The sequence below is a fragment of the Pseudoalteromonas sp. SG43-8 genome (assembly GCF_014164245.1).
Lineage (GTDB): Bacteria > Pseudomonadota > Gammaproteobacteria > Enterobacterales > Alteromonadaceae > Pseudoalteromonas > Pseudoalteromonas distincta.
This window is the reverse complement of record NZ_JACJEX010000013.1, coordinates 1-57,671: the sequence shown is the minus strand read 5'-3', so window position 1 is coordinate 57,671 and position 57,671 is coordinate 1. Positions and strand designations below refer to the sequence as shown.

The window sequence follows — 57,671 nt, the reverse complement described above, 5'->3', positions numbered from 1 at the left end:
TTTTGCGTAGCTGGAGCTGCTGACTTATTACTTGTGTCAATATCGTCATCTAAGCGCATAGTAAAGCTTATGCGTTTACGTGCAGCGTCTACTTCAACAACTTTAACCTTTACAATATCACCAGCTTTAACAACTTCACGCGGATCTGATATAAATTTATTCGTGATTGCTGAAATATGCACTAAACCATCTTGGTGAACACCTACATCAACAAACGCACCAAAATTAGCAACGTTTGAAACCACACCTTCTAAAATCATACCTGGCTTTAGGTCACTAATTTTTTCAACACCGGCTTTAAACTCAGCTGTTTTAAATTCAGGGCGAGGATCTCGACCAGGTTTATCAAGCTCAGTAATAATGTCGGTAACGGTTGGTAAGCCAAACTTTTCGTCAGTGTAATCGTTAGCAGCAAGTTTAGTTAAAAAGTCGCTGTTACCAATTAGGTTACTGACATCTAAGCTATTGCGTTCACAAATGCGTTTAACAACAGGATAAGCTTCAGGGTGTACTGATGAGTTATCTAGTGGATCGCTACCATTGTTAATACGTAAAAAACCAGCCGCTTGTTCAAATGCTTTTGGCCCTAAACGCTCAACCTTTTTAAGCTCACTACGTTTAGTAAATGTGCCGTTAGCATCGCGATAATTAACGATATTTTGCGCTAATGTTTTGTTTAAACCAGATACGCGTGTAAGTAACGGTACCGAGGCCATATTTAAATCTACGCCTACTGAGTTTACACAGTCTTCAACTACTGAAATAAGGCTCTGGCCTAATTGGCTTTGCGATACATCATGTTGGTATTGGCCAACACCAATTGATTTTGGCTCAATTTTAACAAGTTCAGCAAGTGGATCTTGGAGGCGGCGCGCAATAGAGACAGCCCCTCGTATAGAAACATCTAAATCTGGAAATTCATTAGCTGCAAATTCAGAAGCTGAGTAAACCGATGCACCTGCTTCGCTAACCATAATTTTACTAAGTTTAAGTTCGCTGTTTGCTTTGATAAGCTCAGCAACCAACTTATCTGATTCGCGTGATGCAGTACCGTTACCAATCGCAATTAGCTCAACTTTATGCTGACGGCAAAGTTGCTCTAACGTACGCACTGATTTATCCCAATGATTTTGTGGTGCATGAGGGAAAATAGTTTGTGTAGCTAGTAATTTACCTGTGCTATCAACAACGGCAATCTTACAGCCAGTACGAAGGCCTGGATCAAGACCTAAAGTAGTACGAGGGCCTGCAGGTGCAGCCATTAATAAATCTTTTAAGTTTTTAGCAAATACATCGATTGCACCGGCTTCTGCTTTTTCGCGCATTGCTGCAAAAAACTCATTCTCTAGGTGTAACCCTAGCTTAACTTTCCACGCCCATTGAACAACGTTTAATAACCAAGGACTTGCCGCTTTATATTTAATATCTAAACGGTAATGCTCAGCAATCATGTTTGCACATAATTGTGCTGAATTTTCAGCACTAGGCTCTGGGTTTATATTTAACTGAAGTACACCTTCATTTCGGGCTCTAAGCATTGCAAGCGCACGGTGAGAAGGTACTTTTTTAAGAAGTTCTTGATGCTCAAAGTAATCACGGTATTTTGCACCGGCTTGCTCTTGGCCTTTAATCACAGTACTTTCAATTGCGCCATTTTGGCTAATGTGGCTTCTAAATTTAGCAAGTAATTTTGCGTCTTCAGCAAAGCGTTCCATTAAGATGAATTTAGCGCCTTCAAGTACCGCTTTTGTATCTGCAAAACCTTTTTCAGCACTTACAAACTGCTGTGCTTGTTGCTCTGGGTCAAGGTTAGCATCTTTAAATAGTGCATCTGCAAGAGGCTCTAAACCAGCTTCAATTGCTATTTGGCCTTTAGTGCGGCGCTTAGCTTTATATGGTAGGTATAAATCTTCAAGTTCTGTTTTACTTTGTGCATTAGTTATATCGGCACTTAGCTCTGGCGTTAGTTTATTTTGCGATTCGATTGTCGATAAAATAAAACTACGGCGCTCTTCTAGTTCACGTAAATACGATAAACGCTGCTCTAAAAGGCGTAATTGGGTGTCGTCTAGGCCGCCTGTAACTTCTTTTCTGTAGCGGGCAATAAAAGGAACAGTTGCGCCTTCATCAAGTAACTTTGTTGCAGCAACAACCTGTTGCTGCTGTGCGTTTAACTCACCGGCTAAACGTGCAGAGATATCGCTCATGCAAAAACCTTTTTATACAATAAAATAAGACCAGAAGCGTGTTACTGGCGCTGTTAATTGCTTGAATAATATCACAGGAGGTAGTAATGAAAAGCTCTTAAAGCAAGCTATTTTACTTGCTTTAAGATGGTTGGGTCGGGAGCAAATCAATTCAACTAAAAGAGCGCCCTAGTGAGGGTGCTCAATGTTTTCTAATACCTCACTGAAAGAGTGAGCAATAGGTGAGATATGTACAGGAATATGTAATGTTTTAGCTATTTGGCGAGCTGAAATTAAACCACAAATTTCGTTACTCGCTGTTGTAACTAATAAAAACATTGTGCCCTGATGCTCCATCGTTTGCAGCGCATCACCAATGCATGCGTAGCTTAAGCTTTGCATACTTACACCTGTAAGGCGGCTAACTGGTGTCATAATGTCACGTAAGCTTACTTCGCTTCGTTGCATATTTAAGCGCTCTGCAATAATAGTAATTTTAGAGCTTTGTAAATCGGCGCTAGAAACTAGGCCAATTAATTTTTGGTGTTCGTCTGTTACTAAAACAAAGTCAGATTGTTGTGCACTTACTTGTTTAAGCGCATCTGTAATCGTTGTTCCATGCTCTGCACGAATAGGTGTTTTTTGAGTAAAGTTATTCACCATTTTTAGCGCTGGAGAAGATAAATCGATTAATGGTTGATCATCTGCAAATGTGCTAGCAATAACGCCATGAGAAATATTTTGGGTACGTAATTCTTTAAAGTTAGACATAGTAGTCACCTTAGTAGTTATAAAATTTAATTAAGTTTTAAAATAATGAATTAAATTAAATAGCTAGGTGGTCCGCGTTGGTATGCAGTGCTAAAAGGTCTGTTTAGATTAGTGCTCTTATAAAAAGAATCTACGACATTAGGAAGTGGTTGAGGCGACCTATAGGTAATAGTGTTAACGTGAGAGTCCACGTCAAAATCGAGGTTTGCTTGGTCAGGAATATCACAAGTAATAAAGTGATTAGATAGTTTAGCGTTATCAAGGTTTACGTCAGTGTTGCTGGCATGCAGCGTCAAACTTACACTCATTAAAAGTGCAAACAATACGGCATTACTAAATATGCGCTGTACTATGTTTGACATAATCACGACCTTAATTAACTGCTTTCAAATTAAACAAATCAACTTGAATAATTCAGTTATAGCTTATTGCTTTAATTTACACAATCAAAAGTTAACATGATCTGAATCAAAACTTTTTATTTCTTTTTTTGGTAATCGATACTGTTTACATACCACTGCTTTTTTCCCTGAGGAGTGGTCACTTCAAATTCGTCGTCCACTTGTTTTTTAATCAACGCACGCGCCATAGGTGAGTCTATTGATATGTAATCTTTACGGTCGTAAATTTCATCAGGACCTACAATTCTGAACTTTTTAACTTCACCTTCTTCGTTTTCAATTTCAACCCATGCACCAAAAAATACTTTTCCATCTTGCACGGGAGAGTAGTCAATAATTTTTAAATCAGGTATGCGCTTGCGTAAGTAGCGAACACGCCGGTCAATTTGGCGCAGTAAACGCTTATTATACTGATAGTCTGCGTTCTCAGAGCGATCTCCTAGGCTGGCTGCCCAGCTTACTATTTTTGTTACTTCTGGGCGTTTTACGTTCCATAGTTGATCGTGTTCTTGTTGTAATTGCAAGTAACCTTCGCGGGTAACTAAATTTGTTTTCATGGCCAATTCTTTATTAACTCTAATGGTGTGCACGTTATTAAATTTGCCAAAATTTGTCGAGCGTAAAATGTAATAAAGTACGAGTAAGGAAGCTTTGAAATGTTCAGTAACAATCTAAGCAAGTAATTAGTTTTTGATTATTAAGTTTTTCATTTATATTAACTAGTAATTGGATATAAAAATAAGAAAGAGATTATGGGACACGAGACCACAAAAGTATTAGTTGTTGATGACGATATGCGCTTACGCAGTTTGCTTGAACGTTACTTAGTAGAGCAAGGCTTTATTGTTAGAACCGCAGGAAACTCGGAGCAAATGGATAGACTCCTAGAGCGCGAAAACTTTCACTTAATGGTTCTCGATTTAATGCTCCCAGGCGAAGATGGCTTATCTATTTGCCGCCGCCTACGCCAAAAAGAAAATGAAATTCCTATTGTTATGCTTACTGCAAAGGGCGACGAAGTAGACCGTATTATTGGTCTTGAACTTGGCGCTGATGATTACATTCCAAAACCATTTAATCCACGTGAGCTACTTGCTCGCATAAAAGCAATTTTACGCCGCCGCGCAAAAGAAGTGCCAGGTGCTCCTGCTGCTGAAGAAAACTTAATCGCTTTTGGTAAATTTACGCTTAATTTAGCAACGCGCGAAATGAGTGAAGGGGACAAAACAATATCGCTTACCAGTGGTGAGTTTGCAGTGCTTAAAGCGCTTGTTTCGCATCCGCGTGAGCCACTTAGCCGCGATAAGCTAATGAACTTAGCGCGTGGGCGTGATTACAGTGCGCTTGAGCGAAGTATTGATGTGCAAGTGTCGCGACTTCGCCGCATGATTGAAGTAGATGCTGCTAATCCTCGATATATTCAAACCGTTTGGGGTTTGGGGTATGTGTTTGTTCCCGATGGTGAAAAGTAATATTTATGGGCATGTTTCCGCGCAGTGCTTTTGGGCAAACTGTTTTTTTAGTGGCGGCTTTGTTGCTAATAAATCAAATAGTGTCTTATGTTACGGTTAGTTTTTATGTTGTAAAACCAACCATTGAGCAAGTTAACTTGATGCTTGCTAAGCAAATTAAAACGGTATTTATTGACTGGGAAGATGGCGTTGAGATAAACGACGAAGTATCTGCAAAGTTTTTTGAAATCACTGGCATTGAGGTCATGACGCAGCGCGAAGCAATGCGCCAAGGGCTTGGGCAAAGCCGCGAGTATTCTATGCTATCGCGTAGCATGACTGAGCAACTTGGTGGTTTTTCTCGTGTACGTATTAGCCAAACAGATCCATTGATTTATTGGGTTGAAGCACCGCAAGCACCAGGTTATTGGGTAAAAGTACCGCTTAAAGGCTTTAAAGAGAATAACTTAGAGTTTTTAACTTTTTACTTATCAAGTATTGGCTTTTTAAGCGTTTTGGGTGGGTGGTTGTTTGCAAGACACCTTAATAGGCCATTAAAAGCATTGCAACAAGCTGCAGTAAAAGTAGGTAAAGGCGATTTTTCTACCAAATTAGAAGAAGAAGGCTCAACAGAAGTAATAGAAGTAACGCGCGCGTTTAATCAAATGTCGCGCGGAATTGCCGCACTTGAAAACGACCGCCGCTTACTAATGGCCGGTGTATCTCATGATTTACGTACGCCGCTTACGCGTATTCGTTTAGCCACCGAAATGATGGTTGATGAAGATGACTATCTTCGTGAAGGTATTATTTACGATATAGAAGATATGAACGGGATTATCGATCAGTTTATTGAGTATTTACGCCACCATAAACGTGAAGAACTAAGTTGTGAAGATATAAATGCTTTAGTTGCCGAGGTTGTTAATTCTGAGCTTCAGCATCAACGTACTATTACGTTTAAAAGTAATCCAAATGTAGGCAATATACCCTTAAGCTCTGTGGCTATTAAACGTGTAATTACCAACATGATTGGTAATGCGCTGCGTTATTCTGAGGGCGATGTTGAAGTACTTAGTTACTTTAATTCAAACAAAAAATATGTAGTTATCGCTGTAAACGATAGTGGTCCTGGGATCCCTGAAAACGAATTAGAGTCTGTGTTTGAGCCCTTTAAGCAAGGCGATGCTGCACGTGGCAGTGAAGGTAGTGGCTTAGGCCTTGCCATTATTAAACGCATTGTTGATATGCACGACGGTAAAGTAAAACTAGAAAACCGCCCAGAAGGCGGTTTAAGTGCACAAGTATATTTGCCAATCAAGGTATTAACCCCTGCACAATAAACACAGGGGTTTTATTGTATTAAAGTGCTTTAAAGCGAATAGCGGTACCGCCACTGGTGGCCAGTTTAAGCGTTAGTTTATCGTTTGCAGTTACAATTCGTTTTTCGATAGCTATATCGTACGGATTGTTTTTCCACTCTGCGTTTTTACCATCTTTATAAATTTGCGCTTCAAACTTTTTGCCCTGCTCTAAAAAGTCGAGTTTCACCTCAATTGTTCTGGCTTTCTCGTCAGTAACAGCACCTAGGTACCAATCGTTTCCTGAGTATTTAGTGCTTTTACGTTCTTTACGAGCGAATACAATAAAGTCGCCTACTTCACCATCAATAGCAATACTTTGCTGCCAATCTGTTGGTACGTCCTGAATGAATTGAAACGCATCGGGCTTAGCCAAATAGTTTTTAGGTAAGTCGGCAGCCATTTGAATTGGGCTATACAAAACAACATAAAGTGCGAGTTGTTTGGCAAGTGTAGTTTGTGGGCGGTTTGTATCGCCTCCTAAACCATTAAAGCTCATATCAAAAATACCTGGCGTAAAGTCCATTGGTCCTGCAAGCATGCGGGTAAAAGCAAGCATTGGTACATGCTCTGGTGGATTAGGTGGTGAACCCCATGCATTATATTCTTGTCCGCGTGCGCCTTCGCGCGCAATCCAGTTTGGATAAGTACGGCGCAGGCCTGTATCTTTAATTGGCTCGTGAGTATTAATGCTAATTTTATGTTTAGCTGCAAGTTTTACGTTATAAAGGTATTCGTTAACCATAAACTGGCCGTCATGCCATTCGTGGCGAGCAATACCGTTTTTGTCTATACGTTTTATATTTCCGCCATCGGCTACATAACCTGTTTTTACTTGGCTGACGTTTGATTTTTCGTAAAGTGTAAAGGCATCTTCCATTTGGTCTCGGTAGTTGCTTACATTGCCTGATGTTTCGTGATGGCCAATGAGCTGTACGCCTTTTTCTTTGCCGTATTGAGTCAGTGCTGCTATATCAAAATCATCGTACGGTTTGGTAAAGTTAAATACATCGCCATTAAAGTACCAATCGCCATCCCAGCCAATATTCCAGCCTTCAACGAGTACGCCATCAAAACCATACTGCGCTGCAAAATCCATATAGTATTTTGTGGTTTGCGTAGTGGCGCCATGTTTTTTACCGCTACCCCAAGTTTGCGTGTTTATATGCATACCCCACCAAATACCGACGTATTTGCCAGGTTTAACCCACGACACGTCACCGAGTTTATTAGGCTCGTTTAGGTTTAGTATTATATCTGAATTAACTAAGCCAACAGCGCTGTCGGCTATTTGAATGGTGCGCCATGGTGTTTTAAAAGCGCCTTGCTTTTTAACGGCAATACCATCTGACCAAGGGGTTAAGTCGGCTGTAAATGTGCCTGGACGGCGCTGATTAAGCACCATACCCGCGTAATCAACAAGAGCGGCTTCATGAATACTAATATGAGTACCGTCACTTGTTTTAAACGTAAATGGTGTGTGGGCTAGTGGAGCTTCGTTAAGCGCGGTGGTGTTATAAACATATTCGTAGCGGTTCCAGCCACGAGCAGGTATCCACCATGCTGTTGCATCATGGCTATTGTTTATTGCAAATTCAGTTAACTCTTTAGTTATTTCTGTATGTTCGAAGCCGGTTTGTTGTGGCACTTCGTATCTAAAACCTACACCACTATCAAATGCTTTAAATCGAATAGTGTAGGTACCTTTATTTGGCTCGTTTTTTGTAAAGGTAACGGCTACTTCGTTATATTCGTCAACAACGTTTTGGCGTTCGCCCCAAGGTTGTTGCCACTGCGAGTTAACGCTTTGTTGTTCAATGCTTTTAATTTTAAAGCCATCGCTAAAAGCTGCTTGTGTTTTAAATTCAAACCCCAGTAAAGATTTGTTTATAACCGCTTTGTTTTTAAATTTTATGGCGTAGCTTGGCGTGTTGTTTTCGTCTGAGATGCTTACTGTTATTTGTGTGTCTGGCGATTTTAGCTCTACAGTTTGTCCGTAGCTATTACTAGCAAAGGCTAAAAGCACAAGTGCAGGGATTCTCATGGTGTGTCCTTAGATGAGTCGGTGGTGACATTTAAGGATAATGACTGTTGATGATTAATACGACTGCCTACATACGTATTCAATGTTTTAAAAAATAGAAAGAATTTAGTGGTTTAATCGGTCTATAATGTAAACAAATTGATAATAGCGACAAGAAAATGATAAAAAGCTTACTTTGTGTATTTTTACTAAGTGTTAGTACTGGAGTTTTTGCAGCAAATATAACAATTAAAAATGCTAATAATGGCCCATTACCTAATGCTGTTGTGTGGCTAACTGCAGGAGATTCCTCTAGCGTTATTCCTCCAGAAGCACCTTATGCGATGACCCAGCAAAATCGAGAATTTAAGCCGCGTATTTTAGTTGTCCCACAAAATGCAAAGGTAGAGTTTCCGAATGCGGACTCAATCATGCATCATGTTTATTCATTTTCTAAAGCTAAAACATTTGAATTAAAGCTATATAAGGAGCACCCAAAAGCGCCCATTACTTTTGATCAAACGGGTGTTGTTGAGCTTGGCTGTAATATTCATGATTGGATGTTAGGTTATATTGTGGTGGTAGATAGTACTATTTTTGCAATCACTGATGAAAACGGGAATGTTGATTTAAATGCCAATGCAGGCGAATACACGTTAAGTGTTTGGCATTCTGGATTTAGTGATATTAGTAAGGTTGAATCTCAAACTATTACTGTGGCTACTAACCCGATCACTTACAAAGTAAAGCAGGAAATTGCGGAGCAAATTGACTTTGCTACGGATGAATTTGATGACTATTAATCGCTTAATGAGGCTGGCATTTTTAGCCGGTGCTTTATGTTTTAGTAATGCATTGTATGCACAAGTAAAAGGCTTGATACAAATTAGAGCCGTGCAGGGGGACGATATACGTAGCTTCCAAGAGGGCGGCCTTGGGCTATATCGGCACGATACTAAAAGCGACGAACTTATTTTATCCCAAGGTATTTTAGATTTTAATGTTGATTTAGCATCTAGTTGGTCGGCTCATGGGGTGTTAAATGCGAATCAAGATCCTGACGTTGGCCTTGGTTTTACGCAAGCTTATATAAAGTATCAGCCGCTATCTAACAGCAACTATAAATGGCATGTGCGTGTAGGGGGCTTTTATCCACTTATGTCGCTTGAAAACCCTGATATAGGATGGACTTCTCCTTATAACTATACAAACTCAGCTATTAATAGCTGGATAGGCGAGGAAGTACGCACTGTTGGCGCAGAGGTAACTATTAAGCGCCCAGCAAAACGTTTTAACAGCGCTCATAGCTTTAGTTTTGTAGGTGCTACATTTAAAGGCAATGACCCTGCCGGTACTTTACTTGCTTGGCGTGGTTTTGCATTACACGATAGGCAAACTACATTTAACGAAAGTGTTAAATTTGCGCCTGTAGCGGCATTAAATACGTATGAATTACGCTGGCAAGCTAATCAGGTTTTACCGTTTGAAGAAGTAGACGGACGTTTTGGCTATTACGCTGGCGTACACTGGGATTACTTAAAAAAATCACAATTTCGAATTTATTATTACAACAATAACGGTGACCCAACCACACTTAATATTAGTACAGGGCAGTATGCTTGGGATACTCGCTTTACAAGCGCCGCTTGGCTTTATAAGTTTAATAATAAAACCCGCTTTATAGCACAGGTACTTAATGGTAAAACCGAAATGGGCGCTAATGCTTTAATAGATAATGCCTTTTACAGCCATTATTTAATGTTAAGCCATAAAGAAGGCAAGCATCGAGTTTCTGTACGCTACGATTACTTTAAAGTGACAGATAACGACACAACCGCGTTTGACCCTAATGCAAGTAATGGGGAAGGCTTAACCGCAACATGGCGCTACCAGCTCACTAATAAACTACAAATAGGGGTTGAAGGTTCTGCACTTAAAAGTGTTGCAAAAAATAGAGAGCCAATTGGATTTAATGAACGAATCTCGCAGCAGCAAATAATGCTAAACGCTCAATGGCGATTTTAGGTTTTATAAACTAGATTTATTATCAAAAAGGTAGGTATTAAATGTGAATTTTTTTGGAGTAAGTAATGAATTTGAATAGTATCCGCGTCAAAGTCTCTTTTCCTATTGTTATTTTAGGTATTGCTATCTTGTCGTTAATTATTGGGTATTCATACTTAATTAACTTACAAAAAAATGCATTAGATGTGCAATCCGATAAATTTATTAAGGCTGTGTCTCTTGCTTTGAGTGCCGACAGGGATTTGTATCAAGCAAAGGTTGCTGAGTTAAATTTAGTCGCACATAACGACAATAAAGAAGCTTATTTGCAAAAGCATAAAGAAAATGCCGAGCAAGTAACACAAAGGTTAGAGCAGTACTTAACTTTGTTATCGGACTATCCAAAAGCTATAAATGGGCTTCGCGGTTTTGATGGTGCTTATAATACTTGGTTAAACGCTTCACTGGCCTATATGAATGATAAAACAAATCTAAAAAAACAGTCTCAATCAGAAAAAGCATTTGACGAATTAAGAGCTACGCTTGATCAAGCTGGTGAATTAGCAGAGCAAACATCGGTTGAAGAAGTTCAAAAACTATCAGACACAATTGCTTCAACTAAGTTAACTATGCTTATTTTTGTCATATTAATTTTATTAGTGGCGTGTTGGTTTAGTTACCTTATTCCTAAGCAATTAACACAGCAAATTAACTATGTAACTTCTCGTATTAACGATATAGCCTCTGGTGATGGCGATTTAACTGGCAGGATCGCTATAACGTCTAAAGATGAATTTTCTGAACTTGCAACGCAGTTCAATCGATTTCTCGACAACTTACAGCAATTAATTCGCGATATTTTAGAGCAATCAAAAGAGCTAAGTGAATTAGGAGGTGAGTTAAGTCAGGTTGCAAATAAAAACAATGCTGTAAATCAAACGCTCAGCCAAGCCTCTGAGTCAATAGTAAGTGCAGTGCATGAGATGAGTGTAGCAAGTAGAGAAGTTGCAGGTGTTGCTCAGCAATCATCAACAGAAGCTGATAAATCGTTAAATTTAGCTCAGCAAGGACTAACAGCGGTTGCGCACTCTAGTTCTCGTATTATTTCTTTGTCGCAAAATATGGAGCAAGCTATGGCGCGCTCTACAGAACTACAACAAAGTTCTGATAACATTGCCAAAGTACTTGAGGTTATTCGTGCAATTGCAGAGCAAACAAATCTGCTGGCGCTTAATGCTGCTATTGAAGCCGCGCGAGCTGGTGAATATGGCAGAGGTTTTGCTGTGGTAGCAGATGAAGTAAGAACATTGGCTACACGCACGCAAGTAAGCACAAACGATATTCAAAAAATGATAGAGCAATTTGCAACGAGCGTAGAACAATCAATTAAAGCGATAGATGAAGGTAAGCAATTTGCAGATGATGCGGTTGGCTCGTTTAGTCAAACTAATGATGTGCTTAATGCAATGCAAAGCTCGTCTACTAAAGTAAATGATATGGCGATGCAAACAGCGCAAGCGACTGAAGAGCAGACAACGGTTGCAGATGAAATAAGTCAAAACCTATCATCATTAAACGATCAAACTTTAGAAGGGGGGGCGCTTGCTCGAACTACTGAAGATGTATCTAAAAACATGGAACAATTGACAGATGAGCTAAATCACTTAGTGCATCGATTTAAAGTTTAAATAAACTGATTATTTGGTTAGATAGCTCTTTAAGGTTTTGAAATATAACTGTACTTATGTTGTTTGCCAGCTCGAGTTCAGTTTGAATCGTCATTATAAAAATAAAAAGGGACTTTAAAAGTCCCTTTTTTAATGCAATTTTAACCTTGAGAAGTCAACAAAGCCTAAAGTGAATTAGTATTATTTTTTATCAAAAGCGCGTTTCATGTAGTTAGGTGTAGCGAGTGCACCATGATGAATACCGCTGTTGTAGTATTCACTTTGCTCAGCTATTTGTGCTGCGCCGTCTTCTCTAAAACCGTCAAATGCTTGTGATTTACGTGCAAGTGTTACCGACCATAAACCGCTTGGGTAAATTGGTTGTGGGAATGGCAGTGTTTGTAAATCGTTAAAGCCTACGCTTAGCATTGCTTCGCGCATTTCAACTAATAATGGCATATGCATAAGAGGTGATTCGCTTTGTTGTATTAAAATACCACCTGGGCGCAGTGCATCTAAACAGCTTGTGTAAAACGCATGATTAAATAAACCTTCACCTGGACCCACCGGATCGGTGCCATCAACAATAACCACGTCGATAGATTCGCCAGCGGCTTCGCGCATGTATTTAATACCGTCGTCAAACATAACCGTTGCACGGGCGTCGTTGTTAGATTCACAAAGCTCTGGGAAGTATTTTAACGACATTTGCGTTACTACTTCGTCTATATCTATTTGCGTTACAGTTTCTACGCCTGGGTGTTTTAATACTTCGCGTAAAGTACCGCAGTCGCCGCCGCCAATAATAACGACGTTTTTAGGGTTTGGGTGCGCTAAAAGTGCAGGGTGGCTGATCATCTCATGGTAAAAGAAGTTTTCGCGGGTTGTTACCATAGTACACCCGTCGATGATCATTAAATTACCAAAGTCTGTGGTTTCAAACATTTCTACCTTTTGAAAAGGAGACTGTTTTTCATCTAACTTTTTATTAATACGTAATGAAAATGCGCTGCCATCGCGGTCGCTAATTTCAGTAAACCACTTACTTTGATCTAAATTTGCCATAGTTACTATTACACTTTTTTAGGTTGAGTATGAAAAAGGGGCAATTCTGCCAGTGCTTGGCGTTTTGCTCAATGACATTTTAACTGATTTGACGAATAAAGTTAGTTAGGAGTGAGTGAAAGTTCAATTTTTGTTAGCCTAGTGGATAGTGACGTATTAAAATGCGCCTTTATACCTAATTGACTAAAGAAGAGTTGCCATGACCTGGGGTTTAGAAACAGCACGCGCCACTTATAACGTTGCTCATTGGAGTGATGGTTATTTTGATATTAACGCACAAGGCGAACTGGTGGCTTACCCAGATGGCGACCAAACAAAACCGGCCATTTCTTTAACGCAATTAACAGAGCAGTTTAAACAACAAGGTTTAACGTTGCCGGTTTTAGTACGCTTTACCGATATTTTAAAAAATCGTGTAGACACCCTTACTAACGCGTTTACGCAAGCGCGAGCAAATCGTGAATATAACGGTAAATACACCTGTGTTTACCCAATTAAAGTAAATCAGCAACGTTCTGTAGTAAGTAAGCTATTAGCGCATCCAAGCGGGCTTGTTGGCCTAGAAGCAGGCTCAAAGCCAGAACTTATGGCTATTTTGGGCGTAGCAAAAGAGCCAATCACTATTGTGTGTAACGGCTATAAAGACAGTGAGTTTTTACGCTTAGCATGTATTGGTCAAGCAATGGGCCACAGCGTAAAAATTGTGGTAGAGAAGCTTTCAGAACTAACCACACTACTTGAAGAAATAGACAACCTAGGCATTGAACCTGCTATTGGTATTCGTATTCGCCTAAATTCAGTAGGCAAAGGCAAGTGGCAAAACACGGGCGGCGAAAAAGGCAAGTTTGGTTTAACGGCAGGCCAAGTACTAAGTGCTGTTGAAGTGCTGAAAAAGCATAATAAGCTGCACTTAATGCAAATGGTGCATTTTCATATTGGTTCTCAAATTGCCAACATTCGTGATATTCACCGTGCTTTACGTGAATGTGCACGCCACTTTGCTGAGCTTACGCAATTAAACGTACCGTTAAATACCGTTGATGTGGGTGGCGGCTTAGGCGTTGATTACGAGGGCTCTGGCTCACGCAGTGCGTGTTCAATGAACTACACCGTAGAAGAGTACGCGCGTAATGTAGTGAATGCATTTGCAGAGGTGTGCGATCAGCATAACCTTACGCATCCGGCCATTATCACCGAATCGGGGCGTGCTTTAACCGCTCACCATGCGGTATTAATTACCGATGTAATTGACGTAGAAAAAGCGCCCAATCATTTAAATCCAGAGCCACCGCTTGAAAATAGCGCGTTAGTGCTTGATGAAATGTGGCAGTGTTTACAGCGTTTAAACCCGCGTATGGCACTTGAGATTTATCACGACGCTATGCACTTATTTAGCGAAGCGCACGATCAGTACGTGCATGGCTTAGTAAGCATGCTAGAGTGGGCGAAAATAGAGCAGCTTTACTTTACTATTTTACATCGTGTACGTGCATCGCTTAGTAATAACGCGCGCGCGCACCGTGAAGTCCTCGACGATTTAAACGAAAAGCTTGCCGATAAACTCTTTGTTAACTTTTCATTATTTCAGTCATTGCCTGATGTATGGGGTATTCAGCAGTTGTTTCCGGTTATGCCAATCGAAAACTTAACTCAACCATTGACTCAGCGCGCGATTATTCAAGATATTACCTGTGACTCTGACGGTCAAATCCGCGAATACGTTGAAGGCGCTGGTATCGAAACCAGTCTACCAATACCAGAATATAAACACGGCGAGCAATACCACATTGCTATGTTTATGGTGGGTGCATATCAAGAAATTTTAGGCGATTTACACAACTTATTCGGTGACACTGATTCAGTGCATGTAGAGCTTAACGATGAAGGTTATGTGTTAACCAATGCCATAAAAGGTGATAGCGTTAAGGATGTATTAAAGTTTGTTGACTATGATAGCGCCATTTTAGCTGACAACTTTGCGTACCAAGTTAATAAACTTGATGTATCAGCGCAGTGTAAAGAAGGTTATTTAGCTGAGCTTAATGCAGGCCTTGAAGGCTATACCTATTTTGAAGATTAATTTGTAAGCAACTGAAAGCGCAGTATTAGTGGCTGCGCAATGTTTAAAGGAATGGAAGTAATGTCAGTTATTCGCGGTGTATTTAGTATTATTTTTTACACAATAAACACACTTTTTTGGTTTGTGCCTATTTTTATTTGTGGGCTTATAAAGCTTATACCTATTAAGCCTCTACAAAAGATTATGAGCTGGGCTGCAAAGCAATTTGCAACTATTTGGGTGACCTTTAATAGTTTAAATCAAAAGTTATTTACGCCAACTAAACTTAATGTAACTGGCCTTGAAGACCTTAAGCTAAAGGATTGGTACCTAGTAATTGCAAATCACCAAAGCTGGGTCGATATTTTAGTATTGCAGCGCGTGTTTAACCGTAAAATTCCATTTTTAAACTTCTTTTTGAAAAAAGAGCTTATTTACGTGCCTATTCTAGGTTTGTGTTGGTGGGCGCTTGATTTTCCGTTTATGACCCGCACGAGTAAAAGCCAATTAAAAAAGAATCCAAAGCTGCGTGGCAAAGACTTAGAAACCACGCGTAAAGCCTGCGAAAAATTTAAAGAGATGCCAGTAAGTGTGGTTAACTTTGTAGAAGGCACTCGTTTTACTACACAAAAGCACGCGCGCCAAAATAGCCCGTTTCCACATTTATTAAAACCAAAAGCGGGCGGTATCGCTTTTGTAATGCAAGCGATGGGCGAGCAAATTACTAAAGTGGTTAACGTTACAATTCATTACCCTGATGGCATTCCTACATTCATGGATTTTGCAGGTGGTAAGGTAAAAAATATCAACGTACACGTGGATGTAAGGCCTGTAAGCGAAGAGCTTATTGGTGACTACACCGGCGATTCTGAATTTAGAGTACGCTTTCAAAGCGAGCTAAATCGTTTATGGGAAAATAAAGAGCAAACATTACAATCGCTCGAAAAACACCCCAAATAAAAGGCAAAAATATGAGCTTACAGTTATGCTAAAAAAGTGGTTACCAAATTGGCTTAACGGCTTAATTGTGGGCTGCGTATTGTTTTCTAATGTAATGCTTTTTGGCTCACTAGTATTTGTACTAGGGCTTATTAAGTTATTACTGCCTTTGTCTGTTGTTAACTCTTTATTGCACAGCGCTTATCGAGGGTGGTGCAATGGCAATCGGTTTGGCTTGTGGTTAGGTTGTCCTAGTATTATGGTTGATATAAGTGGCGATTTAAATTCAAAAAGTTGGTATTTACTTATATGTAATCACACGAGTTGGTTAGATATAACTGTGCTTAGCTCATTACATGCATTACCAGCCCCTAAGTTTTTTTTAAAAGATGAATTAAAATACGTGCCTTTTATTGGCACTGGTGCGTGGGCTATGGGTATGCCGTTTATGAAACGGGTAAGCAAAGCACAGCTTGCTAAAAACCCAAAATTGAAAGGGTTGGATGTAGAGCGCACAAAGCACAGCTGTCGCAATTTTCGTCACTATCCTACTACCATCGTTAATTTTGTTGAAGGCACACGCTTTACGCCAGCTAAGCATAATCTGCAGCAAAGTCCTTTTAAGCACTTATTAAAACCCAAAGCGGGTGGCATTGCTTTTGCGCTTGAAGTGCTAGCCAACCAATTTGATGCCATGCTAAATACAAGTTTAGTGTATAGCGGTAAAACAGATCACGTTTGTCGGAACTTACTCAAAGGCGAGCTAGATTCTATTTATGTTTCAATAGACGTAACGCCCATTAATGACAATATGCAGGGCAGCTATCAAACCGATGACGTATTTAAAGCTAATTTTCAACATTATGTGAATGAGCTATGGGTTGCGAAAGATCAGCAGCTTGCCGATATTTATGCTCAACAAGATTTACCTGAACCACAAATCAGTAAGGAAATTGAAACACTATGACCAACACCCACCTACAGGAGTTAATAGCTCCTTGGTTTGAAAAAGTACCCGATGCGGATTTTCTTAGTTCTATTACCGCAGTTTCAATAGGGATTTTTTCTTTATTAATTGTTTACTTATTTACTCGTAGGTTAATGTTACCAGGCATTCAAAAAGTGGTAACTAAGCTTTCGCCTCAACGTATTGGTTCGTTGTCGCCTATGCTTAATAAGCTTAATAGACGTATTGCAGGTATGCTTTGCTGCGTATTATTTTTGGCGACCTTTGACAGTGTTTATCCGGTTAATGAGCTGACCGCTGAAATTTTGAAAACGGTTGGCCAAGCCATACTAATTATTCATGTAGGTTTTATTTTTAGCAGTATTGTAAGCATTGCGGGTTCTATTTATAACCAATTGGAGTTTGCACGCGAAGTCCCTATTCAGGGCTTAATTCAGGTTGTTAAGCTAATCACCTTTATTGTGTGTGCTATTTTAATTGTAAGTATTTTCCTTGAGAAGTCACCCACTTATATTCTCTCTGGCTTTGGTGCTATTGCTGCTGTTACGTTATTAGTATTTAAAGACACTATTTTAGGCTTTGTAGCTAGTATTCAAATCGCAGCAAATCGCCTAGTAACCTATGGTGATTGGATTCAAGTAGAAAACTATGGCGCCGATGGCGAAGTAATTGATTTGGGTTTAAACACTGTAAAGGTACGTAACTGGGATAACACCATTACAACTATTCCAACTTATATGCTAGTTGCGGGCTCGTTTAAAAACTGGCGCGGTATGCAAGAGTCGGGCGGTAGGCGTATTAAGCGCTCACTTAATATAGATATGCACAGTATTTGTTTAGTAAGTGATGAATTTAGAAAGCAAATAGATGCGGCTATTCCGCTTCATGACTATATCAGAGTGACGACATTACCCGCTCAAGTTTCTAATTTAGGGCTGTTTCGTCGTTATGCTGAGGGCTATTTAAAGCAGCACAGTAAAATTAATACGTCGCTTACGTTAATGGTACGAGAGCTACAACCAATGAACCACGGGTTACCGATTGAGTTTTATTGCTTTAGTGAAGACAAACGCTGGATTTCGTACGAGCATCTACAAGCCGAAATAATGGACCATTTACTTGCAGTTTTGCCAGTGTTTGGGCTTAGGGCATATCAAAGTGTTAGTGGGCAATTAAGCCCTCCTAACGAGCAACAAACAGATAAGCCAACATTTAGAGTGATGGCAAATAGTGCTGCAAAAGACCCACAGCAATAAATAAAGCTAAGAGCCACCAAATAGGTGGCTTTTTAAATCGCAGCCATGCAAATGTAATTATTACTAACGCAACCTGCCAAAGGTTATGCACAGCCGATGTCCAAATTGGTGAATACAATGCGGCCGCTAAAAAACCGACTACCGCTGCATTAAGCGCCGCTATTGAACTTGCAAAACGTGGCTTACTTGCCAAATTAATCCAACTCTTCTGAAACGCCAGTATAAGTAAAAAACCAGGCATAAATATAAGCAGTGTAGCTATAAGGGCACCCACTAAAGGCTGCTCAGTAGTAAGTTGTGCGCCTAAGTAAGTAGCAATAGTAAACATTGGCCCTGGCACTGCCTGTGCACTCGCGTAAGCACTTAAAAACTGATCATCACTCAATGCTGGTACGCCAGCTTGAAGTACCGGCAGTACTACGTGTCCGCCGCCAAACACCATTGCACCCGCTTGGTAAAAAGGGGTAAACAAAGCAAACTCATACCCTAGTGGAATAAAGCTAACCCCAAGTAAGAGCGCAAATAACCCCAGTGCAATCCAATTAATATTACTGTTTTTACTGCTAACATCGTCTGCTACTGTGCCAAGTTTTAATAAAGGCCATATAGCACCTACTGTTGCAGCGGTGATTAGAATCGCTATTTGAGTTCCCATCATTGGAAATAACACCAAGGCAAGTGTACTCATTATCGCAAGTAACTTAAGCGCAGCACTCGTACAAAAGCTTTTAGCCATACTAAGTGTGGCATCCGCGACTATAACAACGGCAAATAACTTTAAGCCTGCAATAATTGCAAAGTAAACAGCGTCAAACTGATGGGCACTAACCGCAAGCAGCACCATTATTAAAAACGAAGGCAAGGTAAAGCCTACAAAAGCAGCTATACCACCCAGTACTCCTGCACGCTCAACACCAATAGCAAAACTAACTTGGCTAGAGCCTGGCCCTGGTAATGCTTGGCTTAAACTAATAAGTTGTGCGTAACGGGTGTTAGTTAGCCAATTTAACGAATCTACAAAGTGGCGCTTAAAATAGCCTAAATGCGCAGCGGGGCCACCAAAACTCATGCACCCTAGTAAAAAAAATTGTCTAAAAATAGCAATTAACATTGCGCCAATATCCTTTGTAAAATTCATTAAATTGTCACAGCGTAGTATGACATTTTTATTAAAACGGCACATTAGTTTGAGGTCTGTTTAACAATCAAGCAAGATGCGCTGCTTTTAACACTCTCTTCATAGTTTGTTCATACATGTATTTGCATACTCTTGCTAAATTCTTAATGAATAGGGTATCACCATGACTTTAACTAAATCACTTTTAAGCGTAACCGTAGTAGCTGTATTACTTTCTGGTTGTGAAATGAATAACACCGGCAAAGGTGCGGCTATTGGCGCAGCAGCGGGTGGCGTATTAGGTAAAGCAACAAGTAACCATAAAGATAAGCGTATTTTTATAGGCGCTGCTATCGGCGCACTAGCTGGCGCTGCAGTGGGTAACTACATGGATAAGCAAGAAGAAGCATTTCGTGATGAACTTGCAGGCTCTGGTGTTGAAGTTGTACGTGAAGGCGATAACTTGCGTTTAGTTATGCCATCTAATATTACGTTTGCGACCGACCAATCTTATATTTCGTCTGGCTTTAACGATACCTTAGATGCTATTGCTAAAGTGATGAACAAATACGAAAAAACGTACCTAAGTATTGAAGGCCACACAGATAGCACAGGTAAAGACAGCTACAACATGAATCTATCGCGTGAACGTGCTCAAAGCGTTAAAAACTACTTAGTGAACCAGCAGATTATGGCTGAGCGTGTAAGTACTATGGGTTATGGCGAAACACGTCCAATTGCGACTAACGATAGTGCAAATGGCCGTGCTCAAAACCGCCGTGTAGAAATTCAAATAGTGCCAAACACAGAAGAATAATTAGTCCTTATTAAACTGTAATTCACACAGTTTTTGATACAACGGGTTACTTGCTACTAATTCTTGGTGGGTACCCGTTGCTATAATCTCTCCATTTTCCATTACCACAATCACATCGGCATGTTTAACCGTTGCCAGCCTATGGGCAATAATAAGCGTGGTGCGGTTTTGCATTAAATGCTCAAGCGCTGCTTGTACATGGTGCTCACTTTGAGCATCGAGTGCGCTGGTGGCTTCATCAAGAAGGAGTATTTCAGGGTCTTTTAAAATAGCGCGTGCCAGTACAATACGCTGCTTTTGCCCACCCGATAACCGCACACCTTGCTCACCTAAAAAACTGTTATAACCTTGTGGTAATTGTTTAATAAATTCATTTGCATGGGCATGTTTGGCAGCGGCATATACTTGCTCGTCACTTGCTTTTGGGTTGCCGTAGCGAATGTTATGCATTACATCGGAGCTAAACAAGATAGGGTTTTGCGCGACCATACCCATTTTACCTCTGAGGGTATTAAGCGATAATTCTTTAATGTTTATATCTTTAAATTTAATGGCTCCGCTAGCCGGATCGTAAAAGCGCTGTAGTAATTCAAATAAGGTTGTTTTACCTGCGCCAGAAGGGCCAACAATAGCCACAGTTTGGCCTTGAAGTATATTTAAACTTATTTTATTAAGTGCGCTTACGTCTGGGCGAGAAGGGTAGTTAAAGCTTATATTCTCAAGCGTAATAGCAGGGCTGTTACTATTTTTTAGTAAGTTACTATCTTGTGGATTTAGTGGGTTTTCTATCTCACTTTTAACAGCAAGTAACTCAAGTAATCTTGCAGCTGCGCCTGCTGCGCGTTGTAGTTCGCCATATACTTCAGCAACGGTTGCCACCGACATTGCTACCATAATAGCGTAAAACACAAAGGCTCCTAGCTCACCGCCAGTCATGGTACCTGCTAATACGTCGCTGCCGCCGACCCACAGCATTGCGCTAATAGCGCTAAAAGTTAAAAATATTACCGTTGCAATTAAAAACGAACGTTGCTTAATGCGGCTTTTAGCCACATTAAAGGCTTTTTCGGTTTCAAGTGCAAAAGCGTGCTGCTCTTGCTCTTCGTGGCTATAGCTTTGCACAACTTTAATATTTTGAATGATCTCGCCGGCATAGGTGCTTATATCGGCTATGGCATCCTGGCTGGAGCTTGCAAGTTTGCGCACCTTTTTACCAAATATCATCATAGGAACAAGTACCAACGGCACACAAGCAACAACCACTAAAGTAAGTTTTAAATTAGTAAACAACAGCATAGCAAGTCCACCAACCAGCATAAGTACACTGCGAAGCGCCATAGAAAATGATGAACCAATAATTGATTGCAGTAATGTTGTGTCGGTTGTTAAACGCGACATAAGCTCGCCACTGCGGTTTTCTTCAAAGTAGCTTGGGTGCAAAGTAACAATGCGATTAAACACGGCTTTGCGAATATCGTTACTGACTCGTTCGCCAATCCACGACATTAAATAAAAGCGGCTAAAGGTGCCCGCGGCCAATAAACTAATTAAACCAATAAGCACTAATACAGCTTGTTGTAGCTGATCTTTAGAGCCAGCTATAAAGCCATGATCTATGACAAACTTAACCCCTTGACCTAATGATAAGTTAACACCAGCGGTGACTAAAAGGGCAGTAAGCGCCGCCACTACCATCCATTTATACGGTTTAATAAACGCAAAAATAGGTAATAAACTACTAAAAGCGGCTTTTTCGGGCTTAGGGCTTGTTTTTGACATAGTGGATTCTTTTTAAAGGTTAAGGTATAGATATGGCACTAAGATAATAAAAATCAATACTTTTAAACATTAGCATCAATAAGGAAACGTTATGACTACTGCAACCGTAAGTGGAGAATTTAATGTAAATTTGGCCCCAATAGAAGGCTACGCAAGCGGCCAAAACGGCGTTAATTTAGGGCGTATGTCGATAGATAAAACATTTAAAGGTAGCTTAAATGCCACCAGCCAAGGCGAAATGCTAAGCGCCATGACTCCTACGCAGGGCAGTGCTGGTTATGTTGCCATAGAGCAAGTAATAGGCGAGCTTGAAGGTAAAAAAGGCAGCTTTGTACTACAGCATTTTGGTACAATGGATAAAGGTCAAGACAGCCTAATTTTAAATGTAATTCCCGACTCAGGCACTCATGAGCTAGAAGGGTTAACGGGCAGTATGAAAATACGTATTCAGCAAGGGATTCACCACTACGATTTTGAATACACTTTATAAGATACACAAGGATTAAAATGCAAAAAGTAATCGAATTTAGAAAGACCCGTTTTTTGGGTGGGGTAGATATAGTCGCACTGAATGACCGCATACAGGAATTAAACCAAGATGGCTGGAAAGTAATAAACGCAGTGCCCTTGGCAGGCTTTTATGGGAAAGTGCATGGTTATACTTTATTTATTGAAACTGACGAGTTTTAAATGACATTTACAGTATGGTTAAGCCTAGCGGCTATTTGTATGATGGGCGCAATGTCGCCAGGGCCAAGTTTAGCGGTGGTTTTAAAGCACTCACTTAACGGCAGTATGAAAAACGGAATGCTTGCCGCGCTCAGCCATGGTACTGGTGTTGGGTTATACGCAGGTGCATCGTTATTAGGGCTAGGCGCTTTAATGATGCAGTTTCCGACTGTTTATCAAATGCTGGTGTATTTAGGCGCAGCCTATTTGGCATATTTAGGTATAAAAATATTGCTAGCAAAACCCAGCAATAACGAACTTGAAGTACAAAAAAGTGAAGTAAGTGCTGGCCAAGCTTTACAAGATGGCTTTGCTATTGCCTTTTTGAACCCCAAGCTCGCTATTTTCTTTTTAGCCTTGTTTTCGCAATTTATTGACCCTCAGCTACTTACTTTAAGCGTGGGTATAATTATGTGTTTAACCGTGTTTGTAATTGATACCGGCTGGTATTTACTGATCGCGTTACTGACAGAGGTTTCAAAAAATCGCTTTGGTTTTACCAAGCAAAGTCCGTGGCTTGATAAAATATTGGGAGTCATATTTATTGCCCTTGCGATAAAAGTGGTGCTAAGCCTTTAAATCGCGTTCCCGATGCAGGGGCGCGTGCCTCTATGCCCCCTGCAGCCTAACCCTCATGCCCTGCATACGTATTCATCACAATAAGTTCACCTTTTAGTTACAATTTATTGGTTGTGTTTTAAACAACACAGCAATACCTGACAACAATAACTCAAAGGTTCACACACATGGACAAGTTTAAACTAAGTGCACTTATGCTGGCTTTATTTGCCGCTAATAGTGCATTGGCTGCAAACGAAAATTCAACAAATCAATTACCCAGCACACAAGTTGAAGATTTAGAAATTATTGAAGTGCGAGGCTTTAGTCGCAGTTTAATCCAATCTTTAAATCAAAAGCGTTTTAGCGATACGGTGTCAGAACAAATTTCTGCCGATGATTTAGGGGCGCTGCCTGATATTTCAATGGCCGATGCACTTACACGATTACCTGGTATTTCAGCGGTACGAACGGGCGGGCAAGCAGCGCAAATTAATATACGCGGGCTGTCGGGCGGGTTTGTATTTTCAACACTTAACGGCCGTGAGCAAGTATCTACGAGTGGCAGCCGCAGTATTGAGTTTGACCAATATCCGTCAGAATTAATTAGCTCCGCGGCGGTATACAAATCGCCAAAGGCATCGCTTATTGAAGGCGGCGTGGCCGGTACGGTAGAGCTTGAAACCGCCAGCCCACTCAATAACGACCAAACACATAAATTTGTAGCTAATGTGCGCGGTATGTATAACGACCGCGCCTCAGAGGTATCTGATGCCACTGAGTTTGGCGACCGAATTAGTTTTTCGTATCAAGGCAAATACCTAGACGACACATTGGGCGTGGCGCTGGGTTATGCGCGCTTGTTTCAGCCAAGTGTAGCAACGCAGTTTATTGGCCTTGCTTACAACGACACAAAAGATGTAGATGGCGCAGCTAACGACACCAATGGCCCTTTAGCTAACCCAGAAAACGAATACATTAGCGAAGGCTTTGAGCTACAGCATTTAGGTGGCGAAGAAACCCGTAATGGCTATTTAGCAGCCATAGAGTGGGCACCGGCAGATAACTTTAAATTAAAAGGTGATGCGTTTTTATCGCGCTTTGATAAAGAGTCGTTTGCCCGTGGCCTGAGGGTTAAATTAGGCGGGCCAACAGCTGCATATGCAAACGCTCAGCTCGACGGTAATGCCGTAATAGGCGCAGCGGTTAACCGTACTTCGCAAAGCTATACCCGCGTTGAAATAGTTAACGACGACAACCAAGACTTTGACGAAGTAGATAGTTTTGGCATTAATGCCGATTGGCAGGTAACCGATAGATTAAGCGTAAATGCCGATGTGTCGCTTTCTCGCGCAAAAAGTAATTTTAGAAATGGCTTACTGTGGAGCTTAGTAGCAGAAGATGCCAATGCAGAAACGCCAGTATTTGATAACAACGTAGCAATTAACTATCAATTAAACGGCTTAAATTTACCTGACGTTGGGTTTAATCAGGCGGCCGCCTTTAGCGATATAGACCGTGTAATGGTCAGCAAATATGGTATTTACCCAGATCAAACAGAAGATGAAGTAACGGCATTTAAGCTCGATTTTAAATATGAGCTAGAAAGCGACATATTTAGCTCAGTAGAGTTTGGTGCGCGCTACTCAGATAGAGAGTACAGCCGAAAACGATCGGTATTTGAGTACGGTAACGATGGGGCGTTTTCAGCAACGCAACCCCCTTTGCGCTTAACCGACGATATGGCATCAGTGGTTGACTGGCAGGGCGAGTTTAGTTACTTCCCGTCGTATTTAGCCATTGATTTAGACAAAGCACTTAACGCATGGTTTCCAGATGGCACGCCAGAGCCAGTGCAAACATGGGGTAATGCCGATGGCGTAGACGACGCGCAAGGTTACACAACTAACTATTCGTGGTCAGTACTGCAAAGCGGCTCGGTGTTTGAAGATGTGCTAGCTGCGTACGTTATGGTAAACATTAACACGCAAATAGGGGGGCTCGACTTATCGGGCAATGTGGGTGTGCGCCGCGTTGAAACCGATCAATCAGCAACGGTGCTAGAGAACGTAGCAGGCGATGCGCGCTTAGGTGCGCAAAATATTGTTGATGAGAACGGCATTGTAAATGATTTATACGCGCCTAATGTATTAGGTACTAAATACACCGACTACTTACCATCATTAAATTTAAACCTGCAACTTAACGATAATTCACTTGTACGCTTTGCTGCGGCTAAAGTCATGTCGCGTGCGCCAATTAACCGCTTAGCGGGCGATGCCAGTGCAAACGTAAGCGATGATGGTGTTATTAATGGCTCAAGTACTAATAACCCATTTTTAAAACCCTTTTATGCCGACCAATACGACTTATCTTACGAATATTATTTTGAAGAAGGTAACGGCACTATCGCAGCAGCGTTATTTTATAAAAATATAGACTCGTTTGTTGAAACCTTATCAATCGAAAACTTCGATTTTAAAGGCAATGGCTTTAACGTACCTGATTCGATAGAAGACCCAGTTAGTGGCGAGCAAGTTGCGACAACAAACGGTATTTACACCACAGCAGTTAATAACGGTGAAGGTGGCTACATTAGAGGGCTAGAGCTTGCTTATACGCAAGTGTTTACCTTTTTACCTGAGCCATTTAATGGCTTAGGTGCTAATGCAAGTTACTCATACACCGAAAGTGAAATTGAATCGATCACCAGTTTAGGGGGCGACACGTTAGCGCAATCTTTACCTGGGCTATCTAATAACGTGTTTAATGCCACGGTTTTTTACTCAATGGATGATTTTGAAACCCGCCTTAATGTGCGTTACCGCGATGAATTTGTATCAGAGCAGGTTGCCATTAACGAGCAAGTGGTTAATTTTGATGCCGAAACCGTAGTCGACTTTCAAACATCTTATCGCTTTAGCGACTCGCTAACAATGCTTTTGCAAGTTAATAACTTAACCGATGAACCAACCCAAAGTTACTTTGGCTCAGAGCAACGAACAGGGACGACTCAGTACTTTGGTCGTCAGTTCTACCTTGGTTTTACATACAGTCATTAATTAGCAAACGGAGCGTTTAAAAATGAAAATTATAACTATGTCTAAATATTTGCTAATAACGTTAGCGTTAATGCTATTAGCAGCGTGTGGTGGAACAGGTGATGTTGAATCTGGTGAACCATTACTTACCTGTAATGTGCCACAAGTCCCTAATGAAGCGGGGTCACAATGTGTCGATCCCGAACCTATATCGTGCCCTGCACCTACAGTACCTGATGAAAATAACGAAAGTTGCGTGGTTGGCGCCGACCCAACCCTGCCAGACCCTGTTGTATTTGCAGGGGAGGGAGAGGCGGTTTTATTTTATAACCGCTTAGCCGATGATAACTACGAAGGCTACCGATTACATTCGTGGAATAACGATGTGTGTGATGCTTATGCACCACCATTTGATACCAGTGATTGGGCTAACGGCCATGAATACGATGGTATTGATCCAAACTACGGTGCGTACTGGATAATTAACCTTAAAGAGGGTTATAACGAATGTGCCAATTTTATTATTCATATTGGTACAGAAGGATCAGGTAAAGCGTTTGGTGATGTTGATTTAACCATGCCGCTGATGCAAGACGATGAAACCTTTCAGCGTATGAACTTTACTATTCATGGCGAGCCTTCGGTGTTTGAATACCCTATATTAAGTTTAGGCGAACGCGCAGTTGCTATAACAGGTGCTTCAGCGCATTGGATTGATTTAAATACTATTTTGTATAAACCAAGTAACGAGCTTACAAGCCTGATTAAGTTACATTCATCAGCTACGGCTGAGCTTGAAGTGGATATTGATACTGGTTTAAACGGCGATACTATTACGCTGCAATCAAGCAATATAACTGATGAGCAAGCGTCAAAAGTACCGCATTTAACCACCTGGAACGCATACGAAGGAAGTTGGGATACAAGCACTGCCAAAACGCTTATTAAATCGCAGCTTGTTATTGCAGGTTACGATAGTGAAGGCACGCTGCTAGAAGCAAGCTATGTGCAAACCGCTAAAGCACTCGATGCCCTTTATACGCAAGGCGAAGATGATGCTAATGAAGCTGTGCTTGGTGTAAACTATGGCAATAACGCGATTGATGTAACTGTGTGGGCACCCACCGCTAATAACATGATGCTAAACGTGTTTGATGATGCAAAAACACAAGTGCACTCTACGCCAATGACATTAAATACACAGACAGGTATTTGGCAAGCAAGTTTAGATATGCAATACGACCGCCACTACTACCGCTTTAATTTTGATGTTTACCACCCACTGACTCAGCAAATAGAGTCGCTTTGGAGCACGGATCCTTACTCACTAAATGTATCTACCAATGGTTTATACAGCCAATTGATTAATTTAGCCGATGAAGACACTAAACCCGAAGGGTGGGATACACGCCTTATTCCTACTGTAGAAAACCCAGAAGATGCGATTATTTACGAAGGCCATGTACGTGACTTTAGTGCGCGCGATAACAGCGTAACAGAGGCTAACCGCGGTAAATACCTTGCATTTACTGAGCTAAATAGTGCTCCTATGCAGCACTTACAAACTTTGGCTCAAAATGGCTTAACGCATTTTCATTTATTACCTATTACTGATATTGGCACCATAGATGAAGACGTAAGTAAGCGTGTAGATATTAGCGATACGCTAGGAGATTTATGTGAGCAAATTAATGATGAAGCCGATGCGTGTAAAACCCAAGATAAAAGCAGCACCATTATTGATTTAATGAGCGGTTATTTACCAGGCTCAGATGACGCACAAGCACTTGCTAATGCTATGCGCAGCTTAGATAGCTTTAACTGGGGTTACGATCCGCATTACTTTATAGCGCCTGAAGGCTCGTACGCCTCAAGCCCAGAGGGCATTGCCCGCGTTAAAGAAACCCGCGCTATGGTGCAATCACTGCAATCTATTGGTCTGCGCGTAGTGCTTGATGTGGTTTATAACCATACAACATCGTCGGGTATTTGGGATAAGTCGGTATTTGACAAACTAGTACCGGGTTACTATCACCGTTATAACGAAGTAAGTGGTGAAATAGAGCGCTCAACGTGTTGTGAAAATACAGCCACAGAGCATGTAATGATGGATAAGTTTGTTAGCGATTCATTAGTTATTTTGGCACGCGAATTTGGCTATGACAGCTTTAGATTTGATGTAATGGGGCATATGCCAAAATCGTCAATTCTTGCAGCACGTGATGCAGTGCAAGCTGTTGATGAAGATAACTACTTTTATGGCGAAGGTTGGGACTTTGGTGAGGTGGCAAATAACCGCTTATTTGTGCAAGCCAAACAAGCCGATATGGCCGGTAGCGAAGTAGGTACCTTTAACGACCGTATTCGTGAAGCCGTTCGCGGTGGTGCATTATTTAGTAATAGCTCAACAGATGGCAATTTAGCAGAGCAAGATACTTTACGTTTGTCGCTTGCGGGTAATTTACAAAACTACATTTTAAAAGACTTTAAAGGTAACTCAGCAAAGGGTAATAGCTTTACTTGGAATACTCAGCCAACGGCGTATGCACTAGACCCTGCCGATAGCATTCATTACGTATCTAAACACGATAACGAAACACTATGGGATCAGCTGCAATATAAACACAGCGCTAACATGAGTATTGAGCAGCGCGTTCGTGCTCATAATATGGCGTTAGCACTCCCTCTTATGAGCCAAGGTATTCCATTTATGCAAATGGGCGCCGACTTGCTACGTTCAAAATCGATGGATCGTAACAGCTACGACTCGGGCGACTGGTTTAACTTTGTTGATTTTACCCAAGATACCAATAACTGGAATATTGGCTTGCCACCCGCACAAGACAACGAAGTGAAATGGCAAGAAATTATGCCTATTTCTGCTAATACCCAAGCGGCTGCACAGCCACAAGATATTACCTTTGCACATGATGTATTTAATGAATTTTTACAAATACGTAGTAGCAGCCCACTATTTAGATTAACCACAGAGCAAGATGTTATTGAGCGAGTGGGTTTTCATAACGTAGGTAAAGCGCAGCAACATGGCTTAATTGTAATGAGCATTGATGATGGCGAAGGGCTAACAGACTTAGACCCTGCATTTGACGCGCTTGTTGTCGTGATTAACGCAACCGAGCAAACCCTTAGCCATACTATTGCCACCGCAGCGGATTTTGAATTACACAATGTATTAAAAAACAGTGTTGATGCAGGTATGGCTAGCGCCAATTTTGCCGCAGGCGATAACGAAGGCACATTTACTGTACCGCCTTACACATTAGCTGTTTTTACTAAAAACCAAGGTGAGAGCCAAGGTGCTGGTTTAAGTGCAAATGCAACCGTAGGGGCACCTGATGTAGTACCTTATGGTAGCACCGCTGTGTTTGTGCGCGGTAGTTTAAACGACTGGGGCACACGCGATGCATTTGAATATATTGGCGATGGTGAATACCGTATAGCAATTGCACTGAGCGCTGGCGATTACGAATTTAAAATTGCCTCTGAAGATTGGTCTACAGTTGATTTTGGTGCGCTTACTGACGCTGATAAAGATGTAGTTGAAAACCAAAGCGAGCCATTAACGCGATCAGGTGCAAACATGACATTTAGCGCTGCCATTGATGCAACCTATGTATTTTCGCTTGATGCTTCAAACCCTGAAAATCCAACGCTTACTTTATACAACGAAGAGCCATTTATAGGCACTGCTATTTATGTGCGCGGTACGCTTAATGACTGGGGAGTAACCGATGAGCTAAGTTATAAAGGTAAAGGCATTTACACCTTTACTAAAACACTGAGCGCTGCAAGCTATGAATTTAAAGTAGCGTCAGAAGATTGGAGCACGGTTGATTATGGATCGGCTGAGGGAGATGCCAGTGTTATGGTTGGCACTGCAGAGCAGTTGTCGGTTGCGGGCGCGAATATGACCATCGACATTGCAGAAGAAGGTGAATACCAGTTTATATTTGACGCCAGTGATTTAAATAACGTATCGCTAAAAGTGCTCAACGCTGAAATGTTTGCACAAACAACGGTATTTATTCGTGGCAGCTTAAATGACTGGAGTACTGATAACCCGCTGATGTACGAGGGTGATGCAATTTACTCTACATCAATAGAGTTAGAAGCAGGTGACTACAAATTTAAAGTAGCGTCTGAAGATTGGAGTACCGTTGATTACGGTGGAGCAGGCGATACGCCGGTAGTGGCAATTGATGAACTAACACCACTTGAAGCCGTAGGTGCCAATATAGCACTAAATATTACCGAACAAGGTACTTACACGTTTAATGTAATAGGCCCAGATAGAGAAAATGTAAGCATACTTATTAATAAGTAGTAGCAGTTTATTTTCCCAGACCTAAGCCGAGCATAGCCCTGTATGCTCGGCTTTTTTGTATGTACATAAGTGTGTGAAAGTATATTTGAATGCTAATTATAAATGTTTGGACTAAATTGCATTCAATATTAGATTGGCGTACTTTTATAAATCCCCAACCATACAAAAGAAAGCTAATGAGTAACTTAACCTTAAAAAGTGCTAATTTTGATCCTAAAGTAAAACAATACTGGATGGTTACTGCCTCGCTATTTGCAATGTTGGCTCTTGTTACTATACCGCTTATACCTATCATTTTACTTATTGTATGGCTGGTGGGCGGACGAATACTCGCAGCTATGTCGGCTGACTTATTACCACAAAAATTGGTAATTAAACGTGGCATATTATTTAAAGAAGAAAAATCTATTCCGCTTGAAAAAATAACAGATGTAGGTTTAAGCCAAGGGCCGCTCATGCGAATTTTTGGATTATATCGTTTAAGCTTTGAAACAGCAGGGCAGTCAGGAAATGGTGCTTTAGTGTCTTTGCTTGGTGTGGTTAATGCGAGTGAGTTTAGAGAGACGATACTTGAGCAAAAAGATGTATTGGCTAATCAAGGTAAAACGTCGCAGCAGGCAACAGAGCAAAGTGAAAAAGAGCTACTGAGAGCACTTACTTATAGCGTTAAAAATATTGAGCAGATGCTACTTGTTTTACTTGATGAAAGGCAGCAAAAGTAACTTGTTTGAACTTGTAATGCTTATAAGGATATTTTTATGAATACGGAAATAGAAAATATATTTAATAATTATCCTGAGATAGTAAAAAGTAAGCTTATAAAATTACGGGAGTTAATTTATACCGTAGCACAAGAGCAAAACTTAGGAGCTGTTGAAGAGTCTTTAAAGTGGGGAGAGCCAAGTTATAACACAATAAATGGCAGCCCCATTCGCGTAGGCTTTAAGGGCTCCTCGTGTTATTTGTTTTTTCATTGCCAATCAAAGCTAGTAAGCACATTTAGAGAGTTGTATTCCCACACTCTCACCCTTGAAGGTAACCGGGCAATTGTATTTAATAGTGAAAAGCCATTACCAGAGTACCCAGTTAAAGAGTGTATTAAATTAGCACTGACTTATCACAAAGTTAAACGCCTACCTTTACTAGGCGCATCATTATAAGTATTCAGTTGATGTTTAAAACACACTACATATTTGGTTTGCGTCACAGGTAATAACGGTTACGTTTTCATAACCCACACGCGTTAACGCTTCTGCTCCCAACGTTGCGCGCGCACCACTTGCGCAGTGCACGTAAATAGGGCGAGCTGCGTCTTTTTCTATTTCCATCAGTTTCATCTCGAGTAATCCACGCGGAATATTTATAGCGCCGGCAGCCGATTTTGTCGCGTGCTCTGCAGGTTCTCGCACATCAATAAGTAAACCTTTATTTTGTTCAAGCTCGAGTTTTGCTTGCGCTGCGTCAATACGGCGTTGGTTAGGTGTGATAATTTTTAGTAAGTCAGGGATTGATGTAAGCATTAGTTTGTAAATCCTCTTTTTCTTAAAAAAGACATTAATAGGTGCTACTTGGTATAAGTAGGTTGAATTGAGTTAATACTTATAAATAACGTTAAAAACTGAAAGTTACTTTATATAAAGTAACTTAATAGTGCGGATACTGCTACAGCACTTCCGCCGATTAATAAAATGGCATCGCTAGTTTCATGGTCATCTTAATATTAGTAAAACCTAATGTTAATTATATTAGAACTTACTAATGTAAAAGTCTATACTTAAAAAGGTATTAAAAAAGAGAAATAATAAAAATGAATATTGAACAACTAGCTGTCAACGCAGAGCAAGCCGAACAGTTTTTAAAATTAATGGCTAACAAAAATCGCTTAATGATTTTATGTAGTTTATTACAAGGTGAGCAAAGTGTAGGTGAGCTAAATAAAAATGTACCTTTAGCACAGTCAGCGTTATCTCAGCATTTAGCAAGTTTACGCAAGGCAGATATGGTTGCTACTCGCAGAGAAGGGCACACTATTTATTACTCGTTGACCGACCCAAAAGTTGAGTCGATCATTGCTTTGCTATATGAGTGGTTTTGCCGAGCAGAAAATACTAAATAAACGTAGCTATTTCATCGAGTGATTTTTTATCCAGTGCATGAGCAGGTATTGTTGCATCATCACTTGGGTAGCCTGTAATAAGTAGCATGTATGGGCGTTCGTTATCTTTATCGCGATTACATATGTCGGTCAAAAAACTCATTGGCTTTGGAGTATGAGTAAGGGTTGCCAAACCACTGCGGTGCAAAGCTTGAATTAAAAAGCCGGTAGCTAAGCCAACAGACTCATGCACATAATAATTCGTATTTTTATCATCGGTGCTTACGCCGCCCTTTTTTTGACTAAATACAGCTATAAGCCAAGGTGCATGCTCTAAATAAGGTTTATTGGCGTCGGTACCTAACGGTTTTAGCGCATCTAACCATTCTTCACCTGCTCTGCCTTCGTAAAAAGAACGCTCTAATTTTTCTGCGGCTTCTCTTATTTGTTTTTTTACATCGCTACTGTTTATAGCCACAAAATGCCAAGGCTGATGATTCGCTCCACTTGGTGCTGTGCCAGCTGCTTTTATACATGCTTCAATAATATTTTTTGGTACTGGGCGATCGCTAAAGCTGCGAATGCTATGGCGGCGTTGGCTGGTTTGTAAAAACTCGTTAGCACGATTTAGCATTTCTTCATGTGGATATTCTATAAAGTCATTTAACGGCTGGCTTTGGTGATCTTGCATGGCTTTTCGCTTCTTATAAAAAGTATATGTGGTTTTTATACCGAGTGAATACAGTACAGGCAAGTGTTATGAGTTTAAAATATGTTTATTTGTTGTTACAAATTTAACCAGCAAGTAACTTATGTTCCTATTTTCCTTGTGGTATAAAACATTATAAAAATAATTACTCATATTCAAGGAAGTAAAAATGCTATCAATAACAGGGTTATCTAAAACCTACGATAACGGCGTACATGCACTACAAGGTGTTGATTTATCTATCGGTAAAGGGATGTTTGGATTGCTTGGGCCAAATGGCGCAGGTAAATCATCGCTTATGCGTACCATTGCAACACTGCAGTCGGCTGATTCAGGTTCAATTACTTTTGATGGCATTGATGTATTTAAAGACCCACAGGCACTGCGCCAACGCTTAGGTTACTTACCACAAGATTTTGGTGTGTACCCGCGTGTTAGTGCTTACGACTTACTGGACCATATGGCTGTTTTAAAGGGTATTCATAATAAAGCAGAGCGTAAAGAGTCGGTTGAAGGATTACTTGCGCACACTAATTTATATCAACATCGCTCAAAAGCGGTCAGTGGCTTTTCGGGCGGTATGCGCCAGCGTTTTGGTATTGCACAGGCATTACTGGGTGACCCTGATTTACTAATAGTTGATGAGCCAACAGCGGGGCTAGACCCAGAGGAACGTAATCGTTTCCATAACTTATTAGTAAGCTTAGGCGAGCAAAAAGTAGTTATATTATCGACCCATATCGTTGAAGATGTTGCAGAGCTTTGCCCAAATATGGCGGTGTTGGCTGGCGGTAAGATTTTACTAGAAGGTAACCCAATAGCGCTTACCGATAAGCTCCAAGGCCAAATTTGGCGCAAAGCCATGAGCCAAGAAGAAGCGCTAGAGCTTGAACCGCAGCTGCCTGTTATTTCAAAACGCTTATTTGCTGGGCAAACCATATTACATGTATTAGCCAATGAAGCCCCTGAAGGTTTTGAGCTCAGCAGTGCAAACCTAGAAGATGTGTATTTTTCTACGTTGCTTAATCATCGTAACAGCCAAGTAGCATAAGGGGGCGCTATGTTTTTTAATATGCTCGCGTTTGAGCTGCGCTATTTTATGCGTCAGCCTTCGTTTTATGTGACCTCATTAATATTCTTTTTTATGGCGTTTTTTATAAGCTCCAGTAGTAAGTTTCCGTTAGGTGGGGCTAATGTTCATATGAACTCGCCTTATACCATTATGGTTTTAACGGTTACCTTTTGTACGCTTGCTATGTTTTTAGTGGTTAACTTTGTTGCAAGCTCAGCGATTCGCAACAGCGAGACCAAAATGGATGAGCTGGTGTTTAGTAAGCCCGTTAACCCGCTTGCTTATCAATCAGGGCGTTTTTTTGGTTCCTACTTAGTTGTACTTATTGTGTTTTTAAGCGTGCCACTAGGCGTATTTTTGGGATCTCACTTTGGCTTGTTGGTTGGCTGGCTCGATAGCGAGCTAGTAGGCCCCAATAAGTTTATATATTACGCAGCGCCTTTTTTATATTTAGCAGTGCCAAGCTTATTGGTCCTCAGTGCTATTTTTAATAGTGTGGCGGTCTATTTTAAAACCATGATGGCGGTATATGTAACGGCCGTGGTGGTTTATATAACCTACCAATTGGCGAGTATCTATTTTGATGATTTAGCGTTTAGAAATATTGTTGTTTACGCAGACCCATTTGGCACAGGGTCGTTAATTGACTTAACCCGTTACTGGACTGTAAGTGATAAAAATACTGAAGTGTTAACGCTTTCGGGCGATTTTTTAATTAACCGTATTTTATGGGTAGCAATAAGTTTAGCGATGTTTTTTGGCCTCGGAAAGTTAGGTAATCGCGTAGTCACTAAAAAACAGAAAAAGCAATTTGCTGTCTCTACGTTTGTAAAAAATAAACAAGCAGCACTTATTAGCAGCGCTAAAAATTACAAGTCAAAAGGGGTAAATACGAAATCGCAATTAGTAATGCGCAGCTTATTTGAACTTAAGCAAGTTATATTAAGTGCCCCTTTTATGATTTTAGCGGGTGTCAGTATTACTATGTTACTCGCACCACTTTTTGCACCTATTGGCGCATATGGCACAACGGATTGGCCGCTCACACAAAACATGGTGGGCATAATTCAAAACTCCTCCGCTTTGTTTATGTTTATCATTATTGCTTATTACAGCGCAGAGCTGGTTTGGCGAGAACGCCAAAGTGGTATGGGTGATATTGTTGACAGTTTCCCGGTGCATAACAGTGTGTTTTGGGTATCTAAAATTATTGCGTTAATCACTGCAGTTTGTGGCCTTTATTTAGTAGGCATGATGTTTACCATTGCAGTGCAACTGTTTAAGGGGCAATTTAACCTAGAGCTTGGTCAGTACTTATTTAGGTTGGGTTACCTTACATTACTGCCTTTAATTATGATGGCTATATTGGCGTTCTTTTTACAAATAATTAGCCCTAATAAATACATAGGTATGGGTTTGTTTATTCTGTATTACATTACTCAAATGGTAATGGGTGCTTACGGGTTTGAGCATCATATGTATCATTTTTCTCAAAGCAGTAGCGTACCGTATTCTGATATAAATGGTTATGGACATTTTTTACAAGGCGCGCATTGGTATACCCTATATTGGGGGGCATTGAGTGTGTTTTTAGCTATTGTAGGGTTTGCTTTATGGCATCGCGGCCCGTCGCAAACATTGCGTACTCGTTTATCTTTAGTACGTTACAACATGTCTTTAAAAGGCCAGATTGCAGCCGTTATAAGTTTATTGGTATTTGTGGGCGCGGGTTATAACATTTATTACAACACCCGTGTGAACAACGAGTTTGTAACAAGTGATGATAACGAAGCGCTACAAGTAAGGTATGAGCAAGAGTTCTCACAATACAAAGACTTGCCACTGCCTATAATAACTGATGTTGATTTAAACATTGATATTTATCCTAAAAAGCGTGCTTTAAATGCCGTGGCTAAAATTAAGTTTACCAATACCGCAAACGAGCCAATAACCCGTGTGTTAATCAACGAGCCTAGCCAATCTAAAAGCTGGGATGTAAAAATGGCGGGCGGAAAAATAGTAGAGCGTTTAACCGATTTTGGCATGGTATGGTTTGAGTTTGAACAACCGCTAATGCCCAATGAAGTGCGAGAAGGCGAGCTCTCAGTTTCTCGTGAACACGACGGTTTTGTTGATAGAAGATCTGATACTCAACTCGTGCACAACGGTACATTTGTAAATAATGGAGAATTATTACCAAATTTTGGTTATCAAAAGTATTTTCAAATTGCTGACAAGTATGAGCGCCGTAAGCACGAGTTACCTGAACTTGAGCGCGCACATAAACTAGAAGACAGCCGTTATTATACGCAAAATGAGTTTGGGCCTGCTAATGGCTTTATAAACTATAAGGCAACGGTAAGCACCGATGAGTCACAATTTGCGATTACTCCAGGTTACTTAAAAAGTGAGAGTGTAAAAGACGGGCGCCGTACTTTTGTTTATGAAATGGATGCTCCAATTATAAACTTTTACTCTGTGCTTTCGGCAGAGCTTGAAAGTAAAAAGGTTGAGCATAACGGTGTAAATATTGAGGTGTACTACCACAAAGATCATGCATGGAATGTTGACCGCATGATTGAGTCAGTTCAAGACTCAATAGATTACTACACACAAGCCTTTGGCCCGTATCAGCATAGACAGCTTCGTATTATTGAATTTCCTAAGTATCGCTCGTTTGCGCAAAGTTTTGCCAATACGGTACCTTACTCAGAAAGTATTGGTTTTATTACAGACCTAAGAGATGAGAGTAAAGTTGACCTACCTTACTATGTAACCGCACATGAAGTTGCGCACCAATGGTGGGGGCATCAAGTATCGGGGGCTAATGTAGAGGGCAGTGCTGTTATTTCTGAAACACTTTCCCAGTACAGTGCGCTTATGGTGCTAAAAAAACGCTTTGGCGCCGAGAAGCTCCGTAAATTCTTAAAGTACGAGTTAGATAAATACTTAATGGGCCGTACTGGCGAAGCCTTTGAAGAAATGCCACTATATAAAACGCAGGCTCAACAATACCTTCATTACAATAAAGGCTCAGTTGCGATGATGGCGATTTATGATCGTTTAGGTGAAGTACGCTTAAATGCAGCACTTAAAGCGTTTTTGAATGAGTTTAAATATCAATCAACGCCATATCCAACCACACTTGATTTACTTAGTTATTTAAAGCGAGATGCAACACAAGCTGAACAACGTTTTATTGATGATCAGTTTAAATATATAACGCTTTATGAGCTTGAAATGAAAGAAGTGTCGGTTACAGATGATGTTGATGGCGAAGGTTTTTATACAGTAACACTGAGCGTTGAAGCAACTAAGCAGCATGCCGATGGACAAGGTGAAGAAACTGAGCAGCCGCTCGATGAGCTAATTGATATTGCATTATTTAGCGACGACCCTGAAAACTTACTAGCAGAAGACTTTGTTATTTACTCGCAAAAGCATCAAATAGTATCTGGTAATAATACTATTGAGCTAAAAGTAAAAGAAAAACCATTATTTGCAGGGGTTGATCCTTACATTAAGCTGGTCGATAAAGACAGTAAAAACAACTTAGCTAAGTTTTAAAGTCTATTTATTTACTAAGCACTTAAACTGACTACTCTAAAGGCCGCATTTATGCGGCCTTTATGTGTAATAAACTGTATAAAACTTCATAGCGTTTCTACATATTCCCCACAGCTTTTTACGCTAATATTTTATGTTCTCTTATAAAGTTACCTTACTGATATTTAGTTTATAAGGAAGAGTATGAAGCCATTAATAATAGGGGCGATAGCATTAAGCCTCAGTGCTTGTTCTGCGGTAACCATTCAGCCACAGGCAACAGCAAAAATAACGAGCCAAGCTAATTACGAAGATAGCCGCCCATTTTATTTATGGGGATTAGTGGGTGAGCAGCGGGTAGACGTAAAACAAATATGTTCAAATACACCCGTTATTCAAATGCAGTCACAACAAACGTTTAGTGATGGAGCGCTTAGTTTAATTACGCTTGGAATATACTCGCCCCATACCATTAAAGTGTGGTGCCAAGAGCAAGTACTAGGGGAGACATTATGAGCATCAAGCTATTTGCAGCCGGTTGCACACTGATTATTTTAACGGGGTGTACAAATATTTACTTTGATAACGGTATGCAGAGCAAAGTAAGCAATAAAGCGCTAAAAAGCTCACAGTGGCATCATAATTTTGCACTTGCGTTGTACGAGGGATCAGAGCCGTTAGATTTAACAAAACATTGCCCACAAGGGGAGTGGCAAAGCGTTCATACGTATAAATCGTTTACTAATAGTTTAGCTGAGGTGGTTGTGAATCAAATTGGCCCAGCTTGGTACCCTAAAACAGTAGAAGTACAATGTAATAAGGTACCATTTAAAGCTAAATAATTATTTAAAATAGTTATTCGTAACGCAATGCATCTATAGGGTTTAGTCTTGCTGCTTTAATAGCAGGGGCTAAACCAAATATAATCCCAATCATTGATGTAAATCCGAACGATAGTATTACAGCCCATACTGGTATGTATGCATCAGGCATACTTGGGACTAAAAACGAAATAAGCCCTGCGGCGCCATATCCTATAATGAGTCCTATTAAACCACCAAAAAGTGAAAGCACAACGGCTTCAACTAAAAACTGCAGCATAATAAAACCAGGTGTTGCGCCTAGTGCTTTTAATGTACCAATAACGCGTGTGCGTTCAGTTACCGATACTAGCATTATGTTCATAACACCAATACCGCCAACAAGTAAGCTAATGCCAACAATACCAGCAGTAATAGCAGTAGCACTGCTGGTAAATTTATCTATTTGCGCACGAGATTTTTCAGCGGTTTCAAATTCAAAGTCGTTTTCATCTTTCTCTTTTAGTTTATGTAGTTGGCGCAATACACGAGTGATTTTTGCAAGCACTTGTTCTTCGTTAGTACCTTCATTTAACCTAAACATAATTTGCACATTAGTTTGTGTACTTCCGCCTTCTAAAGCACTCATGGTACTAATTGGAATATTAATGTAATCGTCTTGGTCAAAACCAAATAAGCTACCTTGTTTTTCAGCAACGCCAATAATTCTAAACCATTCACCACCTAGCTTTATATATTCACCTACTGGGTTTTCAGGAAGGTTTAGCTTTTCTATGATTGAAGGGCCGATAAATGCGACCCTTCTTCGCTTATCATCGTCCTCAGCACGAATAAAGCGACCAAGTTCAGGATAAGTACGATACGCTTTTTGATAGTCTTGCTCGGTACCGATAACACGCGATGAATGGCTTTTATTCCCATACTCAGCTCCCCCCGAAAAGCGCCAGGTAAACATTAGGGCAGTTAGCGTTTCAGCTTCTTTTATACGCGACTTTAGAGCTAAAAAATCGTCGTAGGTAAGCTTGGCATTTTTACCAACCATTTCGAGTTCAATACTAGTGTAAGGCTTTATTGTTGTTACATCTGGCGACATATCAGCAAGTTGATCGTTTATTTGCTTTGTAAAACCCTGCATTACTGCAACGACAGTAACTACGGCGGCAACACCAATAATAATGCCCAAACAGGTCAGTGCGCTGCGCATTGCATTAGCTTTAATAGCTGAAAAAGCGGCCTTAGTGCCTTCCATTATCGCAAGAGCTGATTTAAACATGCTGCTTGATTCCTTCATCTTTAGTTACATCACTTACCACTTTACCGTCCACTAAACGAATCACGCGTTGGCAATGATCGGCAATTTCTTGCTCATGTGTTACTAAAATAATAGTGTGACCTTCGTTATGCAGCTCATCAAACAAATCCATAATTTCGCGGGTCGTTTTACTATCAAGATTACCTGTGGGTTCATCTCCTAATAATATATGTGGTTTTGTGACTAAAGCGCGGGCAATCGCAACACGTTGACGTTGCCCGCCCGATAGCTGGCTAGATAAATGATTAACTTTATCACCGAGACCTACCCGCTTTAGTGCTTCTAGAGCTTGTTGCTTTCGTTGTTTACTAGGAATAAAGCGATATACTAAAGGCTGCATTACATTTTCTAGTGCGGTTGCACGTGGTATTAAGTTAAAGCTTTGAAATATAAACCCGACACTTTCATTACGCTGATGAGCAAGCTCTGTCTCGGTCATACTTTTTACTAGTTTATCTTTTAAGTAGTATTCGCCACTGCTGGGTGTATCTAAACAGCCTAATAAGTTCATTAAGGTCGACTTGCCTGAACCAGAAGGTCCTATAATCGCCACGTATTCGTTTTGCATTATATGTACGTTTACATCATCAAGTGCCTTAAATACCTCTGAGCCCATTTTGTATTGTTTATTAATATGCTCTAGCTTGATTACCGCAGACATTAGGCTTCTTCCTTGTCTGCATCTGATTTAAGTTTTACCACATCACCTTCAGTCAGAAGACTTACTGGGCGCGCAGGGCCAATAACTATTTTGTCGCCCTCATTTAAGCCGTCAGTAATTGCTTGTTCTATATCAGATGATATTCCAACAGTTACGGCAATTTTGCTAACGGTGTTATCACTATTTAGTCGCCATACAAATGTTTTATCGTCTTCTTTTTGGATTGCTTCTATTGGAAGTTTTAAACCGTTTTCGGCAATGCTTGTTGCGATCTCTGCTCTACAACTCATTCCTGCATATAGCTGGCGCTCAGTAGTATCGAGTAATACTTTTACTTTAAACGATAAACCTTGAGAGCCGGCTTGGTTTTTAGCTGAAGTACCAATATTGATTACTGTGCCGCTAAATGGTTTATTAGGGTATGCGGCCGCATAAATATTCGCTTTTTGGTTAAGCTTAATGCTCGCAATGTCGGTTTCATCCACACGTAGCTCGGCTAAGATAGCGCTAGGATCGGCTACTAGCATTAAATCAGAGCCAATAATATTAGTAGTACCGGCTATAACGGTTTCACCTTCTTTAATATTTACAGATGCAAGCAAGCCGCTCATTGGAGCTCTAAATACACTTTTACTTAAGCGATCTTGCGCAATTTGTAGTGACGCTTGTGCTTGGTTGTACGACTCTATTCGTGATTCAATATCGATTTTAGCTAGATCGCGTGCGCTTTCAATATTCTCGTAGCTCTCTTGATTACCTAAACCGACATCATATAAGTCTTTTTGTCTTTTAAGTTGGCGCTCTAGGTTAGCAAGGCGTGTTTTATTGTGTTTAATTTCAATTTCTGTGGCGCGAAGGATTGCTTTACTACGGGTAACTTCTGATTCAAAGGCAGTTGTATCAAGGCGCATTAACATATCGCCTTGTTTAACTCCTTGGCCTTCTTGAACAAATATTTTATCTACTCGGCCCGTCACTTCAGAGCGTAATTGCACTTGTGTATTAAAAACTAAATTACCTGAAGCCATTATTGAGTCAGCAATGTCGCCAAGCTCTACTTGAGCAATATTTACTTCGGCTTGTTTTTCATCGCCAGAAATTTGCTTTGACACAATTAGGGCTATAAATGCGCCTACAGCGAGTGTGATGATTATTGCTTTTTTCATTTTATCTATCCGTGAATTAAGTAATGTGGAGCTAGTATCTACCTCCACTTAAGAGTTAACTTGCTGCAATGATTGCCCAAATACCAAAAATAATAATTGAAGGAAGAGCAGAGAATAGGAGTGCTTTGTTAGTTGAAAAATTAGTCCAGCATTTTAAGCCGATCATTCCCAGCGAAATGCTCCAAAAGCTAAATAAGTTTATTGATTCTAATAAGCTATAAAAAGGATGGCCAATTTCAAGTCCTATTATTAATTGGTTAATAGATGCGTAGCTAAATACGGCTTGTTGAGATATTTGATCTGTACTTGCACTTAGTACAAGAGCAATTGTTCCTAGGCTTGAAATAACAACTGGCATCATTGTCCAGGTAGCGAATCCATACCAAGCTCCGTAGCTATGTTCTGATTCAGGATCTTGTTTAGCCACAAGCATATAATAAAGTGCCATTAATGCATTCATGATAGCCAGCGCAATTACGCCGCCAAACAAACCAAACCATATTTGGCCTTCTGCATTTTGCTCTATACTTTGGCGAATCATTTTTTGCTCGCCAATCGTCGCATCAATAGTTGATGCTGCTACTTGCTCATTAATCAAAAACTGCATATCAACAGTGGAATAAAAAATATAAATACTCGCCATTGAAACTAAAGACATGACTATAAAAGCAAGCCATGACCAACCTTTGGCGTGTTCAACACCATTGAAAGCTTTACTAGGACTTATATAAATATCGAGTAGGGCGCTAAACGCGTTAGGTGATTTCATTATTATTCCTTTATACCTATTTTATGGCTAGGCAGTTATAAATGCCCAGTGACTAGGTAATAGAATAAAGGAAAATGTATGTATTGTTTTCATTCAATTGTAACGGTTTGTTAACAGATGTGAGGGGTCTTGTGCAAAAACGAGAAAAGGGCCAAAAGGCCCTTCGTGTCGCAGCAAGTAACACATTCTTTCTTATAAATTAAAGTCTACAGAATAAGCAACGTAAGCTTTAATATCTGAATCATCCATATCTGTATCAGACAAACCAAAAGTAAAACCGTCTTTCGAGATTGATACACCGTAATCTAAGATATTATCATCGCCAATAAAGTCACCAGAGTAGTGGCCTAAGTGAAGTGCCATTTCAGTGCCGTTACTGCCAACAGCAAAACCGTAATCAGCTGTCAGGTAAAGTGAATCACCAAAGTCTGTACCATCACCACTTGCAGCTGATGTTGCAAGTACAGAAGCACCAAAGGTAAAGCCTTCAACACTGATGCTACCGTAAATTTCAGAGAAATCTGCGTCTGCTTCAGAAGCTGCGTCTGGGTAAGCGTAATAAATATAACCAACATCGTAGCTAACACTTTCGTTAATATCGCCACCAAAGCCTGCATATAAGTCAAGCTCATAGGTCATTTCATCGGCCCACGATGCGTTTGAAGCCCAAGTACCTGCATAAAAGCCCGATTCATTGGCGTAATCAATACCGCCTGAAATAGCTGCATCGCCCCCAGTTTGCTCTTGACCACGCCATAAGTAGTTTGATGTTGCCGCTGCATTAGCAGTTACTTCAGCATGTACGGCTGTTGACGTTAAAGATGTTGCGCCCATTAATGCTATAGCACTTATAGCGATGGTTTTTTTTAGTTTTAGCATGTCCATTTCCCGTTATATGATTTTTGCTCGCCAAGGTTTTTATTATGTATTCGGAACCTTTAGGCTGACGGCTTTTTATTGTTTAACTAACGGGATAATTGCACTGTATGTGCCAGCTTCATTATTTTTTATTATAAATTATTTTTATACATTAAAAACATGGGCTTGTGTTTTATAGATTGAGAAGAGAGATGGTATGTAGGAAGATGTTGCGCACACTGCTGGTGCATAAATTAACCTAGCCGCACCATAAAAGTACGGCTAAATTAGAAGTTTTTAGCCAAATATAGTGCGCATAAGGCTAATTGTTTCGTTTACACTACGACCTTTTTGAACTTCACTCACAATTGAATCGCGCTTACTGCGAATGTGCTCAGGAATATCGTCAGCAGCAAGTGCGCGGTCTACTAAAATTTCTGCAGACTCTTTACCTCTACGCTGAGTTTTACCTGTCGTAGTTGTAGTTCGTTTAGGCTTACTTAACAGTTTGATGTAGTTAGAGTTATCTGGTGTTTTTGCATCAGCATAGTGAAAGAAACATGGGATTAGTGCTTTAATAGCAACTAATTGTTCTTCTAACTCATTACTAGGTTTAGCCATTTTGTACCATGACATAGCTTGAATACCTTTTACAATATCTTGCCAGTAACGCTCAAAATCACTATTTTTTAGTTTAGAAACACCAAGGGCACCGCATAATGCATCTAATCGATTGTTTGTGATCGGAGTAAATATATCAGGGCGACGCATTGCAAGCAGTCGTGTTGCAGGCGCAAGTGTTGGTTTTTCATTATTGTCGGTGAATATTTTTGAATAAGCAGCAACAAATTGTTGATATTCGTATTGAGTAATGTCACCTTCAAGTGGAATATTTACTAGTGCATCGTCAAAGGCACCTGGTAAATCGCCAAGCATTTGATGAAAGCTCTTCGCACTTTTTGTTGATGCAAACCATTCAACGTCAAAGTTGTATGTGCTTGGATCAAGTGATGCCATGTGCTTACCGCTAAACGCAAGTAAATCTTCAGGAATCATATCTTTAAGAGATTGTTCACGAATGCTTTTAATGTAGTCTACTAATCGAAGCTGTTCATCAAGAGCAATAACGTCTTTGTGTTGTTCTACAAATACACTTACTACAGGCCACGGAGCAATACGTAAAGTTTTAACCTGTAAAAAGCTGATAGCTGAAATAAGCTGATCGTGTAGCTTCTTAAGTACTGGTAATTGCTGCGGCTCTAGTAAATCGTAGTTCATACGATCTCTGCTTGCACTTAGCAATTCGTAACACCAAGGTAAAAAATCATCAGGGTGGTTTTCTACTTTCACGGCCATAAGGTTAAGGCTTAATTCTGAAGATTGCTTCAGAATGTTCTGATAGATTTGATTTTCTTGTTCGCCTAGCGTCATTTTTGACGGTGAAATTAGCAGTTTTTTCATGCCTTGTAGAATCTCCGGTTTAGATATATATTTTTTTGCTGGTCTATTTTAGCGCAATTACGCTAATAACAACAGCGCTGTCCTCCATACGTTGTAATTGAAGTAGCTAAATCGGTATTTTTGCTAATAGAATGAGACTAACGCTTTAACATGTATCAATCATTTTTATCTAGTACAAAGAGACTTTCAACTGAGGTATTAAAATGCTTTGCTATTTTTAGAGCAATTATTACCGACGGCGTAAACCGGTTTGTTTCTACGGTACTTATTGTTTTGCGCGACACGTTAATAGCATCAGCAAGTTCTTGCTGTGAAAGCCCGGCCTCTTTTCGATACTTTGCTATGTTATTTTGCATATCCACTCCTAATCACGACTTTGCCAAAGCAATGAAGCGCCATATACCAAGAGCATGATACCTAGGTAGAATATTGCCATAGTTGCATGCGAAACATCGCTAGGTATTTCATCGCTTATATAAAAAACACCCAGAAGGCAAAACCCAAATGCAAAACTTGTATGTTTATATGCATTAGTGTCAATGGTGTTTAGAAACTCATCTTTATAAGCGTATTGAAAATACATTTTTAACGGAAAACCCCCTTTAATGAGATAAATTATCACTATAACTATATAAAAAAAAACGCCCATTCCAACAGCTAAAAGCCCTCCAATATGTTGATCTTGTTTTATTAGTGAGTAAACACAGAGAAGTAAACAAACTATCCCTGCGCTTAAACTAATCCATATGTTTTGACCCATAAATTGTTCTTCAGTTTTAATATCCTGTTGTTTCATAGTATTCATCCTGTAATAGTATTTTATTTTTTGTAACCTCTGGGTATCAATGTAACCTTGGGGTATCACCGGGTCAATATTTATTTGTAACCTAAAGGTATCAAAATGTTTCAGGAAAGATTCATATATAACAGGTAAAATGGTTTTAGTGGCTTTTTTACATCAACTACAATGATTTTAAGGCTAACACTCGCTATGATAAGAACATTATTTGCACGTTTGAAAGGACGATCATGAAAACCTTACTTAAAATTGTAGGTGTAATACTTTTACTATGTATAGCACTAATTGTTGCCGCACCGTTTTTAATCCCTACTGATACTATTTTTAACAAAGTGTCGCAGCAGGTAGAACAAACAACTGGGCGCACTCTTACCATTAAAGGTGATAAAACACTTAGCGTATTCCCTGCATTAAAGTTAGAACTTAACGACGTGCATTTTGCAAATATGGAATCAGGTTCGCGCGCCGATATGGCGAGTATGAAACAGCTTGCTGTACACATACCTTGGTTTTCATTATTTGGTGGTGAGTTTAAATTAGATAAGTTTGTTATAAACGAACCAAATATCCTATTAGAAACCGACAAAAATGGTAAAGCCAATTGGCAGTTGTTTGATGCAGTTGCAGAGCAACCAAAAGAGCAGAGCCAACCAGGTGAAGCGATAAAGCTTCCAGATAACTTTGATATTGAGTTAGGTGAGGTTGCTATTTATGGCGGCACATTCACTTATCTAGATGGTCAAACAGGTGCCAAACAACAAATTAGCGATTTAGAACTCGCTATTTTACTTCCTTCACTTCGTAAAACATTAGAAGTAAAAGGGGGTATTACTTATATGCAAGAGCGTTTTGATCTTGATATAAAATTAGATACTCCTGCTAAAGCAATTGAAGGTGCTACTTTTAATGTTAAACAAACCTTAGATTCTCGTTTAGTTGATTTAACGTTCGAAGGGAGCATAGCTAAGCAAGGTCAAGATATTAAAGGTCAGTTAGCACTAAGCGGTGAGTCTGTTAAAAGTATTGCGAAATGGCAAGGTGTAGAGCTAGACGCTAAAGACAATGCTTTTAACGGATTTAGTGTAAACGGTAAAATGCACCTACTAGGTGAGAAATTTAATTTAGAAGATTTAGTTGCGACGTTAGACGCATTAGAAATAAAAGGTAAGAGCGAGCTTAACCTAGGTAAGCGTTTAGCAGTAAATGCTGATATTGATTTAGGTATGCTTGACTTAAACCCATATCTACCTGAAGCAGTGGCAAAACAAGAAGAGCCAGAAGAGCAAGAAGATAAACCTGCAGAGCCAATAGTATGGGATGACACTAAAATTGATTTAAGTACATTAAATTCACTAGATGCAAATGTAGTGATTCGTTCAAGTGGATTAAAAGCAAATGATATTAAATTAGGCGCAAATCAATTTACTGTTGCTTTAAAAAATAGCGTTGCAAAACTAAGCCTAGATAGCTTTTCTGCTTATGAAGGGTCAGGTAAAGGCGTTATCAATGTAAACGCACAGCAAGTACCTTATAAAATATCAACTAACTTTGACTTAGCTGGAATAGATGCACAGCCTTTATTAACGGATGCGGCAGGTTTTGACAAGCTAATGGGTAAGGGGTCTTTAAATTGGAACCTAAACACAACTGGCCAAAGTCAAAAGTCGTTTATTGGTGCGCTTAATGGAAAGCTTGGATTTGAGTTTGCTGATGGAGCTGTAAAAGGTGCGAATATAGCTGAGATGGTTCGTAAAGGTAAGGAACTCATTTCAGGTAACTTTGGTGCTGCATCTGAAGGGCTTGATACCGGATTTGAAGAATCTGAGCAAACCGATTTTTCAGCATTAACTGGAAGTTTTAACTTTACTAATGGCGTTGGCAAAAATACCGACCTATCACTTATCAGCCCACTTATTAGAATATCAGGTGAAGGCGACGTTGATTTACCGCAAACAACGGTCAACTATCGTTTGGTTACAGGTATAGTTGGATCTATCGAAGGTCAGGGAACTACCGATGACAGCACTGGCTTTAAAATACCACTACGTATAAAAGGGCCTTTCCACGATGTAGGTATAAAGTTAGATGTTGGTGATGCGCTCAAAGATGAAGCTAAGCAGAAGGTCGATGAGGCAAAAGAAAAAGCCAAAGACAAAGCAAAAGATAAAATTAAAGATAAATTAAAAGGTTTATTTGGTTAATTTATTACACTTTAAACAAACAAGGCACATTACAGGTGCCTTGTTTGTTTTGTAACCACCTGTAAAATAGCTACATAGCCGTAATTACTCAGCTTTAATTTCCCAACACTCCAAATTAATTAAAAAATAACCTATCGCTACCCCCTCAATGCTGGTACAATTGCCCGCCCTTAAGAGACAACTCGTTTGTTTTTGAGTGGGATTTAATCGAAATGTCTTGATTTTAAACAAATTTAAGACACGTTGTAATTACTACACCGGAGGTCATTAACATGATCCAAATGCAAACTCAGCTGGAAGTTGCTGATAACAGCGGCGCTCGCAAAGTGCAGTGTATAAAAGTCCTTGGTGGTTCTCACCGTCGCTACGCAGCGATTGGCGACATCATTAAAGTTTCTGTAAAAGAAGCTATTCCTCGCGGTAAAGTGAAGAAAGGTGATGTTAAAAACGCGGTAGTTGTGCGTACCAGAAAAGGTGTTCGCCGTCCAGATGGTTCTCTGATCCGTTTTGACAGCAACGCTGCTGTTATCTTAAATGATAACTTACAGCCAATTGGTACACGTATTTTCGGCCCTGTGACTCGCGAACTTCGTAATGATAAGTTCATGAAAATCGTTTCACTAGCCCCAGAAGTACTGTAAGGAGCCAATCATGGCAGCAAAAATACGTCGTGATGACGAAGTAATCGTACTAGCAGGTAAAGACAAAGGTAAGCGCGGAAAAGTGCTTTCAGTTGTTACTGAATCTGGTCGAATCTTTGTCGAAGGCATAAACTTGATCAAGAAACACCAAAAGCCGGTTCCACAATTGAACCAAGCTGGCGGCATTGTTGAGAAAGAAGCATCTATGGATGCATCAAACGTTGCGATCTTCAACTCGGAAACGAGTAAAGCTGATCGTGTAGGTTTCAAGATTGAAGATGGTAAGAAATTACGTATCTTTAAATCTACTGGTAAAACTATCTAATAGTTGGAGTAGAATGATGGCGAAACTGCATGAAGTATATAAAGACAAAGTAGTTGCTGAACTTCAAGAGAAGTTTGGTTTCAGCTCTGTCATGCAAGTCCCTCAGATCGAAAAGATCACATTGAATATGGGCGTGGGCGAAGCCCTAGCTGACAAGAAGATTTTAGATAACGCAGTAGCGGATCTAGCAGCAATCTCTGGTCAGAAACCTTTAATCACTAAAGCACGCAAATCTGTTGCTGGCTTTAAAGTGCGTGAAGGCTACCCGATTGGTTGTAAAGTAACCCTACGCGGCGAGCGTATGTGGGACTTTTTTGAGCGTTTGGTATCAATCGCTATCCCACGTATTCGTGACTTCCGTGGCGTAAGTGCAAAGTCTTTTGATGGACGTGGCAACTACAGCATGGGCGTACGTGAACAAATCATCTTCCCAGAAATCGATTACGATAAAGTAGACCGTGTACGCGGTATGGATATTACTATCACTACTTCTGCGAAATCTGATGAGGAAGGCCGTGCGTTGTTAGAAGCGTTTAACTTCCCATTTAAGAAATAAGGGTAGGGTTATGGCAAAGAATTCTATGAAAGCGCGCGAAGCAAAGCGCACAAAACTAGTTGCTCAGTACGCTGAAAAGCGCGCTGCACTAAAAGCTATCATCAGTGATGTTAACACATCTGAAGATGATCGTTGGGACGCGGTACTTAAGCTACAAGCTTTACCACGTGATTCTAGCCCTGCACGTCAACGTAATCGTTGTAACATTACGGGCCGCCCACATGGTTTCCTTCGCAAATTCGGCATGAGCCGTATTAAAGTTCGCGAAGCAGCTATGCGCGGTGAAATTCCTGGCCTTAAAAAGGCTAGCTGGTAATAGAATCATGGGAGTAAGACTATGAGCTTGCAAGATCCTATCGCGGATTTGTTCACACGAATTCGTAACGGTCAATCAGCGAAGAAAGTATCTGTAACGATGCCAACTTCAAAGCTGAAAGTAGCATTAGCTAAAGTACTAAAAGACGAAGGTTATATCGTAGATTTCGCTGTTAACGGCGAAACTAAACCTGAGCTTTCTATCGAGTTGAAGTACTTCGAAGGCAAAGCTGTAATTGAAAATATCCAGCGTGTAAGTCGCCCTGGTTTACGTATCTATAAGAAACGTGACCAATTACCTAAGGTAATGGGTGGTCTTGGTATCGCTATCGTATCAACTTCTAAAGGCCTAATGACAGACCGCGCAGCACGTAGTGCTGGTGTTGGTGGTGAAATCATTGGTTTTGTAGCTTAATCGGAGGGGAACTATGTCTCGCATAGCAAAGGCACCAATTACTGTTCCTGCCGGTGTAGAAGTTACATTAAAAGGTCAGGAAATCACAGTTAAAGGCAAAAACGGTGAACTTACTCGTACAATCAACAACGCTGTTGAAGTACAAGTAAATGACAACGTTATTACTACTTTACCTCGTGATGGCGTAGCTAATGCATGGGCTCAAGCAGGTACTGCTCGCGCTCTAATCAACAACATGGTTGTTGGTACGCATGAAGGTTACGAGAAGAAACTTCAGTTAGTAGGCGTGGGTTACCGTGCTGCAGCGAAGGGTAAAACATTAGATTTAACTCTTGGCTTCTCACACCCAGTTAATTTCGCAGTTCCTGAAGGAATTACGATTGAAACTCCAAGCCAAACAGAAGTTCTAGTTAAGGGCGTAGACAAGCAGTTAGTTGGTCAAACAGCTGCTAACATTCGTGCATACCGTAAACCTGAGCCTTATAAAGGTAAGGGTGTTCGTTATTCAGATGAGAATGTACGCCGTAAAGAGGCTAAGAAGAAGTAAGGTAAGACGATGGATAAAAAAACAGCTCGTCTACGTCGTGCTAAACGCACTCGTAGAAATTATATTGAACAAGGCACAACGCGTCTTGTTATCCACCGCACGCCACGTCACATATACGCTCAAGTTGTAAATGCTGAGGGTAATGTACTGGCTGCTGCTTCTACTGTTGAAAAGGCTATTAGCGAAACAGTTAAAGGCACCGGTAACGTTGAAGCTGCGCAAGCAGTTGGCAAAGCGGTTGCTGAACGTGCGGCTGACAAAGGCATCGAAAAGATTGCTTTTGATCGCAGTGGCTTTAAATATCACGGCCGTGTGAAGGCGCTAGCTGATGCTGCGCGTGAAGCCGGTTTGCAATTCTAGGAGTAGACTATGGCTAACGTAGAAGCAAAGCAACAACAGCCTGATCTAGCTGAAAAGCTAATCGCGGTGAACCGTGTGTCTAAAGTAGTTAAAGGTGGTCGTATCTTTAGCTTTACTGCACTAACTGTAGTTGGTGACGGCGCAGGTAAAGTAGGTTTTGGTTATGGTAAAGCACGTGAAGTTCCAGCTGCTATTCAAAAAGCAATGGAAAAAGCACGTCGCAACATGATCAATGTAGACCTAAATGGCAATACATTACAGCATCCTGTTAAGGGACGTCATGCTGGCTCACTAGTGTTCATGAAACCAGCCTCTGAAGGTACTGGTATCATCGCAGGTGGTGCTATGCGTGCAGTGCTAGAAGTGACTGGTGTTCAGAACGTACTTTCTAAATGTTACGGTTCTACTAACCCAATCAACGTAGTACGTGCAACGATTTCGGCTCTTGAGAATATGAATTCTCCACAGTCAATCGCTGCAAAACGTGGCCTTCGCGTAGACGAAATACTGGGGTAACCATGGCAAATCAAACTGTAAAAGTAACACAAGTAAAAAGCTCTATCGGTCGTTTACCGAAACATAAAGCTACATTACGCGGTCTTGGTTTACGTCGTATCAACCACACTGTTGAGTTAGAAGACACAGCATGTGTACGTGGTATGATAAACAAGGTTTCTTACATGGTTAAGGTAGAGGGTTAATTCGATGCATTTGAATACACTTTCACCTGCTGCAGGTTCAAAAACTGCTCCAAAACGTGTTGGTCGTGGTATCGGTTCTGGTCTAGGTAAGACTGGTGGTCGTGGTCACAAAGGTCAAAAATCACGTTCTGGCGGCAAAGTACGCGTTGGTTTTGAAGGCGGTCAAATGCCTATGCAACGTCGTCTACCTAAATTTGGTTTTACTTCTCGCAAATCTTTAGTATCTGCAGAAATAAACCTTTTTGAAATCGCTAAAGTTGAAGGCGATGTGGTAGACCTAAGCGCGTTACAAGCAGCTGGTCTAGTTAAAAAGAACGTTCTTTTCGTTAAAGTTGTTAAATCTGGCGAAGTTTCACGCGCTGTTACCGTTAAAGGCCTTAAAGCCTCTAAAGGTGCTCGCGAAGCTATTGAAGCTGCCGGAGGCAAGGTAGAAGACTAAGGAAGTACTAATGGCTAAACCAGGTCAAGATACAAAAAGTGCACAAGGTGGACTTTCGGAATTGAAGCGCCGATTACTCTTCGTATTGGGTGCTATCATAATTTACCGTCTAGGTTCATTTGTGCCGATCCCTGGGATTGACGCCGCTGTACTTGCCGATTTCTTCGAGCAACAAAAGGGCACCATTGTTGAAATGTTCAACATGTTCAGTGGTGGTGCACTTGAGCGAGCTTCAGTGTTAGCACTGGGTATTATGCCGTATATCTCGGCTTCGATTATTACGCAACTATTAACGCATATGTATCCTCCGTTTATAGAGCTTAAGAAAGAAGGTGAGCAAGGGCGTAAAAAAATTAGCCAGTACACACGCTATGGCACGCTTGTGCTAGCTACTATTCAATCAATCGGTATTGCTACTAGCTTACCGGGCATGATGGAGGGGTTAGTTGTTAACCCTGGTATGGGTTTCTATTTCACCGCTGTGGTGAGTTTAGTTACTGGTACTATGTTCCTCATGTGGTTGGGTGAACAAATAACAGAGCGTGGTATCGGTAACGGTATCTCTGTTCTAATATTTGTTGGTATTGTAGCTAACTTGCCGTCTGCTATTGGTTCGACAGTCGAAATGGCGCGCCAAGGTGATTTGAATGTTTTTGTACTGTTGATGGTTGCGGTAATCGTATTCGCTGTTACTTATCTTGTAGTGTTTTTCGAACGTGGACAACGTCGTATTGTTGTTAACTACGCTAAACGCCAACAAGGTCGTCAAGTATTTGCTGCCCAAAGCACGCATTTACCACTAAAAGTAAATATGGCGGGTGTTATTCCACCAATCTTCGCTAGCAGTATAATTCTGTTCCCTGGTACAATTGCTAGCTGGTTCGGCCAAGGTGAAGGTCCAGTCGCTGATGTATTACAAGCTGTTGCTACTACGTTGACTCCAGGTCAACCGTTGTACTCGCTTGTTTTAGCTGCGGCTATTATCTTCTTCTGCTTTTTCTACACAGCGTTGGTTTTTAACCCACGTGAAACAGCAGATAACCTTAAGAAATCTGGCGCATTTATCCCAGGTATTCGTCCAGGTGAGCAGACATCTAAATACATTGATAAAGTGATGACACGCCTGACATTGGCAGGTGCTTTGTATATAACCTTTATCTGTCTGGTGCCTGAATTCATGACGATGGCGTGGCAAACGCCATTCTACTTCGGCGGTACATCAGTTTTGATTATCGTTGTAGTAATCATGGACTTTATGGCACAAGTACAGACTCACCTGATGTCTCATCAGTATGATTCTGTGCTGAAAAAAGCGAACCTTAAAGGCTACGGTCGATAAGGTCAGTTTACGGAGTTGAGCAATGAAAGTACGTGCTTCCGTTAAGAAAATATGCCGTAACTGTAAAGTTATTAAACGTGCTGGTGTAGTACGCGTAATTTGCAGTGAGCCTAAGCATAAGCAAAGGCAAGGCTAAGTAAACAGTCGTGCAGGCTGAGTTTTCTCGGCCTGTGTTTTTAGTAGTGATTTGGTCTTCGTTTGAGTATCCTTACGGGCTTTTCAAACTTTTGATTACCAAATTCGAATATAGGAGATGTGTTAGTGGCCCGTATTGCTGGCATTAACGTCCCTGATCATAAACATGCAGTTATTGGTTTAACAGCTATTTATGGCATAGGTAAGACTCGCTCTAAGGCTATCTTAGAAGCGACTGGTATCGCCGAAACCACAAAAATCGGTGAACTTTCAGACGAAATTCTTGACGTACTGCGTGATGCAGTTGGCAAGTACACTGTTGAAGGTGATCTTCGTCGTGAAGTTACTTTAAATATCAAGCGCCTAATGGACCTTGGTTGTTATCGTGGCCTACGTCACCGTCGCTCTTTACCACTACGTGGTCAAAGAACTAAGACTAACGCGCGCACCCGTAAGGGTCCTCGTAAGCCTATTAAGCGATAAGGGGATAGTATTATGGCTAAGACACCAATTCGTCGTAAAAAGGTTAAAAAACAAGTTGCTGATGGTATGGCTCATGTTCATGCGTCTTTCAACAACACTATTGTAACGATTACCGACCGTCAAGGTAATGCACTATCATGGGCTACTGCCGGTGGTTCAGGTTTCCGTGGTTCACGTAAATCTACACCATTTGCTGCTCAGGTTGCTGCAGAGCGTGCAGGTACTGCTGCTCAAGAATACGGTTTAAAAAATCTAGAAGTTTTCATTAAAGGTCCAGGTCCAGGTCGTGAATCTGCTGTACGTGCTTTGAATGCTGCTGGTTACCGTATTACCAACATTACTGACGTGACGCCAATACCACATAATGGTTGTCGTCCACCGAAGAAACGTCGCGTTTAACAATAGGTTAGGAGAAATAACATGGCAAGATATTTGGGCCCTAAGCTCAAGCTGAGTCGTCGTGAAGGTACTGACCTGTTCCTTAAGAGCGGCGTAAGAGCTATCGACTCTAAGTGTAAACTTGAGACTGCACCTGGTCAGCACGGCGCTCGTAAAGGTCGCTTATCTGATTACGGTTTACAATTACGTGAAAAGCAAAAAGTACGTCGTATCTACGGTGTATTAGAAAAGCAATTCCGTAACTACTACAAAGAAGCTGCTCGCCTTAAAGGCAACACAGGTGAAAACTTGTTACAGCTTTTAGAGCAACGTTTAGACAATGTTGTATATCGCATGGGTTTTGCTAGCACACGTGCAGAAGCACGTCAGTTAGTAAGCCATAAAGCGATTTTAGTTAATGGTCGTGTTGTGAACATTCCTTCATACGTAATTACTCCAGAAGATACTGTTGTAATCCGTGAGAAGTCTAAGACGCAAGCACGTATCATCGCTGCTCTAGAGTTGGCTGAGCAACGTGAAAAGCCGACTTGGGTTGAAGTTGACGGTAAGAAATTGGAAGGCAGCTTTAAGCGTCTACCTGAGCGTTCAGACCTGTCTGCGGACATTAATGAACAACTAATCGTCGAACTTTACTCTAAGTAAAGTTAAGAGTTAAGAGAGGATAAAATGCAGGGTTCTGTTACAGAATTTCTAAAACCAAGGTTAGTCGACATCGACGCTATCAACCCAACGCGTTCTAAAATAGTTTTAGAACCATTAGAGCGTGGCTTTGGCCATACTCTGGGTAATGCTTTACGCCGTATATTACTTTCATCTATGCCTGGATGTGCAGTAACTGAAGTTGAAATCGACGGTGTATTACATGAGTACAGCGCGAAAGAAGGCGTTCAAGAAGACATCATTGAAATACTATTAAACCTTAAAGGTTTAGCAGTAACGTTAGAAGGCAAAGATGAAGTTTTTCTGACCCTGACTAAATCTGGTGTAGGCCCTGTTACTGCGGCTGATATTCAGCACGATGGCGATGTAACAATTGCTAATCCAGATCACGTTATTTGTAATTTAACTACAAATAACAGCGAGATCAGCATGCGTATTCGTGTTGAACGTGGTCGTGGTTATGTGCCGGCATCTAGTCGTTTATCCTCTGATGACGATGAGCGTCCAATTGGTAGATTGTTGCTTGATGCATCATTTAGCCCAGTTGAACGTATTGCGTACTCGGTTGAATCAGCTCGAGTTGAGCAACGTACAGATTTAGACAAGTTAATCATTGATATGGAAACAAACGGCACTTTAGATCCAGAAGAAGCGATCCGCCGTGCGTCTACTATCTTAGCTGAGCAATTAGATGCATTCGTAGATTTACGTGATGTAACTGAGCCAGAAGAGAAAGAAGAGAAGCCAGAATTCGATCCTATTCTACTTCGTCCAGTTGATGATCTTGAATTAACAGTACGCTCAGCAAATTGTTTGAAAGCCGAGCAAATTCAATATATCGGTGATTTAGTTCAGCGCACTGAAGTTGAGCTTCTTAAAACGCCTAATTTAGGTAAGAAGTCTCTAACTGAAATTAAAGACGTGCTAGCTTCACGTGGACTTTCTCTAGGCATGCGCCTAGAAAATTGGCCACCTGCAAGCTTAGCTGAATAATCTAAATCACTATATTAGTTTAGTTAGAAGGATAGGGTCATGCGCCATCGTAAGAGTGGTCGTCAATTAAACCGTAACAGTAGCCATCGTAAAGCGATGTTTAGCAATATGGCAGGTTCTTTGGTGAAACATGAAATCATCAAAACTACTTTGCCAAAAGCGAAAGAGTTACGTCGTGTAATTGAACCTTTAATCACACTGGCTAAGACTGACAGTGTAGCAAATCGCCGTTTAGCGTTTGCTCGCACGCGTGATAATGAAGTTGTTGGTAAATTATTCAGTGAAATCGGTCCACGTAACGCGGATCGTCCAGGTGGTTACACTCGTATTCTTAAGTGTGGCTTCCGTACTGGTGATAATGCACCAATGGCTTATATTGAACTAGTTGGTCGCCCAGCGACTAGCGAAGCAGTTCAAGAAGACGCACAGTCTGCAGAGTAAGTCTTAAAGAAACCTAAAAGCCGAGCTTATGCTCGGCTTTTTCTTGCCTAAAATTTGTCAAACTATATGAACCTGTAATTATCTTCTATTATGTGCATCGACTCATAGATTCTGAATCGATAGGTTGTTTTTACAGTTATTTTAATAGCTCTGCCTAGTTACCCTTTACTTACCATCGATCCAAAATAGCCTATCCGGTTTTAGTTAAAGAGCATTTTTACTTTATATAGTGATTTACAGTTATTAATAATAGCACTTCGAATTTAACTGCCATTAAGCAATCCCTAACGAAGTTTTTATTGATTAGAGCTGATCAGAAGATATAAGGGTCGCTCTCTTATCTATATACCGGTACTAAGAACCTCATAGTAAAGCTAACCATTGGGGCCTTAGTAAGCTCACTTCTCAAATAAAAATATAGCCCAATGAATTTAAATCTCAGCTTTTGACTATTTCAAATGATTTTAGTAACACGACTCTTAACTTATTGGTTGGCTTTTTCAGCATTGATGATCCAAATATGTCCCTACTGATCACTAGTTACCATAACTTTGACTTTAAATAGCTCTATAAACCTCTCAATACAGGTGGTTTAGTTGTGTTTTTGAGCGTTTAGCTCAAATACTCAGCGAACAGCACATTATTTCAAGTTTTCTTCAAAAAAGGGTTGATCTGTTTTCGGATCTCCCTATAATGCGACCCCACTGAGACGGGAAACGCCAACGCATAGCGAGGCATGAACAACTCAGGGTGTTAAGTAAAACTTAGATTGAATCTTTTTAGAAAGTTTGAATTTAAGTGTTGACAAAAAAATAGGAAAGCGTAATATGCGCAGCCCTAGCGAGATAAAGTTCAACTTTATAATCGCAACGTTCTTTAACAATATAAAGCAATCATCTGTGTGGGCACTCGTACA

58 protein-coding genes (1 of these 58 running past the window's edge) are annotated in these 57,671 nt (G+C 40.6%); 40 read left to right on the top strand and 18 right to left on the bottom strand.

Translation table 11 applies throughout. From position 1 onward, the window contains the following. From H5122_RS17260 to greB, 4 genes are all read right to left on the bottom strand, one after another. Positions 1–2,207, bottom strand: the 5' portion of a protein-coding gene (locus H5122_RS17260; RefSeq protein WP_165724173.1) for a Tex family protein. It extends 121 nt beyond the left edge of the window; 2,207 of the gene's 2,328 nt are visible here — the first part of the coding sequence; its start codon is at positions 2,205–2,207; its stop codon lies beyond the left edge, outside the window. Between the two features lie 168 nt (positions 2,208–2,375). Further along, positions 2,376–2,957: a CBS domain-containing protein gene (locus tag H5122_RS17255; protein ID WP_024595749.1), complete on the bottom strand. Its 582-nt coding sequence runs from the start codon at positions 2,955–2,957 to the stop codon at positions 2,376–2,378. Between the two features lie 50 nt (positions 2,958–3,007). Continuing rightward, complete coding sequence (locus H5122_RS17250) at positions 3,008–3,319, bottom strand: hypothetical protein (RefSeq protein ID WP_024595748.1); 312 nt, start codon at positions 3,317–3,319, stop codon at positions 3,008–3,010. A gap of 116 nt (positions 3,320–3,435) precedes the next feature. After that, a complete protein-coding gene (greB, locus tag H5122_RS17245) occupies positions 3,436–3,915 on the bottom strand; it encodes a transcription elongation factor GreB (protein WP_002959554.1) in 480 nt (159 codons plus the stop codon). Between the two features lie 195 nt (positions 3,916–4,110). Between greB and ompR the strand changes: the two genes are divergently transcribed. Together ompR and envZ are read left to right on the top strand one after the other, a co-directional pair. Further along, the gene (gene ompR / locus H5122_RS17240) at positions 4,111–4,830 is read left to right on the top strand and encodes a two-component system response regulator OmpR (protein ID WP_002959552.1); all 720 of its coding nucleotides are present in this window, start codon (positions 4,111–4,113) and stop codon (positions 4,828–4,830) included. Between the two features lie 5 nt (positions 4,831–4,835). After that, entirely contained in the window at positions 4,836–6,152 is a 1,317-nt protein-coding gene (envZ, locus tag H5122_RS17235; protein ID WP_182682727.1) for a two-component system sensor histidine kinase EnvZ, read from the top strand. Positions 6,153–6,171: 19 nt separating this feature from the next. Here envZ and H5122_RS17230 read toward each other — a convergent pair whose 3' ends face one another. Then, complete coding sequence (locus tag H5122_RS17230) at positions 6,172–8,214, bottom strand: glycoside hydrolase family 97 protein (RefSeq protein WP_182672573.1); 2,043 nt, start codon at positions 8,212–8,214, stop codon at positions 6,172–6,174. Between the two features lie 158 nt (positions 8,215–8,372). On the opposite strand from H5122_RS17230, the gene H5122_RS17225 reads away from it, so the two are divergent. From H5122_RS17225 to H5122_RS17215, 3 genes are all read left to right on the top strand, one after another. Beyond that, entirely contained in the window at positions 8,373–8,996 is a 624-nt protein-coding gene (locus H5122_RS17225; RefSeq protein WP_182682726.1) for a methylamine utilization protein, read from the top strand. Beyond that, positions 8,986–10,218 carry a hypothetical protein gene (locus H5122_RS17220; protein ID WP_182682725.1) on the top strand — a complete coding sequence of 411 codons (1,233 nt, stop codon included), beginning with the start codon at positions 8,986–8,988 and terminating at the stop codon, positions 10,216–10,218. Before H5122_RS17225 ends, H5122_RS17220 begins: the two co-directional genes overlap by 11 nt. A 65-nt stretch (positions 10,219–10,283) precedes the next feature. Beyond that, the gene (locus H5122_RS17215; RefSeq protein WP_182675478.1) at positions 10,284–11,885 is read left to right on the top strand and encodes a methyl-accepting chemotaxis protein; all 1,602 of its coding nucleotides are present in this window, start codon (positions 10,284–10,286) and stop codon (positions 11,883–11,885) included. A gap of 180 nt (positions 11,886–12,065) precedes the next feature. On the opposite strand, the gene speE is transcribed toward H5122_RS17215, so the two are convergent. Further along, positions 12,066–12,929, bottom strand: a complete 864-nt coding sequence (gene speE, locus H5122_RS17210; protein WP_182682724.1) for a polyamine aminopropyltransferase — start codon at positions 12,927–12,929, stop codon at positions 12,066–12,068. A gap of 199 nt (positions 12,930–13,128) precedes the next feature. Between speE and speA the strand changes: the two genes are divergently transcribed. Genes speA through H5122_RS17190 form a run of 4 tightly spaced genes read left to right on the top strand, consistent with a single transcriptional unit; the run spans position 13,129 to position 18,150 of the window. Next, on the top strand, positions 13,129–15,009 hold the full coding sequence (gene speA, locus H5122_RS17205) for a biosynthetic arginine decarboxylase (protein WP_002959544.1): 1,881 nt from the start codon (positions 13,129–13,131) through the stop codon (positions 15,007–15,009). Between the two features lie 60 nt (positions 15,010–15,069). Then, positions 15,070–15,948 carry an acyltransferase gene (locus tag H5122_RS17200; RefSeq protein WP_182682750.1) on the top strand — a complete coding sequence of 293 codons (879 nt, stop codon included), beginning with the start codon at positions 15,070–15,072 and terminating at the stop codon, positions 15,946–15,948. 25 nt (positions 15,949–15,973) lie between these two features. Then, the gene (locus H5122_RS17195) at positions 15,974–16,894 is read left to right on the top strand and encodes an acetyltransferase (protein WP_182682723.1); all 921 of its coding nucleotides are present in this window, start codon (positions 15,974–15,976) and stop codon (positions 16,892–16,894) included. Further along, a complete protein-coding gene (locus H5122_RS17190) occupies positions 16,891–18,150 on the top strand; it encodes a mechanosensitive ion channel family protein (protein WP_002959539.1) in 1,260 nt (419 codons plus the stop codon). Before H5122_RS17195 ends, H5122_RS17190 begins: the two co-directional genes overlap by 4 nt. On the opposite strand, the gene chrA is transcribed toward H5122_RS17190, so the two are convergent. Further along, the gene (gene chrA / locus H5122_RS17185; protein ID WP_182682749.1) at positions 18,107–19,261 is read right to left on the bottom strand and encodes a chromate efflux transporter; all 1,155 of its coding nucleotides are present in this window, start codon (positions 19,259–19,261) and stop codon (positions 18,107–18,109) included. The two genes, H5122_RS17190 and chrA, sit on opposite strands and share 44 nt — an antisense overlap. A gap of 190 nt (positions 19,262–19,451) precedes the next feature. On the opposite strand from chrA, the gene H5122_RS17180 reads away from it, so the two are divergent. Then, complete coding sequence (locus tag H5122_RS17180) at positions 19,452–20,084, top strand: OmpA family protein (protein ID WP_002959537.1); 633 nt, start codon at positions 19,452–19,454, stop codon at positions 20,082–20,084. On the opposite strand, the gene H5122_RS17175 is transcribed toward H5122_RS17180, so the two are convergent. Then, on the bottom strand, positions 20,085–21,863 hold the full coding sequence (locus H5122_RS17175; RefSeq protein ID WP_182682722.1) for an ABC transporter transmembrane domain-containing protein: 1,779 nt from the start codon (positions 21,861–21,863) through the stop codon (positions 20,085–20,087). It abuts the gene before it with no gap. Positions 21,864–21,954: 91 nt separating this feature from the next. Between H5122_RS17175 and H5122_RS17170 the strand changes: the two genes are divergently transcribed. The 7 genes from H5122_RS17170 (at position 21,955) to H5122_RS17140 (ending at position 31,696) form a co-directional block, all read left to right on the top strand. Then, positions 21,955–22,353 (top strand): DUF3224 domain-containing protein, encoded by a 399-nt coding sequence (locus H5122_RS17170; RefSeq protein WP_182682721.1) that lies wholly within the window; start codon positions 21,955–21,957, stop codon positions 22,351–22,353. A gap of 17 nt (positions 22,354–22,370) precedes the next feature. Further along, complete coding sequence (locus H5122_RS17165; RefSeq protein WP_182682720.1) at positions 22,371–22,553, top strand: hypothetical protein; 183 nt, start codon at positions 22,371–22,373, stop codon at positions 22,551–22,553. Further along, positions 22,554–23,171, top strand: coding sequence for a LysE family translocator (locus H5122_RS17160; RefSeq protein WP_182682719.1), 618 nt, complete (start codon positions 22,554–22,556; stop codon positions 23,169–23,171). A gap of 167 nt (positions 23,172–23,338) precedes the next feature. Continuing rightward, positions 23,339–26,212, top strand: coding sequence for a TonB-dependent receptor (locus tag H5122_RS17155; protein ID WP_182682718.1), 2,874 nt, complete (start codon positions 23,339–23,341; stop codon positions 26,210–26,212). Between the two features lie 22 nt (positions 26,213–26,234). Further along, positions 26,235–30,536 carry an alpha-1,6-glucosidase domain-containing protein gene (locus H5122_RS17150; RefSeq protein WP_182682717.1) on the top strand — a complete coding sequence of 1,434 codons (4,302 nt, stop codon included), beginning with the start codon at positions 26,235–26,237 and terminating at the stop codon, positions 30,534–30,536. 176 nt (positions 30,537–30,712) lie between these two features. Then, on the top strand, positions 30,713–31,258 hold the full coding sequence (locus H5122_RS17145) for a PH domain-containing protein (protein ID WP_182682716.1): 546 nt from the start codon (positions 30,713–30,715) through the stop codon (positions 31,256–31,258). A 36-nt stretch (positions 31,259–31,294) separates the two neighbouring features. Next, positions 31,295–31,696: a DUF1801 domain-containing protein gene (locus H5122_RS17140; RefSeq protein ID WP_024594837.1), complete on the top strand. Its 402-nt coding sequence runs from the start codon at positions 31,295–31,297 to the stop codon at positions 31,694–31,696. Between the two features lie 15 nt (positions 31,697–31,711). On the opposite strand, the gene H5122_RS17135 is transcribed toward H5122_RS17140, so the two are convergent. Next, entirely contained in the window at positions 31,712–32,056 is a 345-nt protein-coding gene (locus H5122_RS17135) for a rhodanese-like domain-containing protein (RefSeq protein WP_024591370.1), read from the bottom strand. A 287-nt stretch (positions 32,057–32,343) separates the two neighbouring features. On the opposite strand from H5122_RS17135, the gene H5122_RS17130 reads away from it, so the two are divergent. Beyond that, a complete protein-coding gene (locus H5122_RS17130; RefSeq protein ID WP_024594836.1) occupies positions 32,344–32,652 on the top strand; it encodes a helix-turn-helix transcriptional regulator in 309 nt (102 codons plus the stop codon). Here H5122_RS17130 and H5122_RS17125 read toward each other — a convergent pair. Next, positions 32,645–33,322, bottom strand: coding sequence for a nitroreductase family protein (locus H5122_RS17125; protein WP_024594835.1), 678 nt, complete (start codon positions 33,320–33,322; stop codon positions 32,645–32,647). The genes H5122_RS17130 and H5122_RS17125 overlap by 8 nt on opposite strands. Before the next feature lie 187 nt (positions 33,323–33,509). On the opposite strand from H5122_RS17125, the gene H5122_RS17120 reads away from it, so the two are divergent. From H5122_RS17120 to H5122_RS17105, 4 genes are all read left to right on the top strand, one after another. Continuing rightward, positions 33,510–34,391 (top strand): ABC transporter ATP-binding protein, encoded by an 882-nt coding sequence (locus H5122_RS17120; RefSeq protein ID WP_002959519.1) that lies wholly within the window; start codon positions 33,510–33,512, stop codon positions 34,389–34,391. Positions 34,392–34,400: 9 nt separating this feature from the next. After that, complete coding sequence (locus H5122_RS17115; protein ID WP_182682715.1) at positions 34,401–37,979, top strand: M1 family aminopeptidase; 3,579 nt, start codon at positions 34,401–34,403, stop codon at positions 37,977–37,979. A 183-nt stretch (positions 37,980–38,162) separates the two neighbouring features. Beyond that, a complete protein-coding gene (locus tag H5122_RS17110) occupies positions 38,163–38,474 on the top strand; it encodes a Bor family protein (protein WP_002959514.1) in 312 nt (103 codons plus the stop codon). After that, positions 38,471–38,800, top strand: a complete 330-nt coding sequence (locus H5122_RS17105; RefSeq protein ID WP_182682714.1) for a Bor/Iss family lipoprotein — start codon at positions 38,471–38,473, stop codon at positions 38,798–38,800. The genes H5122_RS17110 and H5122_RS17105 overlap by 4 nt, the downstream gene beginning before the upstream one ends. 13 nt (positions 38,801–38,813) lie before the next feature. Here the strand turns inward: H5122_RS17105 and H5122_RS17100 are convergent, their stop codons facing one another. The 8 genes from H5122_RS17100 to H5122_RS17065 all read right to left on the bottom strand — a co-directional run bounded on the left by H5122_RS17100 (position 38,814) and on the right by H5122_RS17065 (position 45,802). Further along, positions 38,814–40,052 (bottom strand): ABC transporter permease, encoded by a 1,239-nt coding sequence (locus H5122_RS17100; protein WP_039490486.1) that lies wholly within the window; start codon positions 40,050–40,052, stop codon positions 38,814–38,816. Continuing rightward, entirely contained in the window at positions 40,045–40,752 is a 708-nt protein-coding gene (locus tag H5122_RS17095) for an ABC transporter ATP-binding protein (RefSeq protein WP_024594267.1), read from the bottom strand. The genes H5122_RS17100 and H5122_RS17095 overlap by 8 nt, the downstream gene beginning before the upstream one ends. After that, the gene (locus H5122_RS17090; RefSeq protein ID WP_024595210.1) at positions 40,752–41,918 is read right to left on the bottom strand and encodes an efflux RND transporter periplasmic adaptor subunit; all 1,167 of its coding nucleotides are present in this window, start codon (positions 41,916–41,918) and stop codon (positions 40,752–40,754) included. Before H5122_RS17090 ends, H5122_RS17095 begins: the two co-directional genes overlap by 1 nt. Positions 41,919–41,973: 55 nt before the next feature. Then, the gene (locus H5122_RS17085; protein ID WP_182675491.1) at positions 41,974–42,687 is read right to left on the bottom strand and encodes a YIP1 family protein; all 714 of its coding nucleotides are present in this window, start codon (positions 42,685–42,687) and stop codon (positions 41,974–41,976) included. A 192-nt stretch (positions 42,688–42,879) separates the two neighbouring features. Then, positions 42,880–43,566, bottom strand: a complete 687-nt coding sequence (locus H5122_RS17080) for a TorF family putative porin (protein ID WP_024591363.1) — start codon at positions 43,564–43,566, stop codon at positions 42,880–42,882. 276 nt (positions 43,567–43,842) lie between these two features. Then, positions 43,843–45,006 carry a hypothetical protein gene (locus H5122_RS17075; protein WP_024606326.1) on the bottom strand — a complete coding sequence of 388 codons (1,164 nt, stop codon included), beginning with the start codon at positions 45,004–45,006 and terminating at the stop codon, positions 43,843–43,845. Positions 45,007–45,161: 155 nt separating this feature from the next. Further along, entirely contained in the window at positions 45,162–45,362 is a 201-nt protein-coding gene (locus H5122_RS17070; RefSeq protein ID WP_024595207.1) for a helix-turn-helix transcriptional regulator, read from the bottom strand. Between the two features lie 8 nt (positions 45,363–45,370). Continuing rightward, positions 45,371–45,802, bottom strand: coding sequence for a hypothetical protein (locus H5122_RS17065; protein ID WP_182682713.1), 432 nt, complete (start codon positions 45,800–45,802; stop codon positions 45,371–45,373). 233 nt (positions 45,803–46,035) lie between these two features. On the opposite strand from H5122_RS17065, the gene H5122_RS17060 reads away from it, so the two are divergent. The 18 genes from H5122_RS17060 (at position 46,036) to rplQ (ending at position 56,755) form a co-directional block, all read left to right on the top strand. Beyond that, positions 46,036–48,006, top strand: coding sequence for an AsmA family protein (locus tag H5122_RS17060; protein WP_182682712.1), 1,971 nt, complete (start codon positions 46,036–46,038; stop codon positions 48,004–48,006). 272 nt (positions 48,007–48,278) lie between these two features. Beyond that, positions 48,279–48,647, top strand: coding sequence for a 50S ribosomal protein L14 (gene rplN / locus H5122_RS17055; protein ID WP_002959498.1), 369 nt, complete (start codon positions 48,279–48,281; stop codon positions 48,645–48,647). Between the two features lie 10 nt (positions 48,648–48,657). After that, on the top strand, positions 48,658–48,972 hold the full coding sequence (gene rplX / locus H5122_RS17050) for a 50S ribosomal protein L24 (RefSeq protein WP_002959496.1): 315 nt from the start codon (positions 48,658–48,660) through the stop codon (positions 48,970–48,972). A gap of 16 nt (positions 48,973–48,988) precedes the next feature. Beyond that, positions 48,989–49,528, top strand: a complete 540-nt coding sequence (gene rplE, locus H5122_RS17045) for a 50S ribosomal protein L5 (RefSeq protein WP_010554915.1) — start codon at positions 48,989–48,991, stop codon at positions 49,526–49,528. Positions 49,529–49,538: 10 nt separating this feature from the next. Continuing rightward, the gene (rpsN, locus tag H5122_RS17040; RefSeq protein ID WP_006794245.1) at positions 49,539–49,844 is read left to right on the top strand and encodes a 30S ribosomal protein S14; all 306 of its coding nucleotides are present in this window, start codon (positions 49,539–49,541) and stop codon (positions 49,842–49,844) included. Between the two features lie 21 nt (positions 49,845–49,865). Continuing rightward, entirely contained in the window at positions 49,866–50,258 is a 393-nt protein-coding gene (gene rpsH / locus H5122_RS17035; RefSeq protein ID WP_002959491.1) for a 30S ribosomal protein S8, read from the top strand. 13 nt (positions 50,259–50,271) lie between these two features. Continuing rightward, a complete protein-coding gene (gene rplF, locus H5122_RS17030; protein WP_002959488.1) occupies positions 50,272–50,805 on the top strand; it encodes a 50S ribosomal protein L6 in 534 nt (177 codons plus the stop codon). A 9-nt stretch (positions 50,806–50,814) separates the two neighbouring features. Further along, positions 50,815–51,165 (top strand): 50S ribosomal protein L18, encoded by a 351-nt coding sequence (gene rplR / locus H5122_RS17025; protein ID WP_002959486.1) that lies wholly within the window; start codon positions 50,815–50,817, stop codon positions 51,163–51,165. A gap of 9 nt (positions 51,166–51,174) precedes the next feature. Next, positions 51,175–51,681, top strand: a complete 507-nt coding sequence (gene rpsE / locus H5122_RS17020; RefSeq protein WP_002959485.1) for a 30S ribosomal protein S5 — start codon at positions 51,175–51,177, stop codon at positions 51,679–51,681. 2 nt (positions 51,682–51,683) lie between these two features. Next, the gene (gene rpmD, locus H5122_RS17015) at positions 51,684–51,866 is read left to right on the top strand and encodes a 50S ribosomal protein L30 (RefSeq protein WP_002959482.1); all 183 of its coding nucleotides are present in this window, start codon (positions 51,684–51,686) and stop codon (positions 51,864–51,866) included. Positions 51,867–51,870: 4 nt separating this feature from the next. Then, complete coding sequence (gene rplO, locus H5122_RS17010; protein WP_002959480.1) at positions 51,871–52,305, top strand: 50S ribosomal protein L15; 435 nt, start codon at positions 51,871–51,873, stop codon at positions 52,303–52,305. A 10-nt stretch (positions 52,306–52,315) separates the two neighbouring features. Further along, the gene (secY, locus tag H5122_RS17005; RefSeq protein ID WP_002959478.1) at positions 52,316–53,644 is read left to right on the top strand and encodes a preprotein translocase subunit SecY; all 1,329 of its coding nucleotides are present in this window, start codon (positions 52,316–52,318) and stop codon (positions 53,642–53,644) included. 22 nt (positions 53,645–53,666) lie between these two features. Further along, positions 53,667–53,780: a 50S ribosomal protein L36 gene (gene rpmJ, locus H5122_RS17000; protein WP_002959476.1), complete on the top strand. Its 114-nt coding sequence runs from the start codon at positions 53,667–53,669 to the stop codon at positions 53,778–53,780. Between the two features lie 125 nt (positions 53,781–53,905). After that, complete coding sequence (rpsM, locus tag H5122_RS16995; protein ID WP_002959473.1) at positions 53,906–54,262, top strand: 30S ribosomal protein S13; 357 nt, start codon at positions 53,906–53,908, stop codon at positions 54,260–54,262. Between the two features lie 12 nt (positions 54,263–54,274). Beyond that, the gene (gene rpsK, locus H5122_RS16990; RefSeq protein WP_002959471.1) at positions 54,275–54,661 is read left to right on the top strand and encodes a 30S ribosomal protein S11; all 387 of its coding nucleotides are present in this window, start codon (positions 54,275–54,277) and stop codon (positions 54,659–54,661) included. A 21-nt stretch (positions 54,662–54,682) separates the two neighbouring features. After that, positions 54,683–55,303 carry a 30S ribosomal protein S4 gene (gene rpsD / locus H5122_RS16985; protein ID WP_002959461.1) on the top strand — a complete coding sequence of 207 codons (621 nt, stop codon included), beginning with the start codon at positions 54,683–54,685 and terminating at the stop codon, positions 55,301–55,303. Positions 55,304–55,327: 24 nt separating this feature from the next. Beyond that, positions 55,328–56,314: a DNA-directed RNA polymerase subunit alpha gene (locus H5122_RS16980; protein ID WP_002959452.1), complete on the top strand. Its 987-nt coding sequence runs from the start codon at positions 55,328–55,330 to the stop codon at positions 56,312–56,314. Between the two features lie 39 nt (positions 56,315–56,353). Beyond that, positions 56,354–56,755, top strand: a complete 402-nt coding sequence (gene rplQ, locus H5122_RS16975) for a 50S ribosomal protein L17 (RefSeq protein ID WP_002959450.1) — start codon at positions 56,354–56,356, stop codon at positions 56,753–56,755. Positions 56,756–57,671 lie beyond the last annotated feature (916 nt).

Coding starts and splice junctions, on each gene's coding strand:
- H5122_RS17155 (WP_182682718.1), top strand. CDS start 23,339: ATGGACAAGTTTAAACTAAGTGCACTTATGCTGGCTTTATTTGCCGCT.
- rplX (WP_002959496.1), top strand. CDS start 48,658: ATGGCAGCAAAAATACGTCGTGATGACGAAGTAATCGTACTAGCAGGT.
- rpmD (WP_002959482.1), top strand. CDS start 51,684: ATGGCAAATCAAACTGTAAAAGTAACACAAGTAAAAAGCTCTATCGGT.
- envZ (WP_182682727.1), top strand. CDS start 4,836: ATGGGCATGTTTCCGCGCAGTGCTTTTGGGCAAACTGTTTTTTTAGTG.
- ompR (WP_002959552.1), top strand. CDS start 4,111: ATGGGACACGAGACCACAAAAGTATTAGTTGTTGATGACGATATGCGC.
- speA (WP_002959544.1), top strand. CDS start 13,129: ATGACCTGGGGTTTAGAAACAGCACGCGCCACTTATAACGTTGCTCAT.
- rplQ (WP_002959450.1), top strand. CDS start 56,354: ATGCGCCATCGTAAGAGTGGTCGTCAATTAAACCGTAACAGTAGCCAT.
- H5122_RS17120 (WP_002959519.1), top strand. CDS start 33,510: ATGCTATCAATAACAGGGTTATCTAAAACCTACGATAACGGCGTACAT.
- H5122_RS17135 (WP_024591370.1), bottom strand. CDS start 32,056: ATGCTTACATCAATCCCTGACTTACTAAAAATTATCACACCTAACCAA.
- rpsE (WP_002959485.1), top strand. CDS start 51,175: ATGGCTAACGTAGAAGCAAAGCAACAACAGCCTGATCTAGCTGAAAAG.
- H5122_RS16980 (WP_002959452.1), top strand. CDS start 55,328: ATGCAGGGTTCTGTTACAGAATTTCTAAAACCAAGGTTAGTCGACATC.
- H5122_RS17170 (WP_182682721.1), top strand. CDS start 21,955: ATGACTACTGCAACCGTAAGTGGAGAATTTAATGTAAATTTGGCCCCA.
- H5122_RS17220 (WP_182682725.1), top strand. CDS start 8,986: ATGACTATTAATCGCTTAATGAGGCTGGCATTTTTAGCCGGTGCTTTA.
- rpsH (WP_002959491.1), top strand. CDS start 49,866: ATGAGCTTGCAAGATCCTATCGCGGATTTGTTCACACGAATTCGTAAC.
- H5122_RS17115 (WP_182682715.1), top strand. CDS start 34,401: ATGTTTTTTAATATGCTCGCGTTTGAGCTGCGCTATTTTATGCGTCAG.
- rpsD (WP_002959461.1), top strand. CDS start 54,683: ATGGCAAGATATTTGGGCCCTAAGCTCAAGCTGAGTCGTCGTGAAGGT.
- greB (WP_002959554.1), bottom strand. CDS start 3,915: ATGAAAACAAATTTAGTTACCCGCGAAGGTTACTTGCAATTACAACAA.
- rpmJ (WP_002959476.1), top strand. CDS start 53,667: ATGAAAGTACGTGCTTCCGTTAAGAAAATATGCCGTAACTGTAAAGTT.
- rplF (WP_002959488.1), top strand. CDS start 50,272: ATGTCTCGCATAGCAAAGGCACCAATTACTGTTCCTGCCGGTGTAGAA.
- H5122_RS17090 (WP_024595210.1), bottom strand. CDS start 41,918: ATGAAAAAAGCAATAATCATCACACTCGCTGTAGGCGCATTTATAGCC.
- H5122_RS17065 (WP_182682713.1), bottom strand. CDS start 45,802: ATGAAACAACAGGATATTAAAACTGAAGAACAATTTATGGGTCAAAAC.
- H5122_RS17225 (WP_182682726.1), top strand. CDS start 8,373: ATGATAAAAAGCTTACTTTGTGTATTTTTACTAAGTGTTAGTACTGGA.
- H5122_RS17075 (WP_024606326.1), bottom strand. CDS start 45,006: ATGAAAAAACTGCTAATTTCACCGTCAAAAATGACGCTAGGCGAACAA.
- H5122_RS17085 (WP_182675491.1), bottom strand. CDS start 42,687: ATGAAATCACCTAACGCGTTTAGCGCCCTACTCGATATTTATATAAGT.
- H5122_RS17255 (WP_024595749.1), bottom strand. CDS start 2,957: ATGTCTAACTTTAAAGAATTACGTACCCAAAATATTTCTCATGGCGTT.
- H5122_RS17230 (WP_182672573.1), bottom strand. CDS start 8,214: ATGAGAATCCCTGCACTTGTGCTTTTAGCCTTTGCTAGTAATAGCTAC.
- H5122_RS17125 (WP_024594835.1), bottom strand. CDS start 33,322: ATGCAAGATCACCAAAGCCAGCCGTTAAATGACTTTATAGAATATCCA.
- H5122_RS17165 (WP_182682720.1), top strand. CDS start 22,371: ATGCAAAAAGTAATCGAATTTAGAAAGACCCGTTTTTTGGGTGGGGTA.
- rplN (WP_002959498.1), top strand. CDS start 48,279: ATGATCCAAATGCAAACTCAGCTGGAAGTTGCTGATAACAGCGGCGCT.
- H5122_RS17100 (WP_039490486.1), bottom strand. CDS start 40,052: ATGTTTAAATCAGCTCTTGCGATAATGGAAGGCACTAAGGCCGCTTTT.
- H5122_RS17070 (WP_024595207.1), bottom strand. CDS start 45,362: ATGCAAAATAACATAGCAAAGTATCGAAAAGAGGCCGGGCTTTCACAG.
- H5122_RS17060 (WP_182682712.1), top strand. CDS start 46,036: ATGAAAACCTTACTTAAAATTGTAGGTGTAATACTTTTACTATGTATA.
- rpsK (WP_002959471.1), top strand. CDS start 54,275: ATGGCTAAGACACCAATTCGTCGTAAAAAGGTTAAAAAACAAGTTGCT.
- H5122_RS17195 (WP_182682723.1), top strand. CDS start 15,974: ATGCTAAAAAAGTGGTTACCAAATTGGCTTAACGGCTTAATTGTGGGC.
- H5122_RS17200 (WP_182682750.1), top strand. CDS start 15,070: ATGTCAGTTATTCGCGGTGTATTTAGTATTATTTTTTACACAATAAAC.
- rplO (WP_002959480.1), top strand. CDS start 51,871: ATGCATTTGAATACACTTTCACCTGCTGCAGGTTCAAAAACTGCTCCA.
- H5122_RS17150 (WP_182682717.1), top strand. CDS start 26,235: ATGAAAATTATAACTATGTCTAAATATTTGCTAATAACGTTAGCGTTA.
- H5122_RS17175 (WP_182682722.1), bottom strand. CDS start 21,863: ATGTCAAAAACAAGCCCTAAGCCCGAAAAAGCCGCTTTTAGTAGTTTA.
- H5122_RS17160 (WP_182682719.1), top strand. CDS start 22,554: ATGACATTTACAGTATGGTTAAGCCTAGCGGCTATTTGTATGATGGGC.
- H5122_RS17145 (WP_182682716.1), top strand. CDS start 30,713: ATGAGTAACTTAACCTTAAAAAGTGCTAATTTTGATCCTAAAGTAAAA.
- H5122_RS17110 (WP_002959514.1), top strand. CDS start 38,163: ATGAAGCCATTAATAATAGGGGCGATAGCATTAAGCCTCAGTGCTTGT.
- H5122_RS17250 (WP_024595748.1), bottom strand. CDS start 3,319: ATGTCAAACATAGTACAGCGCATATTTAGTAATGCCGTATTGTTTGCA.
- rpsN (WP_006794245.1), top strand. CDS start 49,539: ATGGCAAAGAATTCTATGAAAGCGCGCGAAGCAAAGCGCACAAAACTA.
- H5122_RS17105 (WP_182682714.1), top strand. CDS start 38,471: ATGAGCATCAAGCTATTTGCAGCCGGTTGCACACTGATTATTTTAACG.
- speE (WP_182682724.1), bottom strand. CDS start 12,929: ATGGCAAATTTAGATCAAAGTAAGTGGTTTACTGAAATTAGCGACCGC.
- rplR (WP_002959486.1), top strand. CDS start 50,815: ATGGATAAAAAAACAGCTCGTCTACGTCGTGCTAAACGCACTCGTAGA.
- H5122_RS17080 (WP_024591363.1), bottom strand. CDS start 43,566: ATGCTAAAACTAAAAAAAACCATCGCTATAAGTGCTATAGCATTAATG.
- chrA (WP_182682749.1), bottom strand. CDS start 19,261: ATGTTAATTGCTATTTTTAGACAATTTTTTTTACTAGGGTGCATGAGT.
- H5122_RS17215 (WP_182675478.1), top strand. CDS start 10,284: ATGAATTTGAATAGTATCCGCGTCAAAGTCTCTTTTCCTATTGTTATT.
- H5122_RS17140 (WP_024594837.1), top strand. CDS start 31,295: ATGAATACGGAAATAGAAAATATATTTAATAATTATCCTGAGATAGTA.
- H5122_RS17190 (WP_002959539.1), top strand. CDS start 16,891: ATGACCAACACCCACCTACAGGAGTTAATAGCTCCTTGGTTTGAAAAA.
- H5122_RS17180 (WP_002959537.1), top strand. CDS start 19,452: ATGACTTTAACTAAATCACTTTTAAGCGTAACCGTAGTAGCTGTATTA.
- H5122_RS17130 (WP_024594836.1), top strand. CDS start 32,344: ATGAATATTGAACAACTAGCTGTCAACGCAGAGCAAGCCGAACAGTTT.
- secY (WP_002959478.1), top strand. CDS start 52,316: ATGGCTAAACCAGGTCAAGATACAAAAAGTGCACAAGGTGGACTTTCG.
- H5122_RS17095 (WP_024594267.1), bottom strand. CDS start 40,752: ATGTCTGCGGTAATCAAGCTAGAGCATATTAATAAACAATACAAAATG.
- rplE (WP_010554915.1), top strand. CDS start 48,989: ATGGCGAAACTGCATGAAGTATATAAAGACAAAGTAGTTGCTGAACTT.